This is a genomic window from Citrobacter sp. XY323, from assembly GCF_025106035.1.
Lineage (GTDB): Bacteria > Pseudomonadota > Gammaproteobacteria > Enterobacterales > Enterobacteriaceae > Citrobacter > Citrobacter braakii.
In genome coordinates this window covers 173,015-230,685 of record NZ_JANYUK010000011.1, presented here as the reverse complement: position 1 = coordinate 230,685, position 57,671 = coordinate 173,015, and the positions used below count along the sequence as shown (strand labels likewise).

Below are 57,671 nucleotides of genomic sequence, written 5' to 3'. Positions count from 1 at the left end.
TATTGCCGCCGCCCATGCCGCCAATATTCCCCTCGAGGTCTTCCACCGCGTGGCGTCAATGGCCAGTGGTGGTATGGATACCCTGCCACATAACGGTGCGGTCATTACCCTGCTGGCCATAACCGGTCTTAGCCATCGTCAGGCGTACGGCGGGATATTCGCCATTACTGTAATTAAAAGTCTGGCCGTGCTGTTTGTTATCGGCGTCTTCTACACCACCGGAATTGTTTAAGGAGAATCATCATGAACTTAACGGGAAAAACCGCTCTGGTTACCGGCTCTACCAGCGGTATTGGATTAGGCATCGCACAGGTGCTGGCGCAAGCGGGCGCAACCCTGATCCTTAACGGATTTGGTGATGTGGAAGCCGCCAAAGATGCCATTGCGCAGTATGGCAAAACGCCGGGCTATCATGGCGCGGACCTGAGCGATGAAGCGCAAATTGCCGACATGATGCGCTATGCCGATAGCGAATTTGGCGGTGTGGATATTCTGGTGAACAATGCCGGGATCCAGCATGTTTCTCCGGTGGAGACCTTCCCGGTTGATAAATGGAACGCGATTATCGCCATTAACCTCTCTTCTGTCTTTCACACCACGCGCCTGGCGCTTCCAGGCATGCGAACGCGTAACTGGGGACGCATCATCAATATCGCTTCTGTTCATGGTCTGGTGGCCTCAAAAGAGAAATCCGCCTATGTGGCGGCGAAGCACGGCGTGGTGGGATTAACCAAAACCATTGCGCTGGAGACCGCGCAGACGGGTATTACCTGCAATGCGCTGTGCCCCGGTTGGGTGCTTACGCCGTTGGTCCAGCAGCAAATCGATAAACGTATTGCCGAAGGCGCTGAGCCTGACGCCGCGCGTGACGCCCTGCTGGCGGAAAAACAGCCGTCGCGCGAATTCGTCACGCCGCAACAGTTGGGTGAGCTTGCGCTATTTTTGTGCTCAGACGGGGCGTCGCAGGTGCGTGGCGTGGCGTGGAATATGGATGGCGGCTGGGTGGCGCAATAAAGACATCTGGTGCCGGATAAGACCCCGTCGCATCCGGCACACCTTCTTTATGATTTTAACTGATAATCCAGCGTGATTTCCGCGTTCAGTACCTGTGATACCGGGCAGCCGGCTTTTGCTTTCTGGATGATGCCATCAAACGTGGCGGCATCTATCCCCGGGACGCTCACCTGACTGTGTAGCGCGACTTTGGTGATAGCAAATCCGGCATCCACTTTATCCAGAGAAACATCGGCAGTGGTATCAATGGCATCTGGGGTAAAACCCGCTTCGCCCAGCATGAGCGAAAGCGCCATTGAGAAGCAGGCTGCATGCGCCGCGCCAATCAACTCTTCAGGATTGGTGCCTTTCGCCCCTTCAAATCGGGTATTAAACCCATACGGTTGCTGATTCAACACCCCACTTTCGGTCGACACGGTACCTTTACCGCGCTTAATGTCGCCTTCCCAGTGTGCCTGACCTTTCTTATGGATAGTCATTACCGCTCTCCTGTGTTGTCGTTGGAGTTACAAGTATAGGACGGCTGAGAAAAAGCATGGCACATACGGGATAGTTCTCATTTGCCGCTTAAGCATTGACCTTTCAGCTGAAATGACCGACCATCCAGAAAGCCGCTATTTTTAACATCGGCTTTCTATCAGGTTGTATTTCGTCCGTTCTCATACGGACTCGCCCTTGAAACCAGTAACAGGATTAAGGAGTTAGAATGAAATCGAACCGTCAGGCCCGTCATATTCTCGGACTGGACCACAAAATCTCAAATCAACGCAAAGTCGTGACCGAAGGTGACAAAACCAACGTGGTCAATAATCCTACCGGAAGAAAGCGCCGCGCTGACGGCAAATAGCCTTTCGCACGTCTGACTGAATAACGAGATAAACACCATTGCAACCGCAGTGGTGTTTTTGCTTATAAAACCCCTTAACCCATTCACAATGCTTTATACTTCGGCCGTTTCCCTGGCTGACAGGCCACATACGATCATAAAGAGTGCCAGGGACGGTTATTCAAAAAAGAGTGAGTGACATGGAAAACGAAACTAAAAAACTGCGTTCCCTTTACATCCCCTACGCTGGCCCGGTTCTGCTGGAATTCCCTTTACTGAATAAAGGGAGTGCTTTCAGTGCCGAAGAACGCCGTAACTTCAACCTGCTGGGGTTACTGCCGGAAGTGGTCGAGACGATTGAAGAACAGGCTGAACGCGCCTGGATCCAATATCAGGGATTCAAAACCGAAATCGATAAACATATTTACCTGCGCAACATCCAGGACACCAACGAAACCCTGTTTTACCGGCTGGTGCATAATCACCTTGATGAGATGATGCCGGTTATCTATACCCCAACGGTTGGCGCGGCCTGTGAGCGTTTCTCCGAGATTTATCGTCGCGCGCGCGGCGTCTTTATCTCTTATCAGAACCGCCACAATATGGACGATATCCTGCAAAACGTTCCTAACCACAATATCAAGGTCATCGTTGTCACCGATGGGGAACGTATTTTGGGTCTTGGCGATCAGGGGATCGGCGGGATGGGTATTCCAATCGGTAAACTGTCGCTGTATACCGCGTGTGGTGGGATCAGCCCGGCCTACACCCTGCCGGTGGTACTGGACGTCGGAACCAACAACCAGCAACTGCTCAACGATCCGCTGTATATGGGCTGGCGTAATCCGCGTATCACCGATGATGAATACTACGAATTTGTCGATGAATTCATCCAGGCCGTGAAGCATCGCTGGCCGGACGTGCTGTTGCAATTTGAAGACTTCGCACAGAAAAACGCCATGCCGCTGTTGACCCGCTATCGCGATGAAATTTGCTCGTTTAACGACGATATTCAGGGTACCGCTGCGGTAACCGTTGGCACGCTGATTGCGGCCAGCCGTGCGGCCGGTAGCCAGTTAAGCGAACAGAACATTGTCTTCCTCGGGGCAGGTTCCGCCGGTTGCGGAATTGCCGAGCAGATCATCGCGCAAATCCAGCGTGAAGGTTTAAGCGAAGAAGCGGCGCGTCAACGCGTGTTTATGGTCGATCGCTTCGGCCTGTTAACCGATAAGATGCCGAACCTGCTCTCTTTCCAGACCAAACTGGTGCAAAAACGCGAAAATCTGCAGCACTGGGATACGCAAGAAGATGTGCTGTCGTTACTCGATGTGGTACGCAACGTTAAGCCGGACATCCTGATTGGTGTTTCCGGACAGACCGGCCTGTTTACCGAAGAGATCATTCGCGAAATGCATAAGCATTGCCCGCGTCCGATCGTCATGCCGCTGTCTAACCCGACTTCCCGCGTAGAAGCCACGCCACAGGATATTATCGCCTGGACCGAGGGTAACGCGCTGGTTGCGACCGGTAGCCCGTTCGCACCGGTACTGTGGAAAGAGAAAATCTATCCCATTGCCCAATGTAACAACGCCTATATCTTCCCGGGTATTGGTCTGGGGGTAATTGCTTCTGGCGCATCGCGTATCACCGATGAAATGCTGATGTCAGCCAGTGAAACGCTGGCGCAGTATTCACCGCTGGTGCTCAACGGCGAAGGACTGGTGTTACCTGAGCTGAAAGATATTCAGACCGTTTCCCGCGCCATCGCGTTTGCCGTCGGTAAAATGGCCCAGCAGCAAGGCGTGGCGGTGAAAACCTCCGCCGAAGCGCTGCAACAGGCGATTGACGATAATTTCTGGCAGGCAGAATACCGCGACTACCGTCGTACCTCTATTTGACGGTTTGCCCGGCGGCACGTTGCTGCCGGGCGCTCAGAACTTGCGCGACTGCGTGACTTACGATTACACTTTCGCTACCGATTAACATTCTGAAAAACAAAAGGAGGATACTTATGCTGTACTGTGAACGTTTTATCGTTTCACATGCTTTTGGCGATCGCCAGTGCTCAAGCGTTATCGGTATCGTGCTGCGATAACTTCTGCTTGAGCGAAGCTAACTTCTAAATCCCCTTCTCTCGGGCTTACCGGGTTATCGTCAGCGATGTTTGACGAGGCGTTTTTACGCCTGTAACTCTTGAGTAAGCAACAATGAGCACATTACTAACCGCACAATCCTTACACGTTGATACGGCATTCGGCACGCTATTCGACGATCTTTCCTTTACTCTGAAAAAAGGCGACCGCATCGGGCTTATCGGCTACAACGGCTGCGGCAAAAGCACGCTGTTAAAACTGCTCGATGGCACAATTTCGCCGACCAGTGGGGTTATCGCGCAGGCAAATCACTGCCATCTCGCCCGTGTAGAACAACATCTGCCTGACGAAATATTGCCGCTCACGCTGCAGGAAGCCGTTCTGGCTCAACTGCCCGAGCATGAACGCGCAGGTCAGCAGTGGCGAGTTGAAGCACTGCTCGCTGAAATGGGGTTCACGCCGGAGAATTTATCTCTGACAGCACACACGCTGAGCGGCGGCCAACACACGCGTCTGTTATTGGCGCGGGCGCTGATGCGAAACCCTGACCTGCTGCTGCTGGATGAGCCAGGTAACCACCTGGACTTGCCAACATTACTGTGGCTGGAACAGTTCTTACAAAACTGGTCTGGCAGTTTTGTGGTGGTTTCCCACGACCCGCAGCTGTTAGACGCGGTGACTCACGGAACCTGGATCCTGCGCGATCAAACTCTCCATGCCTTCGATCTGCCCTGTAGCGCGGCGCGTCAGGCTCTGGCAGAAAGAGACATCAGCGATGCTCTGCGCCATAAGGCTGAGCAAAAGGAGATAGACCGGGTGACCGCCAGCGCCAAACGGCTGGCTACCTGGGGGCGGGTCTACGACAACGAAGATCTTTCCCGCAAGGCCAAGCAGATGGAAAAGCAGGTACAGCGCCTGAAAGAGGTACAGACTGAAGTGACGTCAGGAAGTCAGTGGACACTAACATTGCAGGGAGATGCCCTGCGTGCGGATCGTTTGCTGGAGATGACTAATCTGTCCGTGGCCCCTGCTCCCGACGCCGATACGCTGTTTTCCATTGCTGGTCTCCGGTTAAAAAGTGGCGATCGCGTGGCAATTGTCGGGCGCAACGGTTGCGGGAAATCATCGTTGTTAAGGCTTATCTGGCAACAGTTTCACTCACAACTGGCATCACCTTCACTGGTGTTGCACCCGCGCGTTACGTTGGGGTATTACGACCAGACGCTGCACCAACTCGCAGATAACGATTCGTTATTTGACGCGCTGGAGCCGTTTGCTCCGCAGCCTGATATCCGCAAAATGGCGCTGATTAGCGCGGGTTTTCCGTGGGTTCGTCACGCGCAGCAGATCAGTTCCCTAAGCGGCGGTGAGCGCTCCCGGCTGCTGTTTGTTGGACTAACGCTTGCGCGCTACAGCCTGCTGATGCTCGATGAACCGACCAACCATCTGGATCTGGAAGGTAAAGAGGCGTTGGCAGAAACGCTGCAAAGCTATAACGGCGGCGTGTTGTTGGTCAGTCACGACCGTCAGCTTATTAGCCAAAGCTGTAACCGGTTTTGGTTGATCGACAAGGGCGAACTCAGTGAATGGCACGATCTGGACGCGGTCAATGCGCGTATTCGGGAAACATCCTCGGAGATAACCGTTCCCAAAACGGAGGTCGATGCAAAAGCCGAAATAAGCGGTGACAGCGATGGATTGCTGGAACAACTTCTTGAGCTGGAGCAGCGTCTGGCTGACGATCTTGCCCGCAAGCCGAAACATCAAAAGCCGCTGTTACAGGTGCAATGGCGTGAGGAGATTGAGCGCCTGAACTCACAACTGGAGTAAACCGTATTGCCGGATGGCAGCCTACATCAGCAAAATGCGCGTGTAGGCCCGTCATCCGGCTTATCGAAATATGACGTTTTTTTGGCAAAAAAATGGCGCTACAGGTGTAGCGCCATTACGATCAGGGCACGTCAGGTGTTAGTTAACCCCTTCCTCGCTCTCTTTTTTCGCTTCTTGTCGTTCAACTTCGCGATACCAGCGTGGGTGATGTTTCTTCGCCCAGCGACGGCTCACTTTCCCTTCGACCATGCCTTTAATCGATCCTTTCACCCAGAATGCCATATACATGTGGATGAGGATGGCGTGCATCAGGATAATCCCCGCAGCCGCATGGATAAGCAGGCTATAGCGCACGACCTGCATCGGGAAGAACTGCGCAAAGTACGGACGCCAGATAATGATGCCGGTGATCAGCAGCACGAAAATCATGCTCATGATCGACCAGAACATCATTTTCTGTCCGGCATTGTACTTACCCACGTCCGCCACTTTGTGTTCATTGCCTTTCAGCACTTCCACAATATTTTTCAGCCACGGGATATCTTTTTTATCCGGGATGTTGTGGTGAACAAAGCGTACAAACATGAACATCAGCGCCACAAAGATCAGCAGTCCGAAGAACGGGTGCAAAATGCGCCCCATCTGCGGCGTACCGAAGGTCTGCGTCAGCCATTGCAGAGTCGGGAAGAAAAACGAAATCCCCGACAACGCCACCAGGAAGAAGCAGATCACCACTGTCCAGTGACAGGCGCGGTCGATAAACTTCGTGCGCACAATCATTTTCGACTTACTCATGATGATCCTCCTTGTCGTCGTCCACTTCCTTATTCGGACCGATACCAATGTAGTGGTAAATCAGTCCGGCGAAGGTGGCGATAAATCCGGCAGCGGCCAGCGGTTTCAGCGCCCCTTTCCACAGATTGATAGAGGTATCGATCTGCGGTTCTTTCGGCAGGCCGTGATACAGCTCCGGCTGGTTGGCATGATGCAGAACGTACATCACGTGCGTGCCACCCACACCTTCCGGGTTGTAGACACCGGCATGTTCATAACCACGTGCTTTCAGTTTTGCCACACGCTGTTCGCCCATTTCCAGCATTTCCTGCTTGGTACCGAAATGGATTGCCCCGGTCGGACAGGTCTTCACGCAGGCAGGTTCCTGCCCGACGCTGACGCGGTCCACACACAGCGTACATTTATACACGCGGTTATCCTCTTTATTGAGGCGCGGAATATTAAATGGACACCCGGCAATACAGTAGCCGCAGCCAATACAGTGCTCTGACTGAAAATCAACAATCCCGTTGGCGTACTGGATGATAGCCCCGGCAGACGGGCATGCCTTCAGGCAGCCCGGATCTTCACAGTGCATACAGCCGTCTTTACGAATCAACCACTCGAGCTTGCCGTTCTGTTCGGTTTCGGTAAACCGCATCACCGTCCAGGACTTGGCGCTAAGATCGGCAGGGTTGTCATACACCCCGACGCAGTGGCCGACTTCATCGCGGATATCATTCCACTCTGAGCATGCCACCTGACAGGCCTTACAGCCTATACAGGTGGAAACGTCGATCAGCTTCGCGACCTCAGCTTTGTAATCACGGGCCTGAGGCGGCGGCGTGATGGCGTTTGTTGCGGACCGTTTGATGATGTCCTGCGTTTCCATAGACATATGTTCGCCTCCCTTACGCCTTCTCGATGTTAACTAAAAACGCTTTGTATTCCGGCGTTTGCGAGTTTGCATCACCGACATTCGGCGTCAGGGTGTTGGCGATATAGCCTTTACGCGCGACTCCTTCAAAGCCCCAGTGGATCGGGATCCCAACCGTTTCAACCTGCTGACCGTTGACGTGCAGAGTACGCAGACGACGGGTAACCACGGCAACTGCGCGAATAAATCCACGCTTGCTGCTAACTTTGACGTGATCGCCGTTGGAGATCCCCTTCGCCGCCGCCAGCGTTTCGCTGATTTCCACAAACTGCTCTGGCTGAGCAATCGCATTCAGCAATGCGTGCTTGGTCCAGGTATGGAAATGTTCGGTCAGACGATAGGTCGTCCCGACGTACGGGAAGTCCTGTTTCGTGCCCATGCGTAACTTATCCGCTTCGTACAGACGCGCTGCCGGGTTGGAGATCACGTTCGGATGCAGCGGGTTCGTACCCAGCGGCGTTTCCATTGGCTCGTAGTGTTCCGGGAACGGACCTTCCGCCATCTTATCGATAGCGAACAGACGACCCAGCCCTTCCGGCTGCATAATAAACGGATTGGTGCCACTGCCCGGTGCTGCGGTGTTGAAGTCCGGGATATCGTTCCCCGTCCACTTCGTGCCGTTCCACTGGATCAGCATGCGTTTTGGATCCCATGGCTTACCTTGCGGGTCCGCCGAAGCGCGGTTATACAACACGCGACGGTTTAACGGCCATGCCCAGGCCCAGCCCAGCGTATTACCGAGACCTGACGGGTCGGCGTTATCGCGATTGGCCATCTGGTTGCCCTGCTCGGTCCAGCTACCGGTATAAATCCAGCAGGACGATGACGTAGACCCATCATCGCGCAGAAGCGCAAAGCTGCTGAGTAACTGGCCTTTCTTCGCAACCAGCACACCGTTGGCATCATAGAGATCTTCCAGCGCATAGCCGTTGTTCTCTTTTGCCACTTCCTCGGAGTGCGGTTCGTCCGGCTGCTTATAGTTCCAGCTCATTTTCAGCACGGGTTCTACGGCTTTACCGCCTTCAGTGCGATACATGTCGCGCAGACGGTGATAAATACCGGCCAGAATTTCGCCGTCGTTGCGGGCTTCACCCGGGGCATCCTGACCTTTCCAGTGCCACTGCAGCCAGCGACCGGAGTTGGCGATGGAGCCGTCCTCTTCCGCAAAGCAGGTGGATGGCAAACGGAAGACTTCGGTCTGAATAGAAGCCGGATCAACGTCGTTTGATTCGCCGTGGTTCTGCCAGAACGTAGAGGTTTCGGTCACCAGCGGATCGATAATCACCAGATACTTCAGTTTGCTCAGGCACTGCACCACTTTGTTTTTGTCCGGGAAGGACGCGACCGGGTTAAAGCCCTGACAGATGTAGCCGGTCACTTTCCCGCTATCCATCATGTTGAAGTATTTGATGACGTCGTAGGACTGATCCCACTTCGGCAACCACTCAAAGCCCCAGTCGTTTTCTTTCTGCGCCGCATTGCCGTAGAAAGATTTCATCAGGCTGACGAAGAATTTCGGGTAGTTGCCCCAGTAGTTCACCTGATCGGCCAACGTCGCTTTTGGCGTGTTAGCAGCCAGATAGGTTTGCAGATCGGCCTGTTTCTCTGACGGCAGCGTCAGGTAGCCTGGTAGACTGGTAGAGAGCAGCCCTAAGTCGGTTAAACCCTGAATGTTGGAGTGACCGCGTAAAGCGTTGACCCCGCCACCTGCCATCCCCATGTTGCCGAGCAGCAACTGGATCATCGCCATGGTACGGATGTTCTGCGCCCCGACGGTATGCTGTGTCCAGCCCAGCGCATACAGGAACGTGGTGGTGCGATCCGCTGCGCTGGTGGAAGCCAGCACTTCGCACACTTTCAGGAAGTCTTCTTTTGGCGTACCGCAGATGTTTTCCACCACATCCGGCGTGTAGCGGGAAACGTGCTGTTTTAGCAGATTCCAGACACAGCGAGGATGGCTTAACGTTTCATCGCGTTTCGCGTAGCCGTTTTCATCGAACTGGTAGTTCCAGGACGATTTATCGTATTGGCGTTTTTTCGCGTCGTAACCGCTGAACAGGCCGTCTTCAAAAGCAAAATCATCCCGCACCAGCAGGCTGGCGTTGGTGTAATGCTTAACGTATTCAGCGTTGATTTTGTTGTTTTCAATCAGATACAGCAAGACGCCGGACAGGAACGTAATGTCCGTGCCGGAACGAATTGGCGCGTAAATATCCGCTACCGAGGCTGTACGTGTAAAACGGGGGTCAACAACAATTAGCGTGGCATCATTGTTGTTTTTAGCTTCCATCGCCCAGCGGAATCCCACCGGATGTGCTTCAGCGGCGTTACCGCCCATCACCATCACGACGTTGGCGTTTTTAATATCAACCCAGTGGTTGGTCATCGCACCGCGACCAAATGTTGGAGCAAGACTTGCTACCGTTGGTCCGTGTCAGACGCGCGCCTGGTTGTCTACTGCCAGCATGCCGAGTGAGCGCACAAATTTTTGCGTCAGCATGCCGGTTTCATTACTTGCCGCAGATGCGCACAGCATCCCGGTAGAAAGCCAGCGGTTTACCGTTACGCCCTGCTCATTCTTCTCAATAAAGTTGGCGTCGCGGTCAGTTTTCATCAGCTTCGCGATACGGGTAAAAGCCTCATCCCAGCTGATACGCTGCCATTTGTCGGAGCCTGGAGCGCGATATTCCGGGTAACGCAGACGGTTTTCACTGTGCACGTAATCCAGTAATCCTGCGCCCTTAGGGCATAATGCCCCACGACTCACCGGATGATCCGGATCCCCTTCAATATGGTAAATCGACTCTTTGGCGTTTTTTGCTCCATCTCCCAGGCTATACATTAATAGCCCGCAACCTACGGAACAGTATGTGCAGGTGTTTCGGATCTCTTTGGCGCGCAACAGCTTATAGTTTCGCGCCTGAGCCAGTGCCATTTTGGGTGCAAAACCCAGAGCGGCTACTGTTGTTCCCGCCATACCGCCCGCGCAGATTTTAAAAAATTGTCTGCGGCTGACGTCCATTGCTTTCCTCTTTTTTGCAGGGATTCGTACAGGAAATCTCTCAAATTGCGCCAGCGCGGCATGATTGAAAGATGACATGTACAACTTCGCGACGAAACTATCAGCTATATCCATATTTTTTTTGCGTCAAATCAATAACGAAACGGTTCCGCTACTAAATAGTGCACTTCGCTTAACCTTTGTACCCATAAGGGAGTAGACAAAAGGGAATTAATTAGCGCGCTACGGTGTAAAGGTGCTATACATTTCAGCTTAATTTTTGCCAGTACCATGGACAGACAATCAGCATGACAAAACAAAAAGCAACGTTAATTGGGCTTATTGCCATCGTGCTCTGGAGCACGATGGTCGGGCTTATTCGTGGGGTAAGCGAAGGACTGGGGCCGGCAGGCGGCGCGGCGATGATTTTTACATTAAGCGGCCTGTTGCTGATATTTACCGTCGGATTCCCAAATATCAGAAAAATTCCTGTGCGATATTTAATCGCCGGTAGCGTGCTTTTTGTTAGCTATGAAATATGCTTAGCGCTGGCCCTGGGCTATGCCGCCACTCGTCACCAGGCTATTGAAGTGGGTATGGTCAATTATCTCTGGCCAAGTCTGACAATATTATTTGCCATCTTATTTAATGGCCAAAAAACAACCTGGTTGGTGATTCCCGGATTAATCATCGCATTGACCGGGGTTTGTTGGGTGTTGGGGGGTGAAAACGGCCTCAATCCTGGAGAAATTATCAGTAATGTTGCCAGCAGTCCGCTTAGCTATTTTCTCGCCTTTCTCGGCGCTTTTATCTGGGCAACGTATTGCACGGTGACCAATAAATATGCAAAAGGTTTTAACGGCATCACCGTGTTCGTTTTACTAACGGCGGCAAGTTTGTGGGTTTACTATTTTATTACGCCTCAACCGGAAATGGTTTTCAGCACTTCGGTGACGATTAAAATGTTCACTGCAGCATTAACGTTAGGATTTGCCTATGCCGCGTGGAATATTGGCATTTTGCATGGCAACGTGACCGTTATGGCCGTCGGGTCTTATTTTACTCCAGTGCTCTCCTCTGCGCTGGCCGCGGTGTTGCTCAGCGCCCCGCTGTCACTATCCTTCTGGCAAGGAGCGCTGATGGTCTGCGCGGGGTCTCTGCTTTGCTGGCTGGCAACGCGCCGTGCCTGAAAAAAGTCGGGTTTTATCACAAACAAATAAAATCCGGCTATACTTTAGACAATTTAATGAATAATAATTGTTCATTCCGCTGCGGTTTATGTTTATATTTATTTAATTAAATGTTAAACATATGGAAATTAATTAACACCCGAAAGTATTACTCGGTCATCTATATCTCTTCACATGTATATATTACACCTGCGAAACTAACGCCATTTAAATCATAGCCTGCACAATAGTTCCCCATGTAAATATACCCATTCCGATCTGTCACATATTAAGATTAATACAATCAGCTATATTATGTAGATCTGGATCACACAACTTCAAATATTTCGCAATATTATGAAACTTATTATTGAACTTATACCACTGCGTCATTTAAAAATGGTTTGCCATTGACGAACCCCTTCGTTTAGCAATGGTTTAGGAAACACACCAAGAAATAATTATAAGGATTATTTAGAATGAAACTTAAATTAGTTGCAGTGGCAGTGACTAGCCTGTTGGCGGCAGGTGCGGTAAACGCAGCTGAGGTATATAACAAAGACGGTAACAAACTGGACCTGTACGGTAAAGTTCACGCTCAACACTACTTCTCTAACGATACCAGCAACGATGGCGACAAAACTTACGCGCGTCTGGGCTTCAAAGGCGAAACTCAGATCAACGACCAACTGGTTGGTTTCGGTCAGTGGGAATATGAATTCAAAGGCAACCGTTCTGAAAATCAGGGTTCCGACAAAGATAAAACCCGTCTGGCATTCGCTGGTCTGAAATTCGCTGAATACGGTTCTTTCGACTACGGTCGTAACTACGGCGTAGCTTACGACATCGGCGCATGGACCGACGTTCTGCCAGAGTTCGGTGGCGATACCTGGACCCAGACTGACGTCTTCATGACTGGCCGTACTACTGGCGTTGCAACCTACCGTAACACCGACTTCTTCGGTCTGGTTGAAGGTCTGAACTTTGCTGCTCAGTACCAGGGCAAAAACGACCGTAACGACGTTCAGGAAGCTAACGGCGACGGTTTTGGTCTGTCTACTACCTATGAGTACGAAGGCTTCGGCGTAGGTGCGACCTATGCGAAATCTGACCGTACCGACGAGCAGAACAACCATAACAGCATCTTCAAAGCTAACGGCGCAAACGCTGAAGTATGGGCTGCTGGCCTGAAATATGATGCGAACAACATCTACCTGGCAACTACCTACTCCGAAACTCGCAACATGACCACCTATGGCTCTAAAGTTGCTGGTATCGCTGAGAAAGCACAGAACTTTGAAGCAGTTGCTCAGTACCAGTTCGACTTCGGTCTGCGTCCGTCCGTTGCTTACCTGAAATCCAAAGGTAAAGACATTGCAGTCTTCGGCGACCAGGATCTGGTTGAATACGTAGACCTGGGCGCGACCTACTACTTCAACAAAAACATGTCCACCTTCGTTGATTACAAAATCAACCTGCTGGATGCCAACAACTTCACAAGAGCTGCCGGTGTAAGCACTGACAACATCGTTGCTGTTGGTCTGAACTACCAGTTCTAATTTTGTTGTAGTCTGAATACAAAGCCAGTCCTTCCAGGGCTGGCTTTTTCTCTTAATGTAGACTCGGTCATAAGGAGTATGCCGTGCAGACATTCACTGGTCGTTGTCTTTGCGGGCAGAGTCATTTTACCGTCGACGTCGAAATGCTGGATGTCTATGCCTGTCATTGTACGCTGTGCCAGAAGTGGTCAGGTGGCATCGCTATGTATCTGGAAGCCAGCGCTCAGCCGCTGATGTCGCCAGATTCAGCAGAACCTTCGCACTTCCCTTCTTCAAATCGTGGTGAACGTTTCTTCTGTTCCGGATGCGGGTGTCCGCTGTGGTTTACCCTAACGGGCAGCGATCGTTATTTTGTGCCGTGGACGCTGCTCGAACTGAATGAGGTGGATCGCCGCCGCCTGGTTTTAGCGGCAGAGATCTATACGGAAACACAGCCTGCGTTCTGGAGGCTGACGGGGCAATACGCTCGACTGAGTGGGAAAGAAGTCGAAGAGATGGATTACCCCTGTCATTTAGCCCATTAGTTATTGACGCTGTACCTTTGCCAGACTGAACCACATTCCTACCGCTAATACGATAAGCATGCTGCCGGCGCTGCTTAAGGCCACGCTGTGCGACCAGGTAAAGGCTTCTTTAGCAGCCGACAGCAACGCCTCACTCAGCGACGACGGGAGCGAGTGCGCCAGTTGCACCGCCTCCCCCATTGACGATGAGGCTCGTTCTATCTCCTGTGGATTAAGTCCGACAGGCGGCAGAATCGACGCTGAAAAGCTGCGGCTCAACAACAAACCAAAGATAGCGATCCCAAGCCCGGCCCCCAGTTCATAAGCCATTGTCTCGATGGCGCCCGCGGCTGCGGCTTTTTCTGCCGGGGCTGCCGCCATGATAGCCGCCGTTGAGGCCAGCAGCGCACTGGCGGCGCTGAAACCGAGCAAAGCCATTAATATCCAGGCTTGAATCTGCTGAGTACTGAAATCTGTCATCGCCAGGCCGTAAAAACTGACGGCGCTAAGCGCCATACCCGCCGTTGCCACACAACGTAATCCCAGGCGTGACACCAGCATACCGGCAATGGGTCCGCTGAAGCCGCTTGCCAGCATCACCGGCAGCATAAACAGTCCCGCCTGATACGGTGTTAAACCATGAACAAACTGTAGCTCCTGAGCCATCAGTAACTCGAAACCCACCAGAGTTATCATGGCGGTCATCGCCATCACAACGCCGCTTAAGATGATGCGATGCGTGAACAGCCGCATATCAATCATCGGGCGGGAAGCAGCGAGCTGAATGCGGACAAACTGCCACAACAGTAACGCGCCGGTTAACAGCGTCAACGCAATGGCAGCGGTCGCCGTATGCCCTTTCAGCGCGGTTTTAGCGCTGTAAACCAGCAGCAGAATGGCGACAATCAGCATTATCGCATGACCGAAATTTAACGACTGATCGCGACGTCCGGCCTGGCGCGGCACTAAACGTGCGGTTAAGGCCATCACCACCAGGACAATCGGTACATTAATTAAGAATACGGATCCCCAGTAGAAGTGCTCCAGCAGCATTCCACCAACCAGTGGGCCAAATGCCGCACCGCCGGAACCCACGGCAGCCCAGACACCGAGCGCCATATTGCGATGCCGTTGCTCAGCGAATGTGGCGCGAATACCCGCAAGCGTTGCCGGAACAATCATCGCCGCCCCAATAGCCAATACAGCCCGAGTGGCAATCAGCCAACCCGCGCTGTGGGCAAAGGCAGCGGCCAGCGATGCGAGGCCAAATAATCCGCCCCCTAACAGCAGCAGACGTTTAAAGCCGATACGATCGCCCAGCGCACCCATTGGCAATACCATTCCGGCCATTACCAGAGAATAAATATCAATGATCCACAGCAGCTCGTTACCACTGGCACCCAGCGTCATACTCAGCGTGGGCGCGGCAACGTGCAGCACCGTTGCATCAATCGCAACAGGGATGTAGACCAGTACAATAATGACTAACGTTAACCACTGACGAAACATAAAACTCCCTAACGAAACTGAAACTGGACACGTGTCCAGCTTTAACGATCCTACGGAAATTTGAACGTATGTCCAACTTTTTGTTAAACTGCGTGCTATACGGGTACAGGAGGAAAGATGAGCTATCTGAATCGGGACGAACGTCGGGAAGTTATTCTGCAAGCGGCCATGCGTGTCGCGCTTGAGGAAGGATTTACTGCGATGACGGTGCGGCGTATTGCCACGGAAGCTCAGGTGTCTACCGGGCAGGTACACCATCACTTTACCTCTGCGGGTGAGTTAAAATCCCTCGCGTTTGTGCAACTGATACGGACCCTTCTGGATGCCGAACAGGTCAGTGATAACGCCAGCTTCCGCGAACGACTGCATGCCATGTTGGGCAGCGAAGATGGCGGGTTCGAACCCTACATTAAACTGTGGCGTGAAGCGCAGGTCCTGGCGGATAAAGATCCGGAAATCAAAACCGCCTACCTGCTAACCATGCGGATGTGGCATGAAGAAACCGCCGCTATCATCACTCAAGGACAGAGTGCAGGTGAATTTTCAGCAATACCGGATGCGGCCGAGGTGGCCTGGCGCTTAATCGCATTGGTTTGCGGCCTGGATGGCATCTATGTCTTAGGCATTGAGGAAATGGCCGACCCTGCATTCGAACGCCATTTGGATCGTATGATTACGTTAGAGTTAGTTAATTGATGTTATAGATGAATTAATAATACATCTTTTATTTTTACAATTGGTAACACTTAAGCAACATGTAATTCCCTCATCACGCCGCGTTATTGCACTTTTTTATCTATTCTTTCAGTCAATATTCCCAAAACTTTTCAATAATTTCTAAAAAGAACTCGCGCGGCGCTGTGTGCGTTTATTTCTTTTTCATGAACGGCATGGGCATGGAGAATAATATGTCAGCATCAAATGAGAAAAATAATCGTTATCTTTTAACTGACTGGAAACCGGAGAACCCTGCCTTTTGGGAAAACAAAGGTAAGCATATTGCACGCAGAAACCTCTGGATATCAGTAAGTTGTCTGTTGCTGGCGTTCTGCGTCTGGATGTTGTTCAGCGCCGTGGCCGTCAATCTGAATAAAATTGGTTTTAATTTCACTACTGACCAACTGTTTTTATTAACGGCATTGCCTTCTCTTTCTGGCGCAATATTGCGCGTTCCCTACTCCTTTATGGTACCTATATTTGGTGGGCGCCGGTGGACCATTTTTAGCACGATTATTCTGGTTATTCCCTGCGTCTGGCTCGGTTTTGCCGTGCAAAATAACGCTACTCCGTTTGGCGTATTTATTATCATTGCGCTGATGTGCGGTTTTGCTGGCGCAAACTTTGCCTCCAGCATGGGTAATATCAGCTTTTTCTTCCCCAAAGCGAAACAAGGCAGCGCATTAGGCGTTAACGGTGGTCTCGGCAACCTTGGCGTCAGCGTGATGCAGTTGATCGCGCCGCTGGTGATCTTTCTGCCTATCTTTACCTTTTTGGGCGTACAGGGCGTACCGCAAGCCGACGGCTCGTTATTGTCGCTGGCCAATGCCGCATGGATTTGGGTTCCGTTACTGCTGATAGCCACCTTAGCAGCAGGCATGGGAATGAACGATATTGCCAGTTCGAAGGCCTCAATTGCTTCCCAGTTGCCGGTCCTCAAACGTTTTCATCTGTGGTTATTAAGCCTGCTGTATCTCGCCACTTTCGGTTCATTTATCGGCTTTTCGGCAGGCTTTGCCATGCTGGCGAAAACTCAGTTCCCGGACGTGAATATCCTGCAACTGGCGTTCTTCGGCCCCTTCATCGGTGCTCTTGCGCGATCGGCAGGTGGGGTGATCTCTGACAAATTCGGTGGTGTGCGCGTCACGTTAATTAACTTCATCTTTATGGCGTTGTTTAGCGCCCTGCTGTTCCTCACCCTGCCTGGGTCAGGCGAAGGAAACTTTGTCGCCTTCTACCTGGTGTTTATGGGCTTGTTCCTGACTGCGGGTCTGGGAAGCGGCTCAACCTTCCAGATGATCGCGGTGATCTTTCGCAAAATCACCATATACCGGGTGAAGCTGCACGGTGGTACTGAAGAACAGGCCCAACGTGAGGCGGTAACCGATACCGCTGCCGCCCTGGGATTCATCTCTGCTATTGGCGCTGTGGGGGGCTTTTTCATCCCCAAAGCGTTTGGTTCATCGCTGGCGCTGACCGGCTCTCCGGTGGGTGCAATGAAAATATTCCTCGTGTTTTACATCGTCTGCGTGCTGGTGACCTGGCTGGTCTATGGCCGTAAATCACAAAAAAAATAACAAAATGGATACCGCAGGATCGGACAGTTCGATAGGCCGGATAAGGCGTTAACCGCCATCCGGCCTACCGTTCGATTCACCGTCGGCAATATTCTCAAAGCAGGAGTTATGTCATGAGTAAACTGTTCGATCGCTTTCGCTACTTTAAACAAAAGGGCGATACGTTTGCCGATGGGCACGGGCAAGTGATGCACACCAACCGGGACTGGGAAGACAGCTATCGTCAGCGCTGGCAGTTCGACAAAATTGTGCGTTCTACCCACGGCGTTAACTGTACCGGCTCATGCAGTTGGAAAATCTACGTCAAAAACGGACTGGTGACCTGGGAAACGCAGCAAACCGACTACCCGCGAACCCGCCCTGACCTGCCAAATCATGAACCCCGTGGCTGCCCGCGCGGTGCCAGCTACTCCTGGTATCTTTACAGCGCCAACCGTCTGAAATATCCCCTGGTGCGTAAACGTCTGATCGAACTGTGGCGCGACGCCCTGTCCCGCCAGCCCGATCCGGTGCAGGCCTGGGAATCCATTATGAACGACCCGCAAAAATGCCAGAGCTACAAACAGGTACGCGGGCGCGGTGGTTTTATCCGTTCCAACTGGAAAGAGCTTAATCAGCTCATTGCCGCCGCCAACGTCTGGACGGTGAAAACCTATGGCCCGGATCGCGTGGCCGGGTTCTCCCCGATCCCTGCTATGTCGATGGTCTCCTATGCCGCAGGCACACGTTATCTTTCGCTACTGGGCGGAACCTGCCTGAGCTTCTATGACTGGTACTGCGACTTACCGCCTGCATCACCGATGACCTGGGGCGAACAGACCGATGTTCCAGAATCCGCCGACTGGTATAACTCCAGCTACATCATCGCCTGGGGGTCAAACGTGCCGCAGACCCGTACCCCGGATGCGCACTTTTTTACTGAAGTACGCTACAAAGGCACCAAGACGATTGCCATTACGCCGGATTACTCGGAAGTCGCCAAACTGTGCGACCAGTGGCTGGCACCCAAGCAAGGGACAGACAGCGCCCTGGCGATGGCGATGGGCCACGTCATCCTCAAAGAATTCCACCTCGACAATCCCAGCGATTACTTCATCAATTACTGTCGTCGCTATACCGATATGCCGATGCTGGTTTTGCTGGATGCCCGGGAAGATGGCAGCTACGTGCCAGGGCGCATGATGCGCGCCTCAGACCTTGTCGATGGTCTGGGCGAAAGTAACAATCCGGAGTGGAAAACCGTGGCCTTTAACACTGCTGGCGAACTGGTGGTCCCGAACGGGTCTATCGGTTTTCGCTGGGGCGAGAAAGGTAAATGGAACCTGGAGCCACTGGCGGCTGGCGCTGAAACAGAACTTTCCCTCTCGTTGCTTGGTCAGCATGATGAAGTGACCGGCGTGGCATTCCCCTACTTTGGCGGTAACGAAAACCCACATTTTCGCAGCGTGAAACAGGAACCCGTGCTGATTCGTCAACTGCCGGTAAAACATCTTACCCTCGCCGATGGCAGCCGTTGCCCGGTGGTGAGCGTCTATGATCTGGTGCTGGCGAATTACGGCCTCGACCGCGGTCTGGATGACGCTCATAGCGCGCAAGATTACAGCGAAGTGAAAGCCTACACCCCGGCCTGGGGAGAGCAAATTACCGGTGTCCCTCGTCGTCATATCGAACAAATCGCCCGTGAGTTTGCCGATACGGCGCACAAAACCCATGGCCGTTCGATGATTATCCTCGGGGCTGGCGTCAACCACTGGTATCACATGGATATGAACTACCGTGGAATGATTAACATCCTCGTGTTCTGCGGTTGTGTGGGACAAAGCGGCGGCGGCTGGGCGCACTATGTGGGTCAGGAGAAACTGCGTCCGCAAACTGGTTGGTTGCCGCTGGCCTTTGCGCTGGACTGGAACCGCCCGCCGCGTCAGATGAACAGCACCTCGTTTTTCTACAATCACTCCAGCCAGTGGCGTTATGAAAAACTCACCGCTCAGGAACTCCTCTCTCCGCTGGCTGACGCGTCCAAGTTTAGCGGACATTTGATCGACTTTAACGTGCGGGCAGAAAGAATGGGCTGGCTGCCGTCCGCGCCGCAGCTCAACCTCAACCCGCTGACCGTCAAAGCAAAGGCAGAACAAGCGGGAGTGTCGCCTGCACAATACACTGCACAGGCGCTGAAATCGGGTGAAATTCGTTTTGCCTGCGAGCAGCCGGATAGTGGTAACAACCATCCGCGTAATCTCTTCGTCTGGCGCTCTAACCTGCTCGGCTCCTCCGGTAAAGGGCATGAATACATGCTCAAGTATCTACTGGGTACCGAAAGCGGGATCCAGGGGGAAGCGCTCGGTTCAAGCGAAGGTATTAAACCTGAAGAGGTGGAATGGCAGTCCGCGGCGATAGAGGGCAAGCTTGATCTGCTGGTAACGCTCGATTTCCGTATGTCGAGTACCTGCCTGTTCTCCGATGTCGTTTTGCCGACCGCCACCTGGTATGAAAAAGACGATATGAACACCTCGGATATGCATCCGTTTATTCACCCGCTGTCGGCGGCGGTCGATCCTGCGTGGGAATCGAAGAGCGACTGGGAAATTTATAAAGGCATCGCCAAAGTCTTCTCTGAGGTTTGCGTCGGGCACCTTGGGCAAGAAACGGATGTGGTATTGCAACCGCTGCAACACGACTCCCCGGCAGAGCTGGCGCAGCCGTTTGACATTCAGGACTGGCGTAAAGGCGAATGCGATCTCCTCCCGGGGAAAACGGCGCCCAATATTGCCGTCGTGGAACGTGACTATCCCGCCACCTACGAACGCTTCACTTCGCTCGGTCCGCTAATGGACAAGCTCGGTAACGGCGGGAAAGGTATTACGTGGAATACCCAGACGGAGGTCGATTTCCTCGGCAAGCTGAACTACACCAAACGCGAAGGTCCGGCGAAAGGCCGACCACTGATAGACACCGCGCTGGACGCGTCTGAGGTGATCCTCGCCCTCGCACCGGAAACGAACGGTCAGGTGGCGGTGAAAGCCTGGGAAGCGCTGGGAGCGATGACCGGACGCGACCATACGCATCTGGCGTTGAACAAAGAAGACGAGAAAATCCGTTTTCGCGATATTCAGGCGCAGCCGCGCAAAATCATCTCCAGCCCCACCTGGTCCGGGCTGGAAAGTGAACATGTCTCCTATAACGCAGGCTATACCAACGTCCACGAGCTGATCCCGTGGCGCACCCTGTCCGGTCGCCAACAGTTGTACCAGGATCACGCGTGGATGCGAGCGTTTGGTGAAAGTCTGGTGGCATATCGTCCGCCTATCGATACCCGAAGCGTCAGCAATATGCGCGAAGTTCCGCCTAACGGCTTCCCGGAAAAAGCGCTCAACTTCCTGACTCCGCATCAGAAATGGGGGATCCACTCTACCTACAGCGAAAACCTGCTGATGCTGACGCTGTCGCGCGGCGGCCCCATTGTCTGGATCAGTGAAACCGATGCTAAAGAGCTGGGCATTGAGGATAACGACTGGATTGAAGCCTTTAACGCCAACGGCGCGCTCACCGCGCGGGCAGTGGTGAGTCAGCGCGTGCCGCCGGGAATGACCATGATGTATCACGCTCAGGAGCGAATCATGAATATCCCTGGCTCGGAAGTCACCGGTATGCGCGGCGGGATCCATAACTCAGTCACCCGCGTCTGCCCGAAACCCACGCACATGATCGGCGGCTATGCGCAACTGGCATACAGCTTCAACTATTACGGCACGGTCGGCTCTAACCGCGATGAGTTCATCATGATTAGAAAAATGAAAAATATTAACTGGCTGGATGATGAAGGTCGCGATCAGGTACAGGAGGCGAAAAAATGAAAATACGCTCACAGGTAGGCATGGTTCTTAATCTGGATAAGTGCATCGGCTGCCACACCTGCTCCGTCACCTGTAAAAACGTCTGGACCGGACGTGAAGGGATGGAATATGCGTGGTTTAACAACGTTGAGACCAAGCCAGGCATTGGTTATCCGAAAAACTGGGAAGATCAGGAAGAGTGGCAAGGCGGCTGGATTCGCGATGTTAACGGGAAGATAAGGCCGCGCCTGGGCGGCAAGATGGGCGTTATCACCAAAATTTTTGCTAACCCGGTGATCCCGCAAATCGATGATTATTACGAACCCTTTACCTACGATTATCAGCATCTGCATAGCGCGCCGGAAAGCAAGAATCAGCCCACCGCACGTCCACGTTCGCTGATAGATGGCAAACGGATGGACAAGATTATCTGGGGCCCTAACTGGGAAGAGTTACTCGGCGGCGAGTTCTCAAAACGTGCCCGCGACCGTAACTTTGAGAAAATGCAAAAGGAGATGTACGGGCAATTCGAAAACACCTTCATGATGTATTTACCGCGCTTGTGCGAACACTGCCTGAACCCAAGCTGTGTCGCCACCTGCCCGAGCGGTGCCATCTATAAGCGCGAAGAAGACGGCATCGTGTTGATCGACCAGGATAAATGTCGCGGCTGGCGCTTGTGCATCAGCGGTTGTCCGTACAAAAAAATCTACTTTAACTGGAAGAGCGGTAAATCAGAGAAGTGCATTTTCTGCTACCCGCGTATTGAGTCCGGCCAGCCGACGGTATGTTCGGAAACCTGCGTGGGACGCATCCGCTATCTTGGCGTATTGCTGTACGACGCCGACCGCATCGAAGAAGCAGCCAGCACCGAGCATGAGACCGATCTCTACGAGCGTCAGTGCGATGTGTTCCTCAATCCACACGACCCGGCGGTCATTGAAGAGGCGTTAAAACAAGGTATTCCGCACAACGTCATCGAAGCGGCCCAACGTTCGCCCGTTTACAAGATGGCGATGGACTGGAAGCTGGCGCTGCCGCTGCACCCGGAATACCGCACCCTGCCGATGGTCTGGTATGTACCGCCGTTGTCGCCGATTCAGTCGGTCGCTGACGCGGGGGGACTGCCGCACAATGGCAACATTCTGCCAGCGGTTGAATCACTGCGAATTCCGGTTCAGTACCTTGCCAACATGCTTAGCGCGGGCGATACCGGTCCGGTACTGCGGGCGCTAAAACGAATGATGGCCATGCGCCATTATATGCGTTCGCAAACCGTAGAAGGCGTTACGGACACCCGCGCGATTGAGGAAGTGGGTCTGACCGTTGAGCAGGTTGAAGAGATGTATCGCTATCTGGCCATCGCCAACTATGAAGACCGCTTCGTGATCCCGACCAGCCACCGTGAAATGGCGCGTGATGCGTTCCCGGAGAAAAACGGTTGCGGATTTACCTTTGGCGACGGCTGCCATGGCTCAGATACCAAATTCAACCTGTTTAACAGCAGTCGTATTGACGCCATCGACATCACCGAAGTGCGCGATAAAGCGGAGGGTGAATAATGCAAATCCTGAAGGTTATCGGCCTGCTGATGGAATATCCCGACGAGTTGCTGTGGGAGTGTAAAGACGAGGCGCTGGCGCTTGTGGCCAGCGATGCCCCAATGCTTACCGAATTTAGCCAGGGGCTGCTCAATGCGCCATTACTGGATAAACAAGCCGAATGGTGTGAGATATTTGACCGGGGCCGGGCCACCTCTCTGCTGCTGTTTGAGCACGTGCACGCCGAGTCTCGCGATCGGGGCCAGGCGATGGTTGATCTGTTGGCGCAGTACGAAAAGGTCGGACTGCAGCTCGACTGCCGCGAACTGCCGGATCATCTGCCGCTGTATCTGGAGTACTTAAGCGTGTTGCCGGAAGCGGAGGCCAAAGAAGGATTGCAGAACGTCGCACCGATTCTGGCGCTGCTGGGTGGGCGTTTGAAACAGCGTGATACGCCGTGGTATCAACTGTTTGACGCCCTGCTATTGCTTGCCGGAAGCCCTCTTTCAAGTGACAGTGTCACTAAACAGGTTGGCACGGAAACCCGCGACGATACCCGACAGGCGCTGGATGCCGTCTGGGAAGAGGAACAGGTGAAGTTTATCGAGGATAACGCCACCGCCTGTGACAGTTCACCGTTACAAAACTATCAACGACGCTTTAGCCAGGACGTGGCACCTCAGTATGTCGACGTCAGCGCGGGAGGCCCGAAATGATACAGTACCTGAACGTCTTTTTTTACGATATCTACCCGTACCTGTGCGGCACGGTGTTTATCCTCGGCAGTTGGCTACGCTATGACTACGGGCAATACACCTGGCGGGCCTCTTCCAGCCAGATGCTGGACAAACGCGGCATGGTGTTATGGTCAAACCTGTTCCACATCGGCATTCTGGGGATCTTTTTCGGGCACCTGTTTGGCATGTTAACCCCGCACTGGATGTATGCCTGGTTCCTGCCGATTGCGGTGAAGCAGCAGATGGCGATGATCGCCGGTGGGCTCTGTGGCGTGCTGACGCTGGTCGGTGGCGCTGGCTTGCTGGTACGTCGTTTGACCAATCCGCGCATTCGTGCAACCTCCTCCACTGCCGATATCCTGATCCTCTGCGTTCTGCTGATTCAGTGTATCCTCGGCTTAACCACCATCCCATTCTCTGCGCAGCATCCTGACGGCAGTGAAATGCTGAAACTGGTAGGTTGGGCGCAGTCGGTGGTGACTTTCCAGGGCGGCGCGTCTGCGCATCTGGATGGCGTGGCGTTGATTTTCCGTGTGCATCTGGTTCTGGGGATGACTATCTTCCTGCTGTTCCCGTTCACACGCCTGGTTCACGTGTGGAGCGCGCCGTTTGAGTACTTTACCCGCCGCTATCAAATAGTGCGTTCACGCCGATAAATCCGCATTGAAATGTCGGGTGACGACACGCCTTATCCGGCCTACAACCAGGCACCGTAGGCCGGATAAGATAGCGGTCATCGCCATCCGGCATTTTGCACATTATGATGCTTCTCCATTCCAGGGAGAACGTTAATGAAACCACAGGTTTACCACGTCGATGCCTTTACCTCGGTACCCTTTCGCGGCAATTCAGCAGGTGTGGTTTTGCATGCTGACGGACTGAGCGAAGCGCAGATGCAACTCATTGCTCGCGAGCTGCGTCATTCGGAAACCGCTTTCCTGCTGACCAGCGACGACAGCGATGTTCGCATCCGCTATTTCACGCCGACGGTCGAAGTTCCTATCTGTGGGCATGCTACCGTCGCTGCACATTATGTGCGGGCAAACTCAGGGCCGTGCGCTCGGGCGCGACGGTATTGTTGATGTGACGGTGACTATCCGTGATAACCAGCCAGAAAAAGTCACTATTACCGGTTCGGCGGTGATCCTGTTTCACGCAGAATGGACGATAGATTTTTAATTGTTCCCGTAGGCCGGATAAGGCCTACAACGTTCAAAATCATTGACTATAAAAAGTTTATATGAATCTAAAAATAACAAATTAGTGATATCAAAATAATTTACAAAGTTGAACAGAGATAATGTCATTTACATCTATGAATCAGCTAAAAAAATACTGGACGAACAAGCTAAACGGTATCCTGATAGTTATTTTTATTTCCCTAATAAAAACTGTGAAAAACAACTCAAAATCTATGATACTAAGATCAAAGTTGATAAACTCAAACGCGCTTTAAAGTCAAAAATAGGGCTAAGTTCTTCTTATTGGTCTGAGCTTGTTAATATTTTTGCGAAAAAAACATTTGGAATCTGTTTTTTCGATGCGCGATATAACAAGAACATTTAAAACATTAGCCGGGATGATTCATTTTACAGAAAATGAAAAGGATATAGTAAATCAACATACTAACAAAAGTATGGGGAAAAACATTATGACAAATACGATTATATTATTGAAAAACGTGAAACCACGTTGAAATGGGAGAAAGCGTTACAGATACTATTGTCAAATAATGGGATTGATAAGATGAATCTTATTATAGAGAACGAAAAAACAATAGAACATATTCATAAAGAAAATTTAATTAAATTAATTATTGAAATCCTGAATCATCCCACAAAAAAAATCAGGCATTTTTATTTTATGAGACGGGAATCACATAACCAATGTGAGAATTAGTCTGTCATCGTATCCTGAGAATTTAAATTAATAAAAAAGGAACACGAAATGGGATATGGATTTTTTTTAGTCATTGGAGATAAAACAACTTGCGGTGGGAAAATTGTTTCTGGCTGTATCGAACATACGATTTATGGACAACCAACCGCTTGTGAAGGTGATCAATATATATGTGGTGTAGATAAGAAACTTTATCAAATAGTAGGTGGTCAACCAGGTTATTTTATACATGACAGGCGGGCAGCCGGAACGGCGCACAGTGTTGGTATGTGCCCATGTAAATGTCGATTTATTCATTCGCATTCAGGTATGACTTATGATTATGAGAGCATGGCTATCAACACGTCAAAACCAGTAACAAACAGAATAGAACCTGTAACACCACATAAGGTACCAAAACCGCTTACTATGGCACCAGGATCATCCTGTCCAGTAGAAGAAGATGAACCATCACGCGAGCCTGTAGATGCGGGATTTTGCGTATTACCTTACGGGTCCACACCATCATCATATGAACAGTATATTTTTGTTAATCTACCAGAAGGAACTCGCGAACTATATAAAAAATTAAATCCAGATATAAAGAAAAAACCTGGTTCAATTTTAATTATTGTAGATCCAGAAAAACAGGATGCAGATCAAATCAAACATATCGAGAGAACTAGAGATAGAATTGATAATGCGTTGGAACCATTAACATTAGACGAAGCAAGATTTTTATATCAGAACAGACATGTAATAGACATGTTTACTTCATATGGTTCTGACTATGGCGGTATTCTGAGTGATATGTCAGAAAAATATTTTGGTGAAATTGAAAGTACGTTAAAGCAAATTCAGGACACATATAAAAACACATATGCAACTCGTGGCATTTTAATTAGCGAGCAATTTTTTGCAGAGCGAAGAAGATTATTCAAAAATCTGGATGGTATATTTTTAAAAATATTTAGGGAGCACATTGGCCTTGCTCAATATGATGATATGAAAAAAGCACTAAGATTATCTTCGTCTTCAATTGTCCATAAATGGAATCAAACTGGCGTTAACGATATTGAAGGTTACGCAACTTATATAGAAAAATCGGCAAAACTGGCAAAGCTGATGAAAACGTTCAATAAAGTTAGTATCGGTTTGTCAGCATTGAATGGTGCTACTTCTATTTATGATGCCTGTACAATTGGTAGAGACTGTGAAAAAACAGCTTACACTGAAATTGGCAAATTTTCTGGTGGATTAGCTGCTCCGGTAGTATTTAAAATTGCCATTAAATCAACATCGACAGCAGTCTGTTCAATTGTATTGGCTGCATTAAGTGCTCCAGCAGGAGGCGCGGGAGCTATAGCTTGCCAAATTGTTGTACCAGCATTGACGACTTTTGGAGTTAGTAAGGCTGGCGAAGAAGGGGGGGCGTTGTTAGGTGAATCAATATATAATATGACTAATTAATATATAAGCAGAAGCAATTAATTAGCTTCTGCTATTATGATTAAACAATGAGGGAATATATGACTAGCAATGAATTAATTATATTAATTTTAACTGGAGTAGTTGTTCTTGGCACTATAATTTTATATATATTAATGTTTATTGGAAATAAGAATTTTTATGTAATATGTTCTTTGTATAAAGAAAGATTTGGATATTTGCCTTTTAACACTGAATTATTTTATAAATCATCACCATTCTTTATTTCTGGTTATGATATAAAAATGAGTTTTATTATATCCCCCTTGATATTCAATAAAAAATGCCTTGCTAGTTCAAATGATTGCGATGTGGAGTTTATAAAATCATTACCGAAAAAATTAACAAGAATTTATGTGGTAACTTTTTATTTTAGCATACCCATAGCAATCTCCTTTATTGTGGCGGTTATAATGGCATATTTGAATAAATAAAGGGACTCCGTTGGAGTCCCTTTATTAGCTTTATTTCAATGCACCATATATCTGATCAACAATCCAACCATAAGCAGCTATATCAAGTTTCATGTTATTCCCTCAATCCAGGTCTACGTTTTTGCAGCCAAACAATGCAGTGATGATAAACCCGGAAACGTAAGAGATCAGAACACCACCACCATAAACGGCAATCGCCGGAAGAATCCCGTTGTTAGATGTCATGAGCGGTAACGCAACAAGCCCTGACGGGCCAAAGGCACTGTAAAGGCGATTACGCCGATCCGGCACTAATTCCGATGCCCCTATTTCCCCGCCTCCGGATGCGTATCAAACGCCGCCATTACCGTCGCCAGCTCATCCTGGGTAAACCCATGCTTCACGTCATCCACGCCCAGGCCAAACCGCTCCTGCAACAAGGCATACAGGCTGGGGACGTCAGGCAGATTAATCTGTTCTACCGCGTGTCCATCCTGATAATGGGTGAAATGAAAATTGGTTAACGTTAATTTCCCGCCGTCGGGCAGATGACGACACATCAGCAAATGATGGCGAAAATGTGATTGCGGCCAGTGAGCGGACCAGAAGTTGCCTATCAGATAATCGCTCTGATGCTGGACGACCAGGTCGAAACGGTACATTGATTGCCAGTGTTCGTGATGACAGAACTGTAGGATCCAGTCTTCACCTTCCTGAATCAGCCGATACTCGCCGTGTGGTGTCTTCTGCTCAATGTTCGCCTGCAGACGAATCGGCGCCGTCAGCGTCTGCCCGCCGAAACCAACGTCGGCGATCCACTGCTCTCCCTGCAACTCAACCAGCAACAGACGATGCGTGCGTGGTGGCAGACTTGACGGGTTCGCCAGTACCACACGTCCGAGCAGACTGCGTACGGTAAAACCGATTTCGCGTAGCGCTCGCTCAAATACTCCGTTCTGTTCAAAACAATAGCCGCCGCGACGCGCCGTCACCAGCTTCTCCTCCAATGACAAATCGTCAAGCTGCATCTCTCTTGGAAGCAATACATCCAGGTTTTCAAAAGGTATGGCGGCGTTGTGCAGTAAATGCAGCGCCCGTAAGGTTTCAATGTTGACCCTGGCCAAATCTGACCAGCCAATACGGGCAAAATAAGCGGTTAAAAAAGGCGTCATACGGAGTTCCTGTTCAATTAATGCAGTACTTATAACGCATTTTTAATTTTGCGCCGTCGATTTTGTGCGTTGTTCCTCCAGACGAGGCGACAAAATCGCTAATACCGTTAATATCTATGTTTATTGTGGTGTGTTATCTCTCAGCCAAGGAGCATCCATGAGCCATTTTCGTCCGATCGAATTAAAACATGCCAGTCGGTTGCTAAATCACGGCCCAACGATATTAATCACCAGCCGGGATGAGCATACCGAGCGGCGAAATGTGATGGCTGCCGCGTGGTCAATGCCCGTGGAGTTTGAGCCTCCGCGGATCGCGATTGTTGTCGACAAGACCGCCTGGTCACGTGAGCTCATTGAACGTAGCGGCAAATTCGGCATCGTTATTCCGGGCGTTGCCGCCGCCAACTGGACCTGGGCCGTAGGCAGCGTTTCCGGTCGGGTGGAAGATAAATTCAACTGCTACGGCATTCCCGTGGTACAGGGACCGGTACTGGGTTTACCGCTGATTGAAGCCAAATGTCTGGCCTGGATGGAGTGTCGCCTGTTGCCTGCCACTGCGGCACAGGAAAAATATGACACGCTATTTGGTGAAGTGGTCTCGGCTGCCGCTGATGAGCGAGCCTTCGTGGAAGGACGCTGGCAGTTTGATGATGGCAAGCTCAATACCCTGCATCACCTTGGGGCCGGAACGTTTGTCTCCAGTGGAAAACTCATAACAGCAGCTGAATAATGGCACGACAAAACGGGCGGAAAATCCGCCCGTTTTGTCTTACATGCTGTAGCCGGGTTTTTTAATCAACCTGGCCATCTGCGGCGCAATCTCCACATCCCACACGCCCTGCCACGCCTCGGGCTCAATTTCATTAAGCGCCACGCTCACTGAACTGTCTTTGCTTTGCAAATGACGAATAATGACGTCGGTAATATCCGCCGCCAGCGCGGATTTTTGTTCGTCGTTCAGGTCGCGAGGAAAACATTTGATATCGACGTGCGGCATAGCAGATTCCTTATTGTTTTGGGATGCAGGTAACTTATGCGGATTCTCGTTCTACCAGGTGAAATCCAACATCAATAATATCGTCTTCACGCGGAATTTGTTCGATACGATCGGCAAGCAGAGAGGCGGCGCGTTGTCCAATAGCCCGTCTGTCGACGCTGACGGTGGTGATGGCAGGTCGGTTACTGGCGGCAAAGTCGAGATCGCCAAAACCGATTACCGCTAATTCCTGCGGCACGCGTAGACCACGGCTTTCGGCTTCCATGATCGCCCCCTGGGCTAACGTATCTGAGCTACAGACGATGACATCAAACGCGCGTTCAGCCAATAGCTGTGCCAACCCGCTACGCCCCAATGCCAGAGAGGCAGGAAGCGGGACATCCACCTGTGCACCAGCCGCAATACCATGACGGCTCAGCGCATCGCACAGTCCTTGTTTACGCTGGCCAGCCCGGCGATCGGCGGTCCATAGCAAACCAGGACGGCGATACCCTTTTTCCAGCAAATAGTCTGCTACCGCCTGCCCGACTTTTTCATGCGAAAACCCCACCAGCATATCGATGGGCGTTGGCGTTAAATCCCATATTTCCACGACCGGGATGGCCGCATTAAGAATCACCTTTTTCAGCTCAGCGGTATGATGGATACCGGTGAGCACTACACCATCCGGGCGACGAGAAAGCAGCGTCGCCACCAGCTCAGCCTCTGTTTGCGGCGTATAACCCGACACGCAGAGCAAGATGTGGTATCCGCGTTCAGCCAGTTCATCGCTTAATGACTGGATGGTATCGACAAACATATTGTTGTTAATTTGTGGGACAACCACAGCGATAAGCTTACTGCGACGCGACGCCAGCCCCCCGGCCAGCGCGTTGGGAATATAGCCAGTGGCGCGTACCGCCTGCATCACTTTTTCTACTGTTCTCGGGCGCACCAGTTGCGGGGTATTCAACGCCCTGCTCACCGTCATGGGCGACAATCCCGCGGTACGGGCAACATCTTCCAGCGTGGGTGCGCGCGGAGGTCTGGGATTTTTCACTGTCGATGCCCTTGTCAAAAATCGCTGATTTATCCTGGCATTATTCATCATGATTTCGGCTATTGCCAGCGCCCCTCTACGATAACGCTGAGAAAACAGCAGCTTAGTTAATTAGCGCCATCTGAAATGATAGCGCCATCATAATGACTTGTGCATTTACCCATAAAGTATTGGAATGTGATGCTGTTTACAAGTTACTGCCCTTTTGTCTCAGTATTTGTGAGCGATTGTTCAAAACGCATTCAATTCGCTGGCGCAATGATTGCGCTAACACTAAAAATGTTAGCGCAATCATTTGTTATCACCAGGAGAGATTAGAATGTCTTTAAGTGCGAATTCCGATGCCGTAACGTATGCCAAATCAGCCAATGCAAAAACCGCGGCTGAAACCGGCGACCGTATCGAGTGGGTTAAGCTGTCCCTGGCTTTCCTTCCTCTGGCAACACCCGTGAGCGATGCCAAAGTGCTGACCGGTCGCCAGAAACCCCTAACCGAAGTTGCCATTATTATCGCGGAGATCCGCAGTCGCGACGGGTTTGAAGGCGTTGGATTTAGTTACTCCAAACGGGCTGGCGGCCAGGGAATCTATGCTCATGCCAAAGAAATTGCCGATAACCTGTTAGGCGAAGATCCAAACGATATCGACAAGATCTACACCAAGCTGCTGTGGGCTGGCGCTTCCGTAGGGCGCAGCGGCATGGCGGTTCAGGCTATCTCCCCTATCGATATCGCCTTGTGGGATATGAAGGCCAAGCGTGCAGGGTTGCCGCTGGCAAAACTATTGGGTGCACACCGGGACTCCGTGCAGTGTTACAACACCTCCGGCGGATTCCTGCATACGCCGCTGGATCAGGTGCTCAAAAACGTCGTTATTTCCCGTGAAAACGGCATCGGCGGCATCAAACTCAAGGTTGGTCAGCCAAACTGCGCCGAGGATATTCGCCGCTTAACCGCGGTGCGTGAAGCGCTGGGCGATGACTTCCCGCTGATGGTCGATGCCAATCAGCAGTGGGATCGAGAAACCGCCATTCGTATGGGACGAAAAATGGAGCAGTTCAATCTGATCTGGATTGAAGAGCCGCTGGATGCCTACGATGTGGAAGGTCACGCCCAACTGGCCGCCGCGCTTGATACCCCGATTGCTACCGGTGAAATGCTGACCAGTTTCCGCGAACATGAACAGCTGATCCTCGGTAATGCCAGTGATTTTGTGCAGCCCGATGCACCGCGTGTGGGGGGAATTTCACCGTTTCTGAAAATTATGGACCTGGCGGCAAAACACGGTCGCAAACTGGCTCCGCACTTTGCCATGGAAGTTCACCTGCATCTGTCAGCCGCTTACCCGCTTGAGCCATGGTTGGAACATTTCGAATGGCTGAACCCGTTATTTAATGAACAGCTTGAGCTGCGCGATGGTCGGATGTGGGTTTCCGACCGTCACGGTCTGGGGTTCAGCATCAGCGAGCAGACACGCCGCTGGACGCAATTAACCTGCGAGTTTGGTAAACGTCCTTAATTTATTTGGCGGGTAAGTAATACCCGCCCTCTTCCCTACAGAAACGCTCTCAACCTTATGAAAGGAGTGGGTGATGAACACAATAATAAAGCGCACAAAAGTGCGTTACGGTATTTTGATATTTCTGTTTCTTGCCACCGTATTTAATTACGCCGATCGCGCGACGTTATCTGTCGTAGCTCCGATTATGAGCAAAGAATTAGGTTTTGATCCTGAAGCAATGGGACTGGCCTTTTCTGCCTTCGGTATTTCTTATGTCATTATGCAATTGCCTGGCGGCTGGCTACTTGATCGCTACGGTTCTCGTCTGGTATACGGCTGCGCCCTGATTGGCTGGTCGTTGGTGACCATGTTTCAGGGCACCATTTATCTGTATGCCAGTCCACTTGTGGTATTGATTATCTTACGTTTACTGATGGGTGCCATTGAGGCTCCGGCCTTTCCTGCCAACAGCCGATTAAGCGTACAGTGGTTTCCTAATAATGAACGAGGCTTTGTCACCTCAGTTTACCAGGCCGCGCAATATATCTCGTTAGGGGTAATTACACCGTTAATGACGATTATTTTGCATAATCTCAGCTGGCACTTTGTTTTTTATTACATTGGGGCGATTGGCGTTATTCTTGGCATCTTCTGGCTGGTAAAAGTCAGAGATCCTATGCATCATCCGAAGGTAAACCAGCAGGAAATTGACTATATCCGGGAAGGCGGTGGCGAACCGTCGCTGGGAAATAAAAAAGAGCCACAGAAGATTACCTTTGCGCAAATAAAAAGCGTCTGCGTCAACCGCATGATGATTGGCGTTTACATCGGGCAGTTCTGCGTGACGTCAATCACCTGGTTCTTCCTGACCTGGTTTCCTACCTATCTGTATCAGGCTAAAGGAATGTCGATCCTTAAAGTGGGGTTTGTCGCCAGTATTCCTGCTATTGCCGGTTTTATCGGTGGATTGTTAGGGGGCGTTTTTTCAGACTGGCTATTAAAACGCGGCTACAGCCTGACGGTTGCTCGTAAGCTACCCGTTATCTGCGGAATGTTACTTTCCTGTGTCATCGTTATCGCTAACTACACCTCGTCAGAATTTGTGGTTATCGCGGCGATGAGTCTGGCATTTTTCGCCAAAGGCTTTGGCAATCTGGGATGGTGCGTACTTAGCGATACTTCACCAAAAGAAGTGCTCGGCATTGCTGGCGGCGTATTCAATATGTGCGGCAATATGGCGAGTATTATCACGCCGCTGGTGATTGGCGTCATTCTGGCGAATACCCAGTCATTCGATTACGCCATTCTGTACGTCGGTTCGATGGGGCTGATTGGCCTGATTTCTTATCTGTTTATCGTGGGGCCACTGGATCGTATTACGCTGAGCCCGTCCGTCGCGTAATGTAAGCTTATGGCGATAGTTCGCCCGCTGTTCCGGGATTTGCACTCCTGCGGAACAGCGTTTTTTTATTCAAATAATCTTATTACTTTTCAGTACAGTACGCAGTCGCGGGTGCTGGCAAACCGCGTCAGCGATAGCGCTGATATTGGGCGTGTTGTCCTGAAACCAGTCATGCCCCGGCCCCCAGGTGCGCATAACGGCAATATAAACGTCCAGCAGTGTTAGCTGATCGCCAAACGCGTACGGCTCAGCGCTTAGCTGGCCGTTCAGCCACATATAAAGCGATTTGCGGTACTCAATACAGTTCTTTTTCAACTGCGCCGCGGCGTCTGGTACCCAGCGTTGTGGATAATCGGCATAGGTAAACGTTGGATAGACATTTGCCACCAGCCATATCAACAGACGCTGAAACTGCTGGCGCTCAGCGTGCCCAACGGGTGGCGCAAGTTCAGGACAACGATCGAGGATCATCAGGGCGATCGCCGCCGTTTCCGTCATCACGTTACCATTTTCCAGTATCAGTGTGGGCACCTGGCACAACGGATTCATTTTTTTTAGCAACTCCCGCGAAGGCCCGTCGCGGTCAAAACCATCAACATCAATAAAGCTGTAAGGGATCTCCGCCAGTGTGAGCATCACTTCACTGATGGCCGATCCCCAGCCCGGCACCCCATAGACCCTAATCATGCTGCAACCCCCCAAAGTTAAAACCCTAAGTGTAGAGCAGCATTCGTCAGTCTATGCAGACCTGCCTATCTTTCCCTTGAAGTTCACAGCACTTTCGACAAGAACTGCTGGGTGCGCGTGTGGCGTGGATGATTCAGCACCTGCTCGCTGCTGCCCTGTTCGACGATTTTGCCATCGACCATAAACACCACCTGATCCGCCACTTCCCGGGCGAACCCAATCTCGTGCGTCACCACAACCAGCGTGGTTCCCGACTGCGCCAGTGCTTTGATGACATCCAGAACTTCGCCTACCAGTTCAGGATCCAGCGCTGAAGTGGGTTCATCAAACAGCATAACGCGTGGATTTAGCGCCAGCGCACGGGCTATAGCGATACGCTGCTGCTGACCGCCGGAGAGATGACGCGACCAAGCATCGGCTTTATTACGCAAGCCAACGGCATCAAGCAGAGTTAATGCCCGCTCGGTGGCGGCTTTACGCGATGCCAGACCGTGCGCAATGGGCGCTTCAATCAAATTCTCCAGCACCGTTAAGTGCGGGAACAGATTAAAATTCTGGAACACATAGCCGACGTTAACGCGCTGGCGCAAAATTTCCGCCTCTTTCAGCTCATACAGCCTGTCTCCCTGCCGACGATAACCAATGTAATCGCCATCGATTTGAATAAACCCTTCATCGACGCGCTCCAGATGGTTGATCGTCCGCAAGAGTGTGGATTTCCCTGAACCGGACGGGCCAAGAATAACCGTTACCGTTCCGGGAGGGATCTCCAGCGACACATTATCCAGCGCTTTGTGGCGACCGAAGTATTTGCTGACGCCGGTAATGGAAATATGGCCTTCAGGCGAGTGGGACATGGACGGCCTCCTGCTGCGGACGTTGACGGTTGCGTTTTTCTGCACGACTCACCCGGGCGGTATTGATTGCTGAACGTCGCTCGCTGCGGGCCAGCGCGCGTTCGACCAGGTGCTGAATTAACGACAGGACGCTGGTGATCACCAGATACCACACCGCACCCACCATCAGCAGCGGGATCACTTCCTGCGTGCGGTTGTAGATCATCTGGATGGTGTAGAACAGCTCAGGCATTGCCAGCACGTATACCATCGCCGTCCCTTTCGCCAGACTGATGATTTCATTGAAGCCAGCAGGCAAAATGGTGCGCAGCGCCTGCGGCAGAATAATCCGCAGCGTACGTCGCCATGCGGGTAAGCCCAGCGCTGCCGCTGCCTCGTACTGGCCGTGGTCAACCCCTAAAAATCCACCACGAATAATTTCAGCGGTATAGGCGCTTTGCACCAGCGTCAGGCCAACCACCGCGGTGGAAAACTGGCCGAGCACATTGATGGTCTCAAAACTGCCCCATTGAATGGGAGTAAACGGAATACCAATCGCCAGCGTGTCGTACAAATAGGAGAAGTTGTACAAAACGATGAGCACCACAATCAGCGGTAACGAACGAAACAGCCAGATGTATCCCCATGCCAGACCGTTCAGCAACCAGGAAGATGAAAGTCGTGCCAGCGCCAGCAGACCACCGATGATAATACTCAACAGCGTACCGATAAGCGTCAGTAGCAGAGTTTGCCCAAGGCCGGACAAGATAACCGGATCAAAGAACCAACGGGCAAACACGCCCCATTCCCAGCGCGGATTAAACGCCACGGACTGGATAATCACCGCCAGGACAAACAAGGCAATGACTGCTCCTGCGGTGCGCATAGGATAGCGCGCCGGTACGACTTTAATACTCTCCGTCGTTTTCATCTTCTCTCCTCAGGCTATTCTGGCCTGACCGGCGATGGTCAAGAGTTTGGTAAAGCGCAGCCGGCCATCAAACGGTGGCAGGCTGTACTCTTCGGGATCGCGCGCTGTATCAAATTGCGGATCGTAGCCCTGGCTTAAATAAAGTCGCACGGCCTCTGGCTGGCGAAATCCCGTGGTCAGATAAATCCGGCTGTAGCCCGCCAGCAGCGCCCTGCGTTCCAGCTCCTGCACCACGCGTGCCGCCAGCCCCTGCTGACGCAGGCTGCTTTTCGTCCAGATGCGCTTAATCTCGGCGGTGTCTTTGTCGTAAGGTTTGTAGGCCCCGGTGGCGATAATCTCGCCGCTGCGCTCCAGTACCACGAAAAGTCCCTGCGGTGCCAGATACCATTCGGTCAGCTCCACTTCAGCGTCGCGAGAAAAATAATCGCCATAGCGGGCGGCATATTCACCGAACAGACCGTTCAAAATTGGCTGCAGCTCGCTGGCTTCAGGTGAGACCACGCGAAATTGATCGCTCACGATGACCTCCTTAGTCGCCTAAACCGGCCGGGTTGATTTCAGATTGCGGAATACGTTCCACCCCTTCTCCCCAGCGGTTCAGCACCTTGTCATAGTCGCCGTTGCCAATTACGCCGTTGAGGGCGGTTTGTACCGGCAGAACCAGACCGCTGTCCTTTTTCAGCGTCACAGCGATGTGTGCCGCTTTTGGCCAACCGCCATCAACGCTGCCCACCCGTTGCGTTTTACCGTTGAGTGCAGCTTTCCACGCGCCGATAACGTTAGGACCGAAGTAAGCATCGGCACGGCCTGACTGCAGGGCCAGGGTTTGCGCGGCATCATCTTTGGTATACACCGGCGTAAACGGCTGCAACCCTTTCTTCACGTTCTCATCGTTCCAGGCGAGCAGGATGGCTTCCTGATTTGTCCCCGAACCGACGATGATGCGCAGACCGGCGATATCTTCTGCCTGCTCGATTTTCTTCAGCTTACTGCCGGTTTTGACATAGAAGCCAAGGGAGTCCTTACGATACGTCGCGAAATCGAATTTCTCTTTGCGGGCTTTGGTGACGGTAATATTGCTGATCGCGGCATCATATTTGCCGGACGTGACGCCCAGCGGCCAGTCTTCCCATGACGTGGGCACGACGTTGAGTTCCAGCCCCAGACTATCAGCCACCAGACGAGCGATGTCCGCCTCGCTGCCGATCAGTGTCTTATTGTCATCGGCAAAGACGGTCAGCGGCGGCTGGCTTAGCCCGGCAATCGCCACGGTGAATTTACCCGGTACGGCCAGGTGCAGGTTCGCGGGCAACTGCGCAATCGCCTGCGGATTTTTTGCCGTATTGATTGGCGTTTTATTGGCTTCCAGGCTTACGCCCGTACCGTTAATAGTCACATCATTTGCCCAGACGTTAGCGCTGAAAGCCAGTGACAGCGCGAGGAAGACTGATTTTTTCTGCATAGCGTTTTTCTCTTATTGTGTGAATTGGTTTGCAGGTGTCGCGAGTCCCAGGCTTGCGCGCAGGGTCGTACCGGGATATTCATGGCGGAACAGGCCACGCGCCTGAAGCACGGGGACAACCTGTTCGACAAAACGTGGGAAGGTATCTGGTGTTCCACCCTGGATGATAAAACCATCTGCGGCTTTTTCGTCGAACCACTGCTGAAGACCATCGGCAACCTGTTGCGGCGTACCGCTGAAACGTGGGCGTGGACTGGCCGCTTCCAGAGCAACCTGGCGTAGCGTTAAGCCACGCTCACGCGCGTTGCGTTTGATCTCATCAGTCGTACTGCGAAAGCTGTTTTGTCCAAGGGAACCCAGATCCGGGAACGGTGCGTCCAGTGGATATTGGGCGAAATCATGATGTTCAAAGTAGCGGCCCAGGTAGTTCAGCGCGTCGGTAATAGAGACCAGCGCAGCGGTAGTCTGATACTGCTGCTCAACATCCTCTGCGCTGTCGCCAACAATCACGCTGACGCCCTGGAATATATGCAGTTGTTCGGGATGTCGCCCGGCGGAGGCCAACTGGCTTTTTACATCCTGATAGAACTCTTTGGCCTCCGCCAGCGACTCCTGATGGGTAAAAATAGCATCGGCATGCTGCGCCGCTAATTTCTTACCATCCTGTGAAGCGCCCGCCTGGAATATAATCGGACGGCCTTGTGGCGTGCGCCCAATATTTAACGGCCCTGCGACCTGAAAATAATCTCCATGATGGTTAAGCGTATGCAGTTTTTGCGGATTAAAAAATTCTCCGCTTGCCTTATTACGGGTAAAAGCATCATCTTCCCAGGAATCCCACAGTCCTTTCACCACCTGTAAATATTCATCGGCGATACGATAACGCAAGGCATGTTCTGGATGCTGGGCACGGGAATAGTTCTTTGCCGAACCCTCCAGAGGTGACGTGACCACGTTCCATCCGGCTCGCCCCTGGCTGAGATGATCAAGGCTGGCGAACTGCCGTGCGGTAGTAAACGGCTCGCTGTATGACGTGGATACCGTGCCAACCAATCCCAGATTTTGGGTAATGCTGGCCAAAGCAGATAATACCGTCAGCGGCTCAAAGCGATTTAAAAAGTGTGGGATTGATTTTTCATTAATATACAGACCATCGGCGACAAAAATAAAATCAAGCTTCCCTTTTTCCGCAATAAGCGCCGTCTCTTTGACAAAATCAAAGTTAATACTGGCATCGGCCTGCGCCGCCGGATGACGCCATGCGGACATATTTCCCGCTGCGCCATGCAGAATAGTGCCGAGCCGTAGTTGCCGATTTTCAGCCATAATAACCCCTACCCAACAGGTAAACTTAAAGATGTGCGAATGCCGTTTTTGCTAGCTGTGCAAAGTAATGCGCGGCAGGTTCAATTAAACGTTCGTCCGGATTAAAGCCCGGGTGATGTAATCCGTATTCACTGGCGCTGCCAATACTGACAAATGCGCCAGGCGTATTTTGCAGATAGACGGCAAAATCCTCGCCTCCCATATGCAGGTCGGCATGATGGGTGGTGTAGCCTGATTGTTTCGCCACGGCGGTGGCGATATCGGCCCAACGTGCATCGTTTACCAACGCGGTCGGCCCCGCATGCCAGATAACGTCGATTTGTGCGCCAAAGGCGTGGGCAAAACCGGCGGCGATGTCATTAACCCGTGCTTTAACCTGCTGCTGCACCGAAGTCCGGTGCGTTCTGAGCGTCCCTTCCAGCTCAACGGATTCTGGCAACACATTCCATGTATTTCCTCCCTGAATACGGGTCACGCTAAGCACCACTGAATCAAGTGTGTTAACGTCGCGACTGGCAACGCTTTGCAACACCGTGACCAGTTGGCTGGCGAGCAGGATGGCATCTCTGCCTTCATGCGGACGCGCCGCATGTGCGCCCTTGCCATTAATACGCAGCACGAAGCGATCGACGTTGGCATAGAACGCACCGCCGCGTGTGGCAAATTCCCCCACTGGTAAACCTGGCTCATTGTGCATGCCAAAAATAGCCGCAACGTTGTGCAGCGCACCGGCGCGGATCAGTGTTTTTGCGCCACCGAAACTCTCTTCAGCGGGCTGAAACAAAATACGTACTCGACCCGGTAAGTGTGTTTCCTGTTGTTTAAGCAGCAGCGCGGCGCCCAGCATGACGCTGGTGTGGACGTCATGCCCGCAGGCATGCATCACTCCCGGCGTGAGGGAGCGAAACGGAACATCGGCGCTTTCTTCTATCGGTAGCGCATCGATATCCGCTCGCAGCGCGATGACATCTTCTCCCTGCCCGATTTCCGCGACCAGACCGGTTTTCAGGTCGAACGGCAAAATCTCGACGTCCGCTGCGTGCAGCCAGGTGTGAATGCGCGCCGTCGTTGCCACCTCTTGCAGGGAAAGTTCCGGGTGCTGGTGTAATTCACGACGCCAGTTGATAAGCGTTGAGGCTAGAGTCATCAGAGCACCTCCACGGCGTTATGGGCTTGCGCCAACAACCGCAGCGATGTCAGCCGCGCGTGACCTTCCGCCACTGGCGTGTCGATAATGAACTCCTCAATGCCAAATTGCGTATGCAGGGCATTCAGCTTTGCCATCACCTCCTGAGCCGTGCCGTGTAACAACGCCTGCTCACGACGCGCGATTTTGCGTGGCGGACTGCCGGCCTGCGCGGCGAATGCCAGCGCCTGCTCTTCACTGGCTACCGTGACACGTTGACCATTCTCCAGCTCCACGCCCCAGATTTGCACGTTTTCCGCAAGCTGCGCGGCGGTATCGTTACTGTCAGCCACAATCACCTGGACGGCAACTATCGTCGGACGTGCGCTGTGGGCCTGCCAGAAGGACAAAACGTCACGCAATAACGCGCGGTCACCGTTGAGGTGTGCCGCGAAGATAAAATGCCAATTGAATTGCGCTGCTAACTGTGCGCTTTGCACACTGGCTCCCAGGACAAATCCTTCCGGCGGTATCGGTGGGATTGGCGTCGGAAATACTGTTTCCCCGCTTTCCGTGCCGCTCAGCGTCAGCCAGTCGTTAAGCTGGGAAAGTTGGTCGGCAAAACTGCCTTTTTCATCCTGATGCACTCCTTGCTGTAGTGCCCGAGTCGACAGTGGTAAGCCGCCAGGGGCTTTCCCTACGCCGAGATCGACACGCCCGGGTGCCAGCGAGGCCAGAAGATTGAAGTTTTCCGCCACTTTGTACGGGCTGTAATGTTGCAGCATGACGCCACCGGAGCCTACGCGAATACGCTGGGTTTGCCCGAGGATCCAGGCAATCACCAGCTCCGGTGATGGGCTGGCCAGCTGTGGCGTATTATGGTGTTCCGCGATCCAGAAACGATGGTATCCCCACTCTTCTGCCTGCTGCGCCAGACGTAACGTCCGGGCAAGCGCCATCGCGGCGGTTTCACCTTCCCCGAGGGGGCTTTTATCCAGAATACTCAGGCGATATGACATGTTACGGGCCTATGCTTGTTAACATGTCATTATTATTAAATTATCAGATAACCATGCAGAAACATTTAATTCACATTTGCTCAGCTAAAAAGTAGATAACCAGCCCTGACGCTGTCAGGGTTAAAATTCGGATCGCCTTGTACTGGTCGGAACACGAAACTGAAAACACGCGGAATGTATGGCCTACAAAATATAATAGGGTCGTTGGTCTCACGGGAATAACATCCAAATCATTTCATGCCAGTTTTCTTTTTGCGAAAACGTTTTTTAACGCGATTTACGTTAAGTCAGGTTAAATGACTTAAAACGTTATGCGGTTGTATAAACTGTTTCAGTTTTATGACCCTGAATGAATATTCCACAGAGATTTTTTAATTTAAATACTTCCACAGAAATGATGATTAGTAGAGAATGCAGCGTTTCTTATTAAAACGGTTTAAAACGGCTTTTTAATATTCCTCCCGATTTTATTGCGGGAATTTTTGTATGGATTATACATATCATTATGGGGCCTCTATGAAAAGTAACATACCCGTTACACAAATTGAGCACGCACTTAACGACAAAGCGACGCTGCTTTCAACGACGGATAAAGAAAGTCAAATTACCTACGCTAACTCTGCTTTTATCGATGCCAGCGGATTTAACGAAGATCAATTAATGGGCGAAGCGCATAATATTATTCGCCATCCTGACATGCCTCCCGCTGCATTCGCCGATATGTGGTACACGCTACAGCAGGGAGACAGCTGGACGGGTATGGTGAAAAACCGCCGCCAAAATGGTGACCATTACTGGGTTCGCGCCAACGTTACGCCGGTCTGGCACAATGAAAAACTCACCGGTTACATCTCGGTGCGTACCGTTCCTTCGCGTGATGAAATAACTCACAGCGAAAGTTTATACCAAAAAATGAATAGTCAGCAGTTTAAAGGCTTTCGACTTTTTAAAGGGATTATCATTCGTCGCGGCTTATTGGCATGGACTTCCATGTTTAAATGGCTGAATATCAGCCAGCGCGTCAATTATTCTTTAGGGGTGACGGCCCTGCTCGCTTTGTTATTTATCTTCGCCCCGTTTAATCCATTTATTCAGTCGGGGGGCTTGCTGGTGTTATTTCTGGCGCTGGCTATTTACCTTAAGTATCAAATTTGTCAGCCAGTTAATACGCTCCTGACGCAAATGAAGAAAGTGGTGTCCGGACGTAAACCTGATAACTGTCATTTAAATCGGGTGGATGAGATCGGAATGCTAATGCGACTGGTTAATCAGTCCGGGCTTAATCTGAATTCTCTGGTCGATGACGTCAGTACGCAAATTTCCGGTATTCGCGCTATCAGTCAGCGGGTGTCAAAAGAAGGTACGGCGCTGCATCAGCGTTCAGAAGAAACCTCTGCCGACCTGCAACAAACCGCTGCGGCCATTGAAGAAATTGGTAGCGCGGTACAACAAACCGCTGAGACGGCAGCACATACCATGACCATGGCCGATAAAACCAGCGCCAACGCTGCAGAAGGCGGCGATATCATGAAACAAACTATCGCCATGATGCAGGCGATATCGCGTGACAACGGGCAGATCGTTGACATCATTGGCGTGATCGACAGCATCGCCTTTCAGACCAATATCCTGGCGCTCAATGCCGCGGTTGAAGCCGCGCGAGCCGGGGAATCCGGGCGTGGCTTCGCCGTTGTCGCGGCAGAAGTCCGCAATCTGGCCCAACACTCGGCGTCTGCGGCAAAAGAGATCAAACAGCTTATTGAGAAGAACGTCGCCAATGTTAATAGCGGCGTCAAAATGGTGGAGCAAACGGAAACGCACCTCACCGGGATGATTGGGGATGTACTGCAGATGTCGATGATGATCAAAGACATTAGTCTGGCCACGCGTGAGCAAACCCAGGCTTTGGATCTGATTAACGATTCAATTTCACGCGTTGGCACCATGACACACAATAATGCCGAGATGGTGGAGCGCGTCACCGACGCCACCGCCGATCTGACCCAGCGTTCATCACGCTTACAGCAGGCCGTTCAGGTCTTTGGCGTATCGGCATAACGTTACGGCGCTTATTGGGTGAATGTCTCGATAAGCGCACTCCTCTACAGGTATAAAGGCCCTTCTCTTTTATTGGCTGAATCGAGGCCACACCGCGCCAGTACCGGCTGCATAAAAATGCTGAATTCTTGTTACCGGGGCTTTGCGGAACCAATCAATTGAATGTAGGATGCTCGGCCGGCAGTTTTCCCCCGTAACACAATGAAGGGTAAGGCTGTTTTCGCCGCAGCAGGTGCGGCAAAAAGGATGTTGTATTTTTGTCAGGTCAACAGGAATCGTAATGAACACAAACAACACGCAAGCCGCGGAACAACATGCGGCGAAACGACGCTGGTTGAATGCTCACGAAGAGGGGTATCACAAAGCGATGGGCAATCGACAGGTACAAATGATCGCCATTGGCGGCGCAATTGGTACCGGGTTGTTTTTAGGGGCAGGCGCACGCCTGCAGATGGCCGGCCCGGCTTTGGCGCTGGTCTATCTGGTATGCGGTATTTTTTCGTTCTTTATACTGCGCGCGCTCGGCGAACTGGTTTTACATCGCCCTTCCAGCGGTAGCTTCGTTTCCTACGCCCGTGAATTTTTAGGTGAGAAAGCCGCCTATGTGGCTGGCTGGATGTACTTCATCAACTGGGCGATGACCGGCATTGTCGATATCACCGCGGTGGCGTTGTATATGCACTACTGGGGCGCGTTTGGCGACGTGCCGCAGTGGGTGTTCGCCCTCGGCGCGCTGGCTATTGTCGGTACCATGAACATGATCGGCGTGAAATGGTTCGCGGAGATGGAGTTTTGGTTTGCGCTGGTTAAGGTACTGGCAATTGTGATTTTCCTGGTGGTAGGTACCGTTTTTTTAGGTACCGGAAAGCCGCTGGATGGTAACGCCACGGGTTTTCACCTGATTACCGACAACGGCGGCTTCTTCCCGCATGGCTTGTTGCCTGCGCTGGTACTGGTACAGGGTGTGGTTTTTGCCTTTGCCTCTATTGAACTGGTGGGTACCGCCGCCGGTGAGTGCAAAGATCCGCAAACGATGGTGCCGAAAGCAATCAATAGCGTTATCTGGCGTATTGGTCTGTTCTATGTGGGTTCTGTCGTGCTGCTGGTTCTGCTACTGCCCTGGAACGCCTATCAGGCGGGGCAAAGCCCGTTTGTGACCTTCTTTTCCAAACTGGGCGTGCCGTACATTGGCAGTATCATGAATATTGTGGTGCTCACCGCGGCGCTTTCCAGCCTTAACTCAGGGTTGTACTGCACCGGGCGTATTTTACGCTCCATGTCGATGGGCGGTTCAGCACCGAAATTCATGGCTAAAATGAGCCGTCAACAGGTGCCCTGGGCCGGGATCCTCGCCACGCTGGTCGTGTATGTCGTTGGGGTATTCCTGAACTATCTGGTGCCGTCACAGGTGTTTGAGATCGTGTTGAACTTTGCGTCTCTGGGCATTATTGCGTCGTGGGGATTTATCATGGTCTGTCAGATGCGTCTGCGCCGGGCCATAAAAGAAGGTAAAACGGCAGACGTCAGCTTTAAACTGCCGGGCGCACCGTTTACCTCGTGGTTAACGCTGCTGTTCCTGCTGAGCGTACTGGTATTGATGGCGTTTGACTATCCAAATGGCACCTATACCATCGCGTCATTACCGCTGATTGCCATCCTGCTGGTCGCGGGCTGGTTCGGTGTGCGTAAACGCGTTGCAGAGATCCACCGCACCGCGCCATAACGGCAGAAGGCCTGACAGGTTAATCCTTCAGGCCTTCTTTTTAGTTCGCTTCAATCAACTGCGCTACGTCGTTGCTGTTAATTTCCCGCGCATTCCCATCCTGATCGGTATAGCTGGTCATTCCCGTGTCTTTATCCAGTTTTGGCTTACCCTGGGTGGTGATGGTTTGTCCGCTTTTGGTCGTCATGACGTAATCGGTGGTGCATCCTGCCAATGTAAACAGCATTACGCCTGCACAAAGACAGATAAATGGCTTTTTCATGGTATTCCCGTGTTATTCAGTTAGCCGTTGAGGGCGTAGTGTAAGTCCCTGAAGTGGGTCAGGCTACTGGCGGGGTGTAACGAGGCGTATCGGGGGATTTAGAGAAGTGACAGGAGGGGTTTCCCCCTCCGGTTAATTACAGCGCAATACGAATAACATCGTCCGGCTGGGTGGCTTCCTGCTCGCGGGTGGACTTCTGTTTCACGCTCACGTACAGGGTTTTACCGTCGGCGGAGAGCGCCAGGCTATTCGGGAATGTTGGGGTCTCGAACGTTTTAACGACTTTATAGCTTTTCGCGTCGATCACGCTCACTTTGCCGGCCTGACGATGGGTCACGTAGGCCTCGTTACGCGCCGGGTTAAACAGCACGGCCAGGGATTCCGGCGCGGCGACTTTTGCCAGGACGTTGCCATTACGGGTGTCGATTACCAGCACTTCCGCCGCTTTAGAGTCGGTGACAAAGGCGCGGTTGCCCGCCGTGTCCAGGCTCAGGTTGATGAAGAAATGCTCTTTTCCATCATCCAGCAGCTTTTTACGGCTGAGAATTTTGTTGGTGGTGGTATCAATGGTGATGAATTCACCGTCCGCATTGGCGGTGTACAGGCGTTTAGCCTTGCTGTCGACAGCCAGAGCGGTGCTCATTTTGCCGGTATTTTGAATGGTGTCCTTCAATGTAATGGCATCACCGTCCACCACCCAAATCACGCTCTCTTTACCAATACCGCTAATGTATACCGTGTTGGTGGCGTCATCGGCGACCAGCTCACGCGGCTGCAGTGGGCGAACGTCTTCAGAACGCTTACGCGCATCCAGCACCAGACGTCCTTTCACCGCGCCCGTTTTGGCATCCATTGCCGTCACCGCGCTGTTTACCGTGTTGCCGAACCACAGCGTTTGCGTGGCGTTGTTGATGGTGGCGCCAAACGGTTTGAGATCGTTATGAATAACCTGAGTCACTTCGAGGGTGACCGGGTCAAGACGGTAAACCACCCCGCCGGTATCCAGTTTGCGGCTCTGCGAGGTCGCCAGCCACAGCGCGTTCTCTTGCTGACTGTACGCCATTTCATAGGCGCCTTTGCCCACGGCTTTGCGCAGCAGTTCTTCTGCAGCCTGCGTAGTAAAAGATGATGCAACGAGCAGTGAACCTAACAGTAAAGAACCACGCAGACGCGGCGAAAACAGATGACGTAAAGACATGACGACTCCCTTTGATAAATTCGTTTGTTACTGCTTCACATAGCTTCAATGAGCAAAATCATGGTTTTGCCTTTTTTAGGAATGAGAATAGTAATCATTATTCATCTCAAAGTGGAGCACTTCTTCACATATTGACTACAATCGTTGTCATTGCCCGAAAAACTAGCGCAATTCAGCAGCGCTAAAATTCATCTTTTATAAAAAAATTCACGCGCTTATCGCTGGTGTTACGGCGTAAGCATCATTAACTGGCCTTGTTCATGACGATTTTTGCATCCCGCTACACTGCACTTCCTGTTTCTTTACTGCCTGTCTTCCTCTCGCCTTATGCCGTGGCAGAAAGTGAGATAAACGATCAAACGCTGATCGTTAGCGCGACACCACAGTCCGTTTCTGAACTGGACACCCCTGCCGCCGTCAGCGTCGTTGACGGAGAAGATATGCGTCTGGCAACGCCGCGAATTAATCTGTCTGAATCCCTGACCAGCGTCCCTGGGCTACAGGTGCAAAATCGGCAGAACTACGCCCAGGATCTCCAGTTGTCGATTCGCGGATTTGGTTCGCGAACCACTTATGGCATCCGCGGCATTCGTTTGTATGTCGACGGGATCCCGGCAACCATGCCGGATGGGCAGGGTCAAACATCCAATATTGATATCAGCAGCGTACAAAATATTGAGGTTTTACGCGGCCCCTTCTCTGCTCTGTATGGCAATGCGTCTGGTGGAGTGATGAATGTCAGCACTGAAACGGGACATGAGCCGCCAACCATTGAAGCCAGCAGTTATTACGGCAGTTTTGGCAGTTGGCGCTACGGGTTAAAAGCAACGGGCGCACTGGGCGATGGCACACAGCGAGGGGATGTGGATTACACCGTTTCAACAACCCGGTTTACCACCCATGGTTATCGCGATCGCAGCAGCGCACAAAAAAATCTGGCCAATGCCAAACTGGGCGTGCGCATGGACGATACGAGCAAACTAACCCTGATTTTCAATAGTGTAGAGAGTAAAGCTGACGATCCTGGTGGTCTTACCGAGTCGGAGTGGCAGGCCAATCCGCAGCAATCTCCCCGCGCTGAGCAATACAACACGCGAAAAACCATCAAGCAGACCCAAGCAGGATTGCGCTATGAACGCCAGCTTAGCGCGAAGGATGATATCAGCATCATGACCTATGCGGGGGAGCGTGAAACCACTCAGTATCAGTCAATCCCGATGGCCCCACAGTTAAAACCGTCTCATGCCGGAGGCGTTATTACCCTGCAACGTCATTATCAGGGGATAGACAACCGCTGGACTCACCGTGGCGAGCTGGGCGTACCCGTGACCTTCACCACCGGTCTGAATTACGAAAACATGAGCGAAAACCGTAAAGGCTACAACAACTTTCGCCTTGATGATAGCGTGCCAGAATATGGTCAGAAAGGCGACTTACGACGTAACGAACGTAACCTGATGTGGAATGTCGATCCCTATCTGCAAACCCAGTGGCAATTAACGCAGAAACTCTCGCTGGATGCCGGGGTTCGCTACAGTTCGGTGTGGTTTGATTCTAACGATCGCTATATTACGCCTGGTAACGCAGATGACAGCGGTGACGCCAGCTATCACCAGTGGTTACCTGCTGGATCGTTAAAATACGCCATCACCGATGCCTGGAACGTCTACCTGGCCGCAGGACGCGGGTTCGAAACGCCCACCATCAACGAGTTGTCTTACCGCTCCGACGGCCAAAGTGGGATGAATTTTGACCTACAGCCTTCCACAAACGATACCGTGGAAATCGGCAGTAAAACGCGTATCGGCGATGGGCTGTTCACCGCAGCGCTATTCCAGACCGATACCGATGACGAGATCGTGGTTGACAGCAGTAGCGGCGGGCGGACAACCTACAAAAACGCTGGAAAAACCCGCCGTCAGGGAGGTGAGTTATCCTGGGACCAACGCTTTGCCGCAAGCTGGCGCGTAAAAGCTGCATGGACCTGGCTGGATGCGACCTACCGCAGCAACGTCTGTGGCGATCAACACTGCAACGGCAACCGCCTGCCTGGCATTGCGCAAAACATGGGATTTGCTTCGCTGGGCTACGTGCCTGATGAAGGTTGGTATGCGGGAACTGATGTTCGTTATATGAGCAACATTATGGCCAATGATGAAAATACGGCGCAAGCCCCGTCCTATACCGTAGTGGGTTTAAATACCGGCTATAAATTTTATTACCGCAGTCTGATGATCGACCTGTTCGGTCGGGTGGATAATCTGTTTGATAAGTCCTACGTCGGTTCGGTGATAGTGAATGAGGCAAATGGTCGATATTACGAACCGGCGCCAGGACGAAACTATGGCGTAGGGATTAATCTGGCCTGGCGTTTTGAGTAACACTGGCGGGAATGACTCCCGCCATCCGTTTTACGCATCGTCTGCAAGACGAATCACCACTTTACCGAAGTTTTTGCCGGTCAGCAGGCCGATAAAGGTCTGCGGCGCATTTTCCAGACCGTCGGTGATTTGCTCGCGGTAATGGATTTTGCCCTCTTTAACCCAGCGCCCCATCTCCCGCTGAAACTCCTGAATGCGGTGACCATAATCCTGACCAATGATAAAGCCCTGCATCCGAATTCGCTTTTTCAGCAGCGTTGCCATCAGCAAAGGTAATCTATCGGGTCCGCCTGGAAGCGATGTGGCGTTGTAACCGCTGACCAGTCCGCACAGCGGAATGCGCGCAGAGGTATTGAGTAATGGCAGAACGGCGTCAAATACCTTGCCGCCGACGTTTTCGTAGTAAATATCGATCCCCTGCGGACAGGCTTTTGCCAGCTGTTGCGCAAAATCTTGTGCATGGTGATCGAGGCAGAGATCAAAGCCTAAAACCTCGGTGGCATGTCGGCATTTCTCTGCCCCGCCTGCAACCCCGATCACCCGGCAGCCTTTGAGCTTACCAATCTGCCCTACCGTTGCGCCAACCGGGCCGGTGGCGGCGGCCACAACCAGCGTTTCCCCCGCTTTTGGCTGACCGATATCCAGCAGCCCCATATAAGCAGTAAATCCTGGCATCCCCATCACTCCCAGCGCCCAGGAGGGATGTTCGGGATTATCGCCAAGCTTCACCAGCCCGTTACCGTCGGAGATGTCATAGTCCTGCCAGCCGCTGTAGCTCAGCACCCACTCGCCTGGCTGGTAATCAGGATGGTTGGAGGACACCACGCGACTCACGGTCCCGCCAACCATCACGCCGCCAATCTCTACCGGCGGGGAATAAGACGGCTCATCGCTCATGCGTCCACGCATGTAGGGATCGAGGGAAAGAAAAATGGTGCGCAGTAAAACCTGGCCTTCACCCGGCGTTGCCACCTCATCCTCTTCAAGACGGAAGTTTTCCGGGACCGGCGCGCCATGCGGGCGGGAAGCCAGTACCCAGCGGCGATTGCGATTAGTCTGTTGACCCATGATGTGCTCCTCTGCTTTTGGCATGATTCCATCAATAGTAGCAGCCTGTGTCCGCCAGTTAGCTGACGACATGATTTAACCGCACAACCAGGTAAACGCAGGGTTGTGCGGTTTCATTGATAAACCGACAATCATTCGGCGGGCCAAGCTCCAGGCAATCGCCAGCCCGCATTTCATGACGCACGTCCCCTTCCACAAAGACCAATTCCCCCTGCTGTAGCCAGATAAGTTGTCTTGCCTGCACGTAGGAAGAGGCTGGCATCGGGATGTCGCTTCCAGCGGGCAATTCTATCTGCACCAGATCAATAGGCAGATCGCTGCGCGGTGAAACGTGGCGGCGCAGATAGTGGCTTTGCGGGTCGTGCCAGACAGGCTGATCAGCGAAGCGCAGCAGCTTGCCCTCCTGCATTTCGGCCCGCGCCATCAGCATAGACATGCTGATACCAAAGGCACCGGAGAGCCTGCCCAGCAGCGTGGCCGTAGGGCTGCTCTCACCGCGCTCTATTTTATGGATCATCGCCCGCGACACGCCTGCGCGTTCAGCGAGTTCCGTCAGAGACCAGCCGCGAGACTCCCGCTCAATGCGAATTCTTGCACCGATCCGTTGATTTATGCTGTCTTCAATAGTATTCATATTGTAATACTATAGTGAACAATCCCTGAGGTTCAACATGTCCATTCGATTTGCCAGCAAAGAAGACTGTGCCGCCATTGCAGAAATCTACAACCACGCGGTACTGCATACGGCGGCTATCTGGAACGATCAAACGGTCGATGCCGAAAACCGTATCTCATGGTATCAAGCCCGCCAGTTGATGGGCTATCCGGTGCTGGTGAGTGAAGAGAATGGCGTGATTACAGGGTACGCCTCCTTTGGCGACTGGCGTAACTTTGATGGATTCCGTCATACCGTTGAACATTCGGTATATGTCCATCCTGCTCATCAGGGTAAAGGCCTGGGACGAGCGCTGCTCAGCAGGTTAATAGAAGAAGCCCGCGCGGGCGGCAAGCATGTGATGGTTGCGGGCATTGAGTCTCAGAATCAGGCGTCGCTGCATCTGCACAGTACGCTGGGTTTTAAAACCACCGCGCAAATGCCACAGGTTGGCACGAAATTTGGGCGCTGGCTGGATCTGACTTTTATGCAGTTGCAGTTAGACGATCGCCGCGAACCGGATGCCAGCAGATGAACCAGACGCTAACCCTCTCCTTTCTGATTGCCGCAGGTATTGGTCTGGTGGTGCAAAATACCTTGATGGTACGCATCACGCAGACGTCCTCGACGATCCTCATCGCCATGTTACTTAACTCGCTGGTCGGGATCGTGCTGTTTGTCAGCATACTGTGGTTTAAGCAAGGTATGGCGGGGTTTGGGGAACTGGTTTCCAGCGTGCGCTGGTGGACGCTAATCCCTGGCTTGCTGGGATCGTTCTTTGTTTTTGCCAGCATCAGTGGATACCAAAATGTGGGTGCAGCAACCACTATCGCGGTGCTGGTGGCCAGCCAGTTAATAGGCGGACTGGTGCTGGATATTCTCCGCAGTCATGGCGTGCCGCTGCGGGCGTTGGTGGGGCCGGTCTGCGGCGCGGTGCTGCTGGTTGTTGGGGCCTGGCTGGTGGCGAGACGTTCGTTTTAATTGCGCTTATCCGGCCTGAACATGCAGGCCGGATAAGATGTTACTTCGCCATCTGGCCACAACGAATTAAAGGATTGTGCCGCCTTTGGTCAACTGTTCGCGACGGGTTTCCATATCCTCTTTATGCTGACGGCCATGATGTGCGATAGCCGTACGCAAACGCTGTTGCTGGGTGTAACGTTCTTCCCGGCTCAGCACGACATCATCGCTGAGTTCAATCAGCAATTCATTCATATGCGTAATGACGCTCTCTTCAATGGCGGCATCAACACGTGCGCTGACCTCATCCAGATGCGACATAACCTCTCCTTAACTCATTAATTTAATTTTGCTTTTGAAAAATCGCTGCCCATCAGGCTAACGCTGTATCCGCTGACGTTGCTGCGCGTCGCGTAAAACGTTTTCCCGTTTGCCAACGCGATCCACGGAGCCTGCTGGTAGAAAATCTCTTGCGACTGCTGGTAAAGCGTGGCGCGTTCTTCCGGTTTACTCACCAGTTTCGCCTTTTGAACCAGCGAATTATACTCTTTATCGCACCAGCGCGCGGCGTTAGATCCGGTTTTAATGCTGTCACAGCCCAGCAGTACATCGGCGAAGTTATCCGGATCGCCGTTGTCTGACATCCAACCGAACAACGCGGTGTCATGCTCACCTTTACGCATTCCGGAGAGATATTCGCCCCACTCGTACGACACAATTTTCGCCTTCACGCCAACCTTCGCCCAGTCGCTTTGGATCATCTCGGCAATCCGTCGGGAGTTCGGGTTGTATGGGCGCTGAACCGGCATTGACCACAGCGTCGCTTCAAAGCCGTTTTCCAGTCCCGCCTGTTTCAGCAGATCTTTCGCTTTTTGCGGGTCATAAGCGTAATCCTGCAAATCTTTATTGAATCCCAACATATTCGGCGGAATTGGCGATTTTGCAACCGTACCGGAACCTAAAAAGACGGCGTTAATAATGGCCTTTTTGTCTGTCGCGTAGTTAAGCGCCTGACGCACCAGCACGTTATCAAACGGTTTTTTCTCGGTATTAAACGCCAGATACCCGACGTTCAGCGCTTCAACCGAATGCAGTGTCAAATCTTTATTCTTCTTAATCTCGTCAAACTGTACGGGCGCAGGCGCCGGAATTATCTGGCATTCATTGGTTTGCAGTTTCGCCAATCGGGTCTGAACGTTTGGCGTGATTGAGAAGATCAGGTGCTTCGTGGGGACGGCGCCGTCCCAGTAGTTCGGGTTGGCGAGATAGCGGATTTGCGAATCCTGTTTGTACTGCTGCAACACGTATGGCCCGGTGCCAATTGGCCAGTTATCGACGTTTTCCGGAGTGCCTTTTTTCAGCATCACGTCGGCATATTCCGCAGAGAGGATGGAGGCAAAATCCATTCCCCAGTCGGCAAGAAACGCGGCGTTAGGTTCATTAAGGATAAACTGAACGTGATAATCATCGACCTTCTTCACTTCTTTAATCAGTTTATCCAGACCGACATCGTTGAAGTATTCGTAGCTTCCCTGAGAAATTTTGTGGTACGGATGATCGGCATCTTTCTGTCGTAATACCGAGAAAACCACGTCATCAGCGTTGAAGTCGCGGGTTGGTTTGAAGAATTTATTACTGTTGAATTTCACGCCCTGACGCAGGGTAAAAGTGTAGGTCTTACCGTCCGGCGAAATCGTCCAGTCCGTTGCCAGAGACGGAACTGGCGTATTTTTTACCGGATCAAAATTGATGAGTCGGTTGTAGAGCACCTGTGAGCTGGCCACAAACGATGGACCGGAACTGGCGATTTGCGGGTTAAATGACTCTGGCGACGCTTCTGAGCAGTAAATGAGAGTGTCAGTATTGGCCGCGAACGCCGCGCCTGATGGTAAGACGGCGCTGAGCGCCAGCGCGAGTAACGTTGTTTTCCTTGCAATCATGGTTATAAGCCTTCTTATTTTATTATTAACCGGGATATCAGAGCATAGCTGACAAAAACTGACCAATAACAAATCACTATCAGGTTATTCTAATCCGGTGTATTTCGCTGAATAATTCATCACCCTAAGCGAATTAATTTCCCTTAAGTCTTTTTGAAAACGTCAAGATTTTTCCCGGCACTCTATGCCATGAAAATTCGCCCCTTTTTGCCTCTCTTCCACCGTTTGCTCGTTTTTATAAAACGTAAAGTAGATACGTGAAGAAGTCTAAGGGGTAACAACGTGGCAAAAACTCTCTTGCGCAGCGGCAATTTGGATGACTATCAGGCCGTGGGCGGCGGTGGTCAGGCCGTGTTTGATTCAGCATTGCAAATTCGTGAAACGCTTCGCCTGCGTAAACAGCAGGCGATGGTGGATTGTCTGGCGATCCCACAAATTAACGACAACGGCGATCGCGTTGACTGGTATTCGCCGATTGAAGGGAAAGCTGTTGCATGGAAAGCCGCTGATGAAGAGGCCCGTTTTCGTGCGCTGCGCTATCTGGGGAGCACGCTGGAAAATGCGGCGGCGCTGAGCCGTAAAAGCCTGCAATCGGGTAAAACCTCCCTGCAACTGTTTGGCTCCCTGCTGGAAAAAGCCATCCAGTTTCCTGGTGAGAATCACGTGTTTCTGGTTGAAGGTAAACCCGTTATTACGTTCTGGGGTTTCGTCAATCTGAATGAAAATCCTCGCGACGATGTGCTCGATTGCCTGCGCCTTGCCGATATTCCTCCGGTCGTCACCGTAGCAGAGCCTGAGCCGGAAGAGGAAATCACTGCCCAAATCACCTTCGCCGAGGCCGAGGCGCCTTTGTTGACTCCAGTCGTTGAGCTACCTAAACCGGCTGAACCTGAACCTGAACATGAACCACAACCCCCGGTCGTTGTTAACGAACCGGAAGTCTCGCCGCCGCTCGCACAGAAGAAACCCGCACGCCGCCTGCCGCTGTGGAGCCTGCCCGTTGCCGCGGTGATCATTGCAGCCATGGTTGGGCCGCTGTTGTGGAAGCAACAGCCCTCCCAGCCCGTACCCGCTGTTCCCCCAAGAGACGTCGCTAAGGCAGATATGGCACCGCTGCCAGAACTGACATCTGCACTGCCGTTGCATCGGGCTGAAGTGGTTCCGGCTGCGAAAAAAGAAAAACCTGTCGAAGGACCGGTCGTGATCGCCGCGATTCCGAAAGATGCGCTGGTGATGGATGCCAACCAAATGAAGGCAGGAACGACGCGTTTTCTCAACGGTAACTGGCGCGTAATGGTTGATGTTAAAGATCCGGTTAGCGGTAAAGCGCCGTCGCTGCGCTATCAGATCCAGGCCAATAAAGGCACTGCGCGCGTGGTTCATGGCGACAATATTGTTTGTCGTGCCGAGATTTTCTCCGGTTTGCATCAGTCAGGTGAATTAATGATTAAGAGTCGCGGGAATGCCCGTTGTACGGACGGGTCACGTTATCCGATGCCGGAAATTACCTGCAAAGCGGGAACCAATGACGTCGCCGCCTGTACCGCACGTTATGACGATCACGCGGAAATCCCTCTGACGATCAAAAAGATAGGTGCCTGATTTTATGTTGGTGAATCTGTGTGACTACAAACAGAGCGTGACGCTCATCGCCAATAGCGGTGTGCAATTTCTGGATTTTGGCCTGACGCCGCAGGAATCTGCGCATCATGGCCGCTTTGTGCGCAAAACGGCAAACGGTCCCCTGCTGCGGCTGGATTTCGATCTGACAACCGGACGTTATACCTTACCAGGCAGCACCGGCGGTCAGCCCGAAGTGGTGAAGCCGGAAAGCACCCAGAAGCTGCATTATTCGCTGGACGTGCTCGACGGTGTCTGGCTGCCGCTGCCGTTCCTGCGCTTTAATCCGCCGCGTACGTTCGTTGAAGGCCCGGATAACTGGGCGCGCGTACAGGTGCGAAAGCTGGCGCAACCTGACAGCGCGGGCAACACCCACCGCGTCACCGTGGCGCTGGACAGCCAGCTCACTGAAAATGCCCCTGCGGCGTTAACCCCCAACGAAAATGACCTGCTGAACGGTACGCGATTTGCGCTGGCCTGGCATGACAACGAAATTGCCGATTTCCTCGACCAGACCTGGATTGACGGCTGGTTGCGCGAATCCTTTATGCATCATGTCACACAGCATGAGAACCGCTCAGAACAAGAGATCCAGCAGGCGCTGCGTAACTTTGAATATCAGGCGCACTGGCTGAATGTGCTAACCCTGTTAGGCGAGCAGCTTTCCGTCCCGGAAGTGAAACTGGTCACGCATACCCTCAGCACGCCCGCCATTCCCGTTGATCTTATCCTGGATATCGGTAACACCCATACCTGTGGCGTCCTGATTGAAGATCACGGGGATGCCAATGACGGACTGCGCCAGACAGCCGAATTGCAGGTGCGTTCGTTAAGCGAGCCACAGTTTCTCAACGATCCGTTGTTCACCAGCCGACTGGAGTTTTCCGAAGCGCGTTTTGGTAAGCAGCACTTTTCCGTGGAGAGCGGTCGTGATGATGCCTTTGTCTGGCCGTCGATTGTCCGCGTTGGCGATGAAGCCCGAAAGCTGGCGATGCAGCGCATGGGCACTGAAGGCAGCAGTGGGATCTCCAGCCCGCGCCGTTATCTGTGGGACGAAACGCCGGTGTTGCATGACTGGCGCTTTAGCCAGATGAATGGCAAAACCCAGCGCGAACCACTGGCTACCGCATTCCCGCTGATGAACCTGATGAACGATGACGGGCAACCGCTGTTCAGCCTGCCGCAGGATGATCGTCTGCCGGTATTCTCACCGCAATACAGCCGCAGTACGCTGATGACGCATATGTTGTGCGAAATACTGGCCCAGGCGCTGGGGCAAATTAACAGCGTGGCGACGCGTTTGCGCCTCGGATTCCCGGCATCTCCTCGTCAGTTGCGTACGCTGATCCTGACCCTGCCGTCGGCGATGCCCAAACAGGAGCGTGAGATTTTCCGCCTGCGCATGTTTGAAGCTATTGCGTTGGTCTGGAAAGCAATGGGCTGGCACCCGCAGGATGAAGACTTCACCACCCGTAAACAGCAGGAAAAGAGCGTGGTTCCCGTACCTGAGATCCAGATGGAATGGGATGAGGCCAGCTGCGGGCAACTGGTGTGGCTGTATAACGAAGCAATCTCTCACTACGATGGTCACACCGAGTCGTTCTTTAACGCCCTTGCCCGCCCGGACCGTTTGCCGGAGCCTGGTGAGACTAAAGGTCGTGCGCTGCGCGTGGCATCGATCGACATTGGCGGCGGGACAACGGATATGGCCGTCGTCCATTACCAGCTTGATGACGGCGTGGGTACAAACGTCAAAATTACCCCGCACCTGCTGTTCCGTGAAGGCTTTAAGGTTGCGGGCGATGACATGCTGCTGGACGTGATTCAGCGTTGCGTGTTGCCTGCGCTGCAAACCCGCCTGCAACAGGCTGGCGTGACCGACGCCGCCGCATTGCTGGCTACGCTATTTGGCGATTCCGGGCGCATCGACACCCAGGCGATTTTGCGTCAACAAACGGCGTTACAACTCTTTATGCCGCTCGGTCATGCGGTACTTTCAGCCTGGGAACAAAGTGATATTAACGATCCGGTAGCGGGTCTGCATGCCACCTTTGGCGAACTCCTGAGCCAGCAACCAACGCGCAACGTACTGAATTACATCCAGCAGGCTATCGATCATGCGTTACCTGCGGGATCGCCAGCATTTGATGTGCTGAGCGTGCCGTTACAGGTGCAGTTCAGGCAGTTACAAGAAGCGTTACTGGCGGGCCAGTTTACCCTGAGCTCCCCACTGCACGCGGTCTGTGAGGCCATTTCACACTATCGCTGCGATATTTTATTAGTGACCGGCAGACCCGCCTGTTTACCTGGCGTACAGGCGTTGATCCGCCATCTGCAGCCCGTTCCGGTTAATCGTATGATCTGGATGGATAACTACCGCGTACATGAGTGGTATCCGTTCAGCCAACAAGGGCGGATTGGTAACCCCAAATCCACCGCAGCAGTTGGTGCCATGTTGTGTAGCCTGGCGCTGGATCTACGCTTGCCGCGTTTCAACTTTAAAGCTGCCGATATCGGCGCTTACTCGACCGTACGTTATCTCGGCGTGTTGGATAATACGGTCAATACGCTGCGTGATGAGAACATCTGGTATCACGATATCGATCTGGATAAGCCCGGCGCGAAACTGGATGCCCGCCTGCACTTCCCATTGCGCGGCAACGTTACGTTAGGTTTCCGCCAACTGGCCAACAGCCGTTGGCCTGCCACACCGCTGTATACGCTCAGCATAAATTCTGCCGAACTGGCAAAAACCATCGCCGGAGATGGCGTGTTGAATGTACGGCTGCAGCTACGCGGTGGTAGCAAAGAAAGCGGCCCGGAATTCTTCGTACTGAGCGATGCGTGGTTACAGGATGGCACTCCCGTTGCCGCCAATGCCTTAACGTTAAAACTGAATACGCTGGCAGACC

At 52.2% G+C, this 57,671-nt stretch carries 46 protein-coding genes and 3 pseudogenes (2 of these 49 running past the window's edge); 27 read left to right on the top strand and 22 right to left on the bottom strand.

The window, feature by feature from the left end; all coding sequences use genetic code 11:
• Nucleotides 1–232: the final stretch of a GntP family permease gene (locus N0B36_RS15195; RefSeq protein ID WP_200079951.1), read on the top strand. 1,163 nt of this gene lie to the left of the window's left edge; only the last 232 of its 1,395 coding nucleotides appear in the window; its start codon lies off the left edge, out of view; it ends in the stop codon at nt 230–232.
• Nucleotides 233–243: 11 nt separating this feature from the next.
• Nucleotides 244–1,014: a 3-hydroxybutyrate dehydrogenase gene (locus N0B36_RS15190; protein ID WP_047359111.1), complete on the top strand. Its 771-nt coding sequence runs from the start codon at nt 244–246 to the stop codon at nt 1,012–1,014.
• A 47-nt stretch (nt 1,015–1,061) separates the two neighbouring features.
• Here N0B36_RS15190 and N0B36_RS15185 read toward each other — a convergent pair whose 3' ends face one another.
• The gene (locus N0B36_RS15185) at nt 1,062–1,493 is read right to left on the bottom strand and encodes an OsmC family protein (protein WP_019076792.1); all 432 of its coding nucleotides are present in this window, start codon (nt 1,491–1,493) and stop codon (nt 1,062–1,064) included.
• Between the two features lie 227 nt (nt 1,494–1,720).
• Here N0B36_RS15185 and sra point away from each other — a divergent pair, with 227 nt between their 5' ends.
• The 3 genes from sra (at nt 1,721) to N0B36_RS15170 (ending at nt 5,763) form a co-directional block, all read left to right on the top strand.
• Nucleotides 1,721–1,861, top strand: coding sequence for a stationary-phase-induced ribosome-associated protein (gene sra / locus N0B36_RS15180; RefSeq protein WP_006684530.1), 141 nt, complete (start codon nt 1,721–1,723; stop codon nt 1,859–1,861).
• A 179-nt stretch (nt 1,862–2,040) separates the two neighbouring features.
• Nucleotides 2,041–3,738 (top strand): malate dehydrogenase, encoded by a 1,698-nt coding sequence (gene maeA / locus N0B36_RS15175; RefSeq protein WP_016153104.1) that lies wholly within the window; start codon nt 2,041–2,043, stop codon nt 3,736–3,738.
• A 309-nt stretch (nt 3,739–4,047) separates the two neighbouring features.
• Complete coding sequence (locus tag N0B36_RS15170; RefSeq protein WP_259688584.1) at nt 4,048–5,763, top strand: ABC-F family ATP-binding cassette domain-containing protein; 1,716 nt, start codon at nt 4,048–4,050, stop codon at nt 5,761–5,763.
• A gap of 138 nt (nt 5,764–5,901) precedes the next feature.
• Here the strand turns inward: N0B36_RS15170 and fdnI are convergent, their stop codons facing one another.
• Genes fdnI through fdnG form a run of 3 tightly spaced genes read right to left on the bottom strand, consistent with a single transcriptional unit; the run spans nt 5,902 to nt 10,496 of the window.
• Nucleotides 5,902–6,558, bottom strand: coding sequence for a formate dehydrogenase-N subunit gamma (fdnI, locus tag N0B36_RS15165; protein ID WP_016153106.1), 657 nt, complete (start codon nt 6,556–6,558; stop codon nt 5,902–5,904).
• Nucleotides 6,551–7,435 carry a formate dehydrogenase N subunit beta gene (gene fdnH / locus N0B36_RS15160; protein WP_259688583.1) on the bottom strand — a complete coding sequence of 295 codons (885 nt, stop codon included), beginning with the start codon at nt 7,433–7,435 and terminating at the stop codon, nt 6,551–6,553. Before fdnH ends, fdnI begins: the two co-directional genes overlap by 8 nt.
• Before the next feature lie 13 nt (nt 7,436–7,448).
• The gene (gene fdnG, locus N0B36_RS15155; protein ID WP_094169740.1) at nt 7,449–10,496 is read right to left on the bottom strand and encodes a formate dehydrogenase-N subunit alpha; all 3,048 of its coding nucleotides are present in this window, start codon (nt 10,494–10,496) and stop codon (nt 7,449–7,451) included.
• A 287-nt stretch (nt 10,497–10,783) separates the two neighbouring features.
• Between fdnG and yddG the strand changes: the two genes are divergently transcribed.
• From yddG to N0B36_RS15140, 3 genes are all read left to right on the top strand, one after another.
• Nucleotides 10,784–11,665: an aromatic amino acid efflux DMT transporter YddG gene (gene yddG, locus N0B36_RS15150; RefSeq protein ID WP_016156546.1), complete on the top strand. Its 882-nt coding sequence runs from the start codon at nt 10,784–10,786 to the stop codon at nt 11,663–11,665.
• A 458-nt stretch (nt 11,666–12,123) separates the two neighbouring features.
• Nucleotides 12,124–13,203, top strand: a complete 1,080-nt coding sequence (ompD, locus tag N0B36_RS15145; protein ID WP_047498652.1) for a porin OmpD — start codon at nt 12,124–12,126, stop codon at nt 13,201–13,203.
• A 143-nt stretch (nt 13,204–13,346) separates the two neighbouring features.
• A complete protein-coding gene (locus tag N0B36_RS15140; protein WP_087121860.1) occupies nt 13,347–13,727 on the top strand; it encodes a GFA family protein in 381 nt (126 codons plus the stop codon).
• On the opposite strand, the gene N0B36_RS15135 is transcribed toward N0B36_RS15140, so the two are convergent.
• A complete protein-coding gene (locus N0B36_RS15135; protein ID WP_019076798.1) occupies nt 13,728–15,215 on the bottom strand; it encodes an MFS transporter in 1,488 nt (495 codons plus the stop codon).
• Nucleotides 15,216–15,332: 117 nt separating this feature from the next.
• On the opposite strand from N0B36_RS15135, the gene N0B36_RS15130 reads away from it, so the two are divergent.
• The 9 genes and pseudogenes from N0B36_RS15130 (at nt 15,333) to N0B36_RS15090 (ending at nt 27,420) form a co-directional block, all read left to right on the top strand.
• Nucleotides 15,333–15,911, top strand: coding sequence for a TetR family transcriptional regulator (locus N0B36_RS15130; RefSeq protein ID WP_259688579.1), 579 nt, complete (start codon nt 15,333–15,335; stop codon nt 15,909–15,911).
• 212 nt (nt 15,912–16,123) lie between these two features.
• The gene (locus N0B36_RS15125) at nt 16,124–17,509 is read left to right on the top strand and encodes a NarK family nitrate/nitrite MFS transporter (RefSeq protein WP_047358146.1); all 1,386 of its coding nucleotides are present in this window, start codon (nt 16,124–16,126) and stop codon (nt 17,507–17,509) included.
• A gap of 113 nt (nt 17,510–17,622) precedes the next feature.
• Entirely contained in the window at nt 17,623–21,363 is a 3,741-nt protein-coding gene (locus N0B36_RS15120) for a nitrate reductase subunit alpha (RefSeq protein WP_259688578.1), read from the top strand.
• Complete coding sequence (gene narH, locus N0B36_RS15115) at nt 21,360–22,904, top strand: nitrate reductase subunit beta (protein WP_019076801.1); 1,545 nt, start codon at nt 21,360–21,362, stop codon at nt 22,902–22,904. Before N0B36_RS15120 ends, narH begins: the two co-directional genes overlap by 4 nt.
• On the top strand, nt 22,904–23,599 hold the full coding sequence (gene narW / locus N0B36_RS15110) for a nitrate reductase molybdenum cofactor assembly chaperone (RefSeq protein WP_016153117.1): 696 nt from the start codon (nt 22,904–22,906) through the stop codon (nt 23,597–23,599). The genes narH and narW overlap by 1 nt, the downstream gene beginning before the upstream one ends.
• Entirely contained in the window at nt 23,596–24,276 is a 681-nt protein-coding gene (gene narI / locus N0B36_RS15105; RefSeq protein ID WP_003833047.1) for a respiratory nitrate reductase subunit gamma, read from the top strand. The genes narW and narI overlap by 4 nt, the downstream gene beginning before the upstream one ends.
• 135 nt (nt 24,277–24,411) lie before the next feature.
• Nucleotides 24,412–24,663 (top strand): annotated as a pseudogene (locus tag N0B36_RS24460) (PhzF family phenazine biosynthesis isomerase); the annotation flags it as partial.
• Between the two features lie 904 nt (nt 24,664–25,567).
• Nucleotides 25,568–26,968, top strand: a complete 1,401-nt coding sequence (locus tag N0B36_RS15095) for a PAAR domain-containing protein (protein WP_259688577.1) — start codon at nt 25,568–25,570, stop codon at nt 26,966–26,968.
• A gap of 59 nt (nt 26,969–27,027) precedes the next feature.
• Nucleotides 27,028–27,420 carry a hypothetical protein gene (locus tag N0B36_RS15090; protein ID WP_016153121.1) on the top strand — a complete coding sequence of 131 codons (393 nt, stop codon included), beginning with the start codon at nt 27,028–27,030 and terminating at the stop codon, nt 27,418–27,420.
• A gap of 102 nt (nt 27,421–27,522) precedes the next feature.
• On the opposite strand, the pseudogene murP reads toward N0B36_RS15090, so the two are convergent.
• Nucleotides 27,523–27,690, bottom strand: a pseudogene (gene murP, locus N0B36_RS15085) (PTS N-acetylmuramic acid transporter subunit IIBC); the annotation flags it as partial.
• Nucleotides 27,691–27,725: 35 nt separating this feature from the next.
• A complete protein-coding gene (gene nhoA, locus N0B36_RS15080) occupies nt 27,726–28,571 on the bottom strand; it encodes an N-hydroxyarylamine O-acetyltransferase (RefSeq protein WP_047417413.1) in 846 nt (281 codons plus the stop codon).
• A 157-nt stretch (nt 28,572–28,728) separates the two neighbouring features.
• Between nhoA and N0B36_RS15075 the strand changes: the two genes are divergently transcribed.
• The gene (locus tag N0B36_RS15075; protein ID WP_016156553.1) at nt 28,729–29,301 is read left to right on the top strand and encodes a flavin reductase family protein; all 573 of its coding nucleotides are present in this window, start codon (nt 28,729–28,731) and stop codon (nt 29,299–29,301) included.
• 39 nt (nt 29,302–29,340) lie between these two features.
• On the opposite strand, the gene pptA is transcribed toward N0B36_RS15075, so the two are convergent.
• Both pptA and N0B36_RS15065 read right to left on the bottom strand, forming a co-directional pair.
• Nucleotides 29,341–29,568: a tautomerase PptA gene (pptA, locus tag N0B36_RS15070; RefSeq protein WP_047358141.1), complete on the bottom strand. Its 228-nt coding sequence runs from the start codon at nt 29,566–29,568 to the stop codon at nt 29,341–29,343.
• 34 nt (nt 29,569–29,602) lie between these two features.
• Nucleotides 29,603–30,655 carry a LacI family DNA-binding transcriptional regulator gene (locus tag N0B36_RS15065; protein WP_233628821.1) on the bottom strand — a complete coding sequence of 351 codons (1,053 nt, stop codon included), beginning with the start codon at nt 30,653–30,655 and terminating at the stop codon, nt 29,603–29,605.
• 271 nt (nt 30,656–30,926) lie between these two features.
• Between N0B36_RS15065 and N0B36_RS15060 the strand changes: the two genes are divergently transcribed.
• Both N0B36_RS15060 and N0B36_RS15055 read left to right on the top strand, forming a co-directional pair.
• Complete coding sequence (locus N0B36_RS15060; RefSeq protein ID WP_016153126.1) at nt 30,927–32,123, top strand: L-talarate/galactarate dehydratase; 1,197 nt, start codon at nt 30,927–30,929, stop codon at nt 32,121–32,123.
• Nucleotides 32,124–32,196: 73 nt separating this feature from the next.
• On the top strand, nt 32,197–33,507 hold the full coding sequence (locus N0B36_RS15055; protein WP_016156557.1) for an MFS transporter: 1,311 nt from the start codon (nt 32,197–32,199) through the stop codon (nt 33,505–33,507).
• A 69-nt stretch (nt 33,508–33,576) separates the two neighbouring features.
• On the opposite strand, the gene N0B36_RS15050 is transcribed toward N0B36_RS15055, so the two are convergent.
• From N0B36_RS15050 to N0B36_RS15020, 7 genes and pseudogenes are all read right to left on the bottom strand, one after another.
• The gene (locus N0B36_RS15050; protein ID WP_181599239.1) at nt 33,577–34,194 is read right to left on the bottom strand and encodes a glutathione S-transferase family protein; all 618 of its coding nucleotides are present in this window, start codon (nt 34,192–34,194) and stop codon (nt 33,577–33,579) included.
• Nucleotides 34,195–34,277: 83 nt separating this feature from the next.
• Nucleotides 34,278–35,051, bottom strand: coding sequence for an amino acid ABC transporter ATP-binding protein (locus tag N0B36_RS15045; protein ID WP_019076808.1), 774 nt, complete (start codon nt 35,049–35,051; stop codon nt 34,278–34,280).
• The gene (locus N0B36_RS15040; RefSeq protein WP_016153130.1) at nt 35,035–35,961 is read right to left on the bottom strand and encodes an amino acid ABC transporter permease; all 927 of its coding nucleotides are present in this window, start codon (nt 35,959–35,961) and stop codon (nt 35,035–35,037) included. Before N0B36_RS15040 ends, N0B36_RS15045 begins: the two co-directional genes overlap by 17 nt.
• Nucleotides 35,962–35,970: 9 nt before the next feature.
• Nucleotides 35,971–36,480 (bottom strand): GNAT family N-acetyltransferase, encoded by a 510-nt coding sequence (locus tag N0B36_RS15035; protein WP_016153131.1) that lies wholly within the window; start codon nt 36,478–36,480, stop codon nt 35,971–35,973.
• Nucleotides 36,481–36,490: 10 nt separating this feature from the next.
• Nucleotides 36,491–38,749, bottom strand: a pseudogene (locus N0B36_RS15030) (NtaA/DmoA family FMN-dependent monooxygenase).
• Between the two features lie 25 nt (nt 38,750–38,774).
• Entirely contained in the window at nt 38,775–39,896 is a 1,122-nt protein-coding gene (locus N0B36_RS15025) for an amidohydrolase (protein WP_141875196.1), read from the bottom strand.
• A complete protein-coding gene (locus tag N0B36_RS15020; protein ID WP_141875197.1) occupies nt 39,896–40,894 on the bottom strand; it encodes an MsnO8 family LLM class oxidoreductase in 999 nt (332 codons plus the stop codon). Before N0B36_RS15020 ends, N0B36_RS15025 begins: the two co-directional genes overlap by 1 nt.
• Before the next feature lie 516 nt (nt 40,895–41,410).
• Between N0B36_RS15020 and N0B36_RS15015 the strand changes: the two genes are divergently transcribed.
• Nucleotides 41,411–42,952, top strand: coding sequence for a PAS domain-containing methyl-accepting chemotaxis protein (locus tag N0B36_RS15015; RefSeq protein ID WP_259688576.1), 1,542 nt, complete (start codon nt 41,411–41,413; stop codon nt 42,950–42,952).
• Between the two features lie 280 nt (nt 42,953–43,232).
• Complete coding sequence (gene ansP, locus N0B36_RS15010) at nt 43,233–44,675, top strand: L-asparagine permease (protein WP_003833088.1); 1,443 nt, start codon at nt 43,233–43,235, stop codon at nt 44,673–44,675.
• A gap of 40 nt (nt 44,676–44,715) precedes the next feature.
• Here ansP and N0B36_RS15005 read toward each other — a convergent pair whose 3' ends face one another.
• Together N0B36_RS15005 and N0B36_RS15000 are read right to left on the bottom strand one after the other, a co-directional pair.
• Nucleotides 44,716–44,937 (bottom strand): YgdI/YgdR family lipoprotein, encoded by a 222-nt coding sequence (locus tag N0B36_RS15005; RefSeq protein ID WP_003020157.1) that lies wholly within the window; start codon nt 44,935–44,937, stop codon nt 44,716–44,718.
• Nucleotides 44,938–45,073: 136 nt separating this feature from the next.
• Complete coding sequence (locus N0B36_RS15000; RefSeq protein WP_046275590.1) at nt 45,074–46,135, bottom strand: YncE family protein; 1,062 nt, start codon at nt 46,133–46,135, stop codon at nt 45,074–45,076.
• 260 nt (nt 46,136–46,395) lie between these two features.
• Between N0B36_RS15000 and pqqU the strand changes: the two genes are divergently transcribed.
• Nucleotides 46,396–48,516: a TonB-dependent receptor PqqU gene (pqqU, locus tag N0B36_RS14995; protein WP_259688573.1), complete on the top strand. Its 2,121-nt coding sequence runs from the start codon at nt 46,396–46,398 to the stop codon at nt 48,514–48,516.
• A 30-nt stretch (nt 48,517–48,546) separates the two neighbouring features.
• On the opposite strand, the gene N0B36_RS14990 is transcribed toward pqqU, so the two are convergent.
• Nucleotides 48,547–49,584, bottom strand: a complete 1,038-nt coding sequence (locus tag N0B36_RS14990; protein WP_259688572.1) for an NADP-dependent oxidoreductase — start codon at nt 49,582–49,584, stop codon at nt 48,547–48,549.
• 58 nt (nt 49,585–49,642) lie between these two features.
• On the bottom strand, nt 49,643–50,218 hold the full coding sequence (locus tag N0B36_RS14985) for an XRE family transcriptional regulator (protein ID WP_016153140.1): 576 nt from the start codon (nt 50,216–50,218) through the stop codon (nt 49,643–49,645).
• A 37-nt stretch (nt 50,219–50,255) separates the two neighbouring features.
• On the opposite strand from N0B36_RS14985, the gene N0B36_RS14980 reads away from it, so the two are divergent.
• Nucleotides 50,256–50,774 (top strand): GNAT family N-acetyltransferase, encoded by a 519-nt coding sequence (locus N0B36_RS14980; RefSeq protein ID WP_259688571.1) that lies wholly within the window; start codon nt 50,256–50,258, stop codon nt 50,772–50,774.
• Entirely contained in the window at nt 50,771–51,220 is a 450-nt protein-coding gene (locus N0B36_RS14975; RefSeq protein ID WP_016156572.1) for a DMT family transporter, read from the top strand. Before N0B36_RS14980 ends, N0B36_RS14975 begins: the two co-directional genes overlap by 4 nt.
• 66 nt (nt 51,221–51,286) lie before the next feature.
• Here N0B36_RS14975 and N0B36_RS14970 read toward each other — a convergent pair whose 3' ends face one another.
• Both N0B36_RS14970 and N0B36_RS14965 read right to left on the bottom strand, forming a co-directional pair.
• On the bottom strand, nt 51,287–51,520 hold the full coding sequence (locus tag N0B36_RS14970; protein WP_016153143.1) for a YdcY family protein: 234 nt from the start codon (nt 51,518–51,520) through the stop codon (nt 51,287–51,289).
• A gap of 17 nt (nt 51,521–51,537) precedes the next feature.
• Nucleotides 51,538–53,139, bottom strand: a complete 1,602-nt coding sequence (locus tag N0B36_RS14965) for an ABC transporter substrate-binding protein (RefSeq protein WP_259688570.1) — start codon at nt 53,137–53,139, stop codon at nt 51,538–51,540.
• Between the two features lie 282 nt (nt 53,140–53,421).
• Here N0B36_RS14965 and N0B36_RS14960 point away from each other — a divergent pair, with 282 nt between their 5' ends.
• Nucleotides 53,422–54,741, top strand: a complete 1,320-nt coding sequence (locus N0B36_RS14960; RefSeq protein WP_259688569.1) for an SrfA family protein — start codon at nt 53,422–53,424, stop codon at nt 54,739–54,741.
• A gap of 4 nt (nt 54,742–54,745) precedes the next feature.
• Nucleotides 54,746–57,671: the 5' portion of a virulence factor SrfB gene (locus N0B36_RS14955; RefSeq protein ID WP_259688567.1), read on the top strand. The gene runs 56 nt beyond the window's last position; 2,926 of the gene's 2,982 nt are visible here — the first part of the coding sequence; its start codon is at nt 54,746–54,748; its stop codon lies off the right edge, out of view.

What these genes read in the sequence shown, in the direction of transcription:
- N0B36_RS15190 (WP_047359111.1), top strand. Translation starts at nt 244, where the DNA reads ATGAACTTAACGGGAAAAACCGCTCTGGTTACCGGCTCTACCAGCGGT.
- N0B36_RS15025 (WP_141875196.1), bottom strand. Translation starts at nt 39,896, where the DNA reads ATGACTCTAGCCTCAACGCTTATCAACTGGCGTCGTGAATTACACCAG.
- narI (WP_003833047.1), top strand. Translation starts at nt 23,596, where the DNA reads ATGATACAGTACCTGAACGTCTTTTTTTACGATATCTACCCGTACCTG.
- N0B36_RS15170 (WP_259688584.1), top strand. Translation starts at nt 4,048, where the DNA reads ATGAGCACATTACTAACCGCACAATCCTTACACGTTGATACGGCATTC.
- narW (WP_016153117.1), top strand. Translation starts at nt 22,904, where the DNA reads ATGCAAATCCTGAAGGTTATCGGCCTGCTGATGGAATATCCCGACGAG.
- N0B36_RS15140 (WP_087121860.1), top strand. Translation starts at nt 13,347, where the DNA reads ATGCTGGATGTCTATGCCTGTCATTGTACGCTGTGCCAGAAGTGGTCA.
- N0B36_RS15135 (WP_019076798.1), bottom strand. Translation starts at nt 15,215, where the DNA reads ATGTTTCGTCAGTGGTTAACGTTAGTCATTATTGTACTGGTCTACATC.
- pqqU (WP_259688573.1), top strand. Translation starts at nt 46,396, where the DNA reads ATGACGATTTTTGCATCCCGCTACACTGCACTTCCTGTTTCTTTACTG.
- sra (WP_006684530.1), top strand. Translation starts at nt 1,721, where the DNA reads ATGAAATCGAACCGTCAGGCCCGTCATATTCTCGGACTGGACCACAAA.
- N0B36_RS15125 (WP_047358146.1), top strand. Translation starts at nt 16,124, where the DNA reads ATGTCAGCATCAAATGAGAAAAATAATCGTTATCTTTTAACTGACTGG.
- N0B36_RS15055 (WP_016156557.1), top strand. Translation starts at nt 32,197, where the DNA reads ATGAACACAATAATAAAGCGCACAAAAGTGCGTTACGGTATTTTGATA.
- N0B36_RS15045 (WP_019076808.1), bottom strand. Translation starts at nt 35,051, where the DNA reads ATGTCCCACTCGCCTGAAGGCCATATTTCCATTACCGGCGTCAGCAAA.
- N0B36_RS15185 (WP_019076792.1), bottom strand. Translation starts at nt 1,493, where the DNA reads ATGACTATCCATAAGAAAGGTCAGGCACACTGGGAAGGCGACATTAAG.
- N0B36_RS14980 (WP_259688571.1), top strand. Translation starts at nt 50,256, where the DNA reads ATGTCCATTCGATTTGCCAGCAAAGAAGACTGTGCCGCCATTGCAGAA.
- N0B36_RS15075 (WP_016156553.1), top strand. Translation starts at nt 28,729, where the DNA reads ATGAGCCATTTTCGTCCGATCGAATTAAAACATGCCAGTCGGTTGCTA.
- fdnI (WP_016153106.1), bottom strand. Translation starts at nt 6,558, where the DNA reads ATGAGTAAGTCGAAAATGATTGTGCGCACGAAGTTTATCGACCGCGCC.
- N0B36_RS14975 (WP_016156572.1), top strand. Translation starts at nt 50,771, where the DNA reads ATGAACCAGACGCTAACCCTCTCCTTTCTGATTGCCGCAGGTATTGGT.
- ompD (WP_047498652.1), top strand. Translation starts at nt 12,124, where the DNA reads ATGAAACTTAAATTAGTTGCAGTGGCAGTGACTAGCCTGTTGGCGGCA.
- N0B36_RS15095 (WP_259688577.1), top strand. Translation starts at nt 25,568, where the DNA reads ATGGGATATGGATTTTTTTTAGTCATTGGAGATAAAACAACTTGCGGT.
- pptA (WP_047358141.1), bottom strand. Translation starts at nt 29,568, where the DNA reads ATGCCGCACGTCGATATCAAATGTTTTCCTCGCGACCTGAACGACGAA.
- N0B36_RS14965 (WP_259688570.1), bottom strand. Translation starts at nt 53,139, where the DNA reads ATGATTGCAAGGAAAACAACGTTACTCGCGCTGGCGCTCAGCGCCGTC.
- yddG (WP_016156546.1), top strand. Translation starts at nt 10,784, where the DNA reads ATGACAAAACAAAAAGCAACGTTAATTGGGCTTATTGCCATCGTGCTC.
- N0B36_RS15020 (WP_141875197.1), bottom strand. Translation starts at nt 40,894, where the DNA reads ATGTCATATCGCCTGAGTATTCTGGATAAAAGCCCCCTCGGGGAAGGT.
- maeA (WP_016153104.1), top strand. Translation starts at nt 2,041, where the DNA reads ATGGAAAACGAAACTAAAAAACTGCGTTCCCTTTACATCCCCTACGCT.
- N0B36_RS15040 (WP_016153130.1), bottom strand. Translation starts at nt 35,961, where the DNA reads ATGAAAACGACGGAGAGTATTAAAGTCGTACCGGCGCGCTATCCTATG.
- N0B36_RS14970 (WP_016153143.1), bottom strand. Translation starts at nt 51,520, where the DNA reads ATGTCGCATCTGGATGAGGTCAGCGCACGTGTTGATGCCGCCATTGAA.
- nhoA (WP_047417413.1), bottom strand. Translation starts at nt 28,571, where the DNA reads ATGACGCCTTTTTTAACCGCTTATTTTGCCCGTATTGGCTGGTCAGAT.
- N0B36_RS15120 (WP_259688578.1), top strand. Translation starts at nt 17,623, where the DNA reads ATGAGTAAACTGTTCGATCGCTTTCGCTACTTTAAACAAAAGGGCGAT.
- narH (WP_019076801.1), top strand. Translation starts at nt 21,360, where the DNA reads ATGAAAATACGCTCACAGGTAGGCATGGTTCTTAATCTGGATAAGTGC.
- N0B36_RS14990 (WP_259688572.1), bottom strand. Translation starts at nt 49,584, where the DNA reads ATGGGTCAACAGACTAATCGCAATCGCCGCTGGGTACTGGCTTCCCGC.
- N0B36_RS15065 (WP_233628821.1), bottom strand. Translation starts at nt 30,655, where the DNA reads ATGAATAATGCCAGGATAAATCAGCGATTTTTGACAAGGGCATCGACA.
- N0B36_RS15050 (WP_181599239.1), bottom strand. Translation starts at nt 34,194, where the DNA reads ATGATTAGGGTCTATGGGGTGCCGGGCTGGGGATCGGCCATCAGTGAA.
- fdnH (WP_259688583.1), bottom strand. Translation starts at nt 7,435, where the DNA reads ATGTCTATGGAAACGCAGGACATCATCAAACGGTCCGCAACAAACGCC.
- N0B36_RS15090 (WP_016153121.1), top strand. Translation starts at nt 27,028, where the DNA reads ATGACTAGCAATGAATTAATTATATTAATTTTAACTGGAGTAGTTGTT.
- N0B36_RS15015 (WP_259688576.1), top strand. Translation starts at nt 41,411, where the DNA reads ATGAAAAGTAACATACCCGTTACACAAATTGAGCACGCACTTAACGAC.
- N0B36_RS15005 (WP_003020157.1), bottom strand. Translation starts at nt 44,937, where the DNA reads ATGAAAAAGCCATTTATCTGTCTTTGTGCAGGCGTAATGCTGTTTACA.
- N0B36_RS14985 (WP_016153140.1), bottom strand. Translation starts at nt 50,218, where the DNA reads ATGAATACTATTGAAGACAGCATAAATCAACGGATCGGTGCAAGAATT.
- ansP (WP_003833088.1), top strand. Translation starts at nt 43,233, where the DNA reads ATGAACACAAACAACACGCAAGCCGCGGAACAACATGCGGCGAAACGA.
- N0B36_RS15130 (WP_259688579.1), top strand. Translation starts at nt 15,333, where the DNA reads ATGAGCTATCTGAATCGGGACGAACGTCGGGAAGTTATTCTGCAAGCG.
- N0B36_RS15060 (WP_016153126.1), top strand. Translation starts at nt 30,927, where the DNA reads ATGTCTTTAAGTGCGAATTCCGATGCCGTAACGTATGCCAAATCAGCC.
- N0B36_RS15000 (WP_046275590.1), bottom strand. Translation starts at nt 46,135, where the DNA reads ATGTCTTTACGTCATCTGTTTTCGCCGCGTCTGCGTGGTTCTTTACTG.